Consider the following 57,252-nt stretch of genomic DNA (forward strand, 5'->3'; position numbering starts at 1 on the left):
CGGGGCGCCCGTTCCCGACAAGCGGCCGTCGAACGCAGCGTGGTCTCCTGATCCGACTTCGTGAGGTCCTCGGCCGTGGGTCCGGTGGGCACGCCCTGGTCCGAGTTCTGCTCGTCGACCGGGGCGTGCCCTCTTCTCGTCCCGGGGGCCGTCGTCATCCGCGCGTCGTCGGGAGTCGTCGTGGACCGCGCCTCCTCGGGGTCGCGCGCCGCGCCTCCTCGTGATTTACTTGAGTTCCTCTCACCTCGTGGAGGTTCAGGGCACGAGGCAGGGGACCGACCGCGGGGGCGTCGTCTCGCCCCCGCGGTCGGACGACCCGTCCGCTGTCGTCGCCATCGGCCCGGTCGATGGTGCAGGGTTGACTCATCATGTCGCCCGCTCCCGCCGCCCCCCTCGCCGCCCTGCTCCCGTCGACGCCGGGTGCGGACTCGTACGACGCCGACACGGCGTACACGGCCTTCGCCGAGTGGGCCGAGTCACGCGGGCTGCCGCTCTACCCGGCCCAGGACGAGGCGATGATGGAGCTCGTCGGCGGCGCGTCGGTGATCCTCAGCACGCCGACGGGAACCGGCAAGTCGCTCGTCGCGGCCGGCGCGCACTTCGTCGCCCTGAGCCAGGGCGGGCGCTCGTACTACACGGCCCCGATCAAGGCGCTGGTCAGCGAGAAGTTCTTCGCGCTGGTCGAGCTCTTCGGGCCCGAGAACGTCGGCATGGTGACCGGTGACTCGTCGGTCAACGCCGACGCGCCCATCATCTGCTGCACCGCCGAGATCCTCGCGAACCTGGCGCTGCGGCACGGGGCCGACGCGGTCGTCGACCAGGTCGTCATGGACGAGTTCCACTTCTACGGCGACCAGTCGCGCGGGTGGGCCTGGCAGGTGCCGCTGTTGCTGCTGCCGCGCGCGCAGTTCCTGCTCATGTCGGCCACCCTCGGCGACGTCACCCGCATCACCGACGACCTGGCGCGGCGCACCGGGCGGCCCGTCGCGCGGGTCACCGGCGTCGAGCGTCCCGTGCCGCTGCACTACTTCTACGCCCAGACGCCCGTGCAAGAGACGGTCGAAGAGCTGCTCTCGACCGGCGAGGCACCCGTCTACGTCGTCCACTTCTCGCAGGCCGCGGCACTCGAGCGCGCGCAGGCGCTCTCGAGCATCAAGGTCGCCAGCCGCGAGCAACGCGACGAGATCGCCGAGCTGATCGGCGGGTTCCGGTTCAGCACGGGCTTCGGCAAGACCCTCAACCGCCTCGTGCGCTCGGGCATCGGCGTGCACCACGCGGGCATGCTGCCCAAGTACCGTCGCCTGGTCGAGCAACTCGCGCAACGCGGCCTGCTGCGGGTCATCTGCGGCACCGACACGCTCGGCGTCGGCATCAACGTGCCGATCCGCACGGTGCTGCTGACGGCGCTGACCAAGTTCGACGGCACCCGCATGCGCCAGTTGAGCGCCCGAGAGTTCCACCAGATCGCCGGGCGGGCCGGTCGCGCGGGCTACGACAACTCGGGCACGGTCACGCTGCAGGCGCCGGAACACGAGATCGACAACCTCAAACAGATCGAGCGGGCGGGCGACGACCCGAAGAAGAAGCGCAAGATCGTCCGCAAGAAGGCGCCCGACGGGTTCGTGTCCTGGGGTGAGCCCAGCTTCACCAAGCTGATCGCCGCTGAGCCCGAGGCCCTGACCTCGCACATGCAGGTCACCCACGCCATGCTGCTCAACGTCATCGGACGCGGCGGCGACGTCTTCGCGAACGTGCGCTCCCTGGTCTTCGACAACCACGAGCCGCTCGCCAAGCAGTACGCCATGGCCCGGCAGGCCATCTCGATCTACCGCACGCTGCGCACCGCCGAGGTCGTCGTGCAAGAGGCCTCGCCCGACGGCGGTGCCCCGACCATCCGCCTGACGGTCGACCTGCAGGCGAACTTCGCCCTGAACCAGCCGCTGTCGCCCTTCGCCCTGGCGACCTTCGAGGTGCTCGACGTCGAGTCGCCCACCTACGCGCTCGACATGGTGTCGGTGGTCGAGGCGACGCTCGACGACCCGCGGCCGATCCTGTCGCAACAGCAGTTCAAGGCCCGGGGCGAGGCCGTGGCCGCGATGAAGTCCGAGGGCATCGAGTACGACCAGCGCATGGAACTCCTCGAAGAGGTCACCTGGCCCAAGCCGCTCGACGAGTTGCTGACGGCCCTGTTCGAGACCTACGCGGCCTCCCAGCCCTGGATCGGCGACTTCGCGCTCAGCCCCAAGTCGGTCGTGCGCGACCTGTACGAGCGCGCCATGACCTTCGGCGACTTCGTGAACTTCTACGGTCTGGCCCGTTCCGAGGGCCTCGTGCTGCGCTACCTCTCGGACGCCTTCCGCGCCCTGCGCCAAACCGTGCCCGACGAGGCCAAGACCGACGAGCTGGTCGACGTCATCGAGTGGCTCGGCGAGCTCGTGCGGCAGGTCGACTCGAGCCTGCTCGACGAGTGGGAAGAGATGGTGAACCCGCGCGAGGTCGAAGCCCACGACGAGATCGTGCCTCCGACGCTGCGCAACCTCACCGCCAACGCGAGGGCCTTCCGCATCATGGTGCGCAACGAGCTGTTCCGTCGCGTCGAACTGGCAGCCCGGGACGACGCGGACGCCCTCGGCGCCCTCGACGCGGGCTCGGGCTGGGACGCCGACCGCTGGGGTGAGGCCCTCGACCGGTACTACGACGAGTACGACTCCATCGGCACGGACGCCGCGGCCCGGGGGCCGCAGATGCTGCAGGTCGAGCAGCTGCCCACGGTGTGGCGTGTGCGGCAGATCCTGGCCGACCCCGAGGGCGACCACGACTTCGGCATCTCGGCCGTGGTCGACCTCGCCTCGAGCGACGAGCGGGGCGAGGCCGTCGTGACGGTCACGGCCGTCGGGCCGGCCTCCGAGCGGAGCCGACCGTCACCCGTCGAGGGGTAATCTCGTAGGGTCCTGCCCCACCCCGGCAGCCGACCAGCTCCACCCGCGTTCCACCACGAAGAGGTCGCCATGTCTCGTCTGTCCGGCAAAGTCGCCATCGTCACCGGGGCAGCCTCGGGCATCGGCGAGGCGATCGTCCGTCGGTTCGCCGACGAGGGGGCCCGGGTCGTCGCGACCGACATCGTCGACGGGGCGGCCGTGGCCGCCGAGACGGGCGCCGAGTTCGTCCAGCACGACGTCGCCAACGGTGGCGACTGGAAGCGCGTCATGGACCGCATCGCCGAGCACTACGGCCGACTCGACGTCCTGGTGAACAACGCCGGCATCGTCTCGGGCCAGTCCATCGACGTCACCCAGCTCGAGAGCTGGAACCGCGTCTTCGCGGTCAACGTCACCGGCGTCATGCTCGGCACGCGCTTCGCCATCGAGCAGATGCGCGCGAACCCCGACGGCGAGGGCGGGTCGATCATCAACCTGGCCCCGGCGACGTCCTTCCTCGGCTTCGGTGACGACGCGGCCTACACGGCGAGCAAGCACGCCCTGGTCGGTCTCACCCGGTCGAGTGCAGCCCACGCCGCCCAAGAGGGTTGGAACATCCGCATCAACTCGCTGCACCCCGGCCCGACCGACACCGCACTGTTCCGCCGCCAGGTCGAGGCCCAACCGCAGGTGCTCGACGCGTTCCGCGCGATGAGCCCGCGGGGTCGCCTCGCCAAGCCCGACGAGGTCGCCGGGCTCGCCCTGCACCTCGCGAGCGACGACTCGGCCTTCTCGACCGGCGCGCAGTTCGTCGTCGACGGTGGCCTGTCGAGCACGCACCCCTCGATGTAGCTGCACGTCGACGCGACGCGACGCGGCACGACGCCGCACGGCCCGGCAGGGCGCGGCCCGGCGCGGCGCGGCGCCGCGTTTCGTGCACGGCACCGCATCTAGATCAGGTGCGGTGCACGATTCGCGGTGCGGTCCTTCAGAAGAGCGTCGCAGGAGGCGCGGGCGGGGTCGCCGGCGCCGCGATCGGGTCGGTGGTCGCGACCGGCGCCCCCGGCCACCCGGGCCCGGACGGCACCTCGGTGCGGTTCTGGAACGCCGTGGCCGCGCCCCGGGCCCGCACGTCGGCCGCTTCGTTCATCTCGTGGCCGACGTGACCGCGGACCCACTCGAAGCGCACCTTCCGTCCGGCCAGGGCGGCGTCGAGTTCTTTCAGGATCTCGACGTTGAGCACGGGCTTGCCGTCGGCCTTGCGCCAGCCCTTGCGCTTCCAGCCGGGCATCCACTCGGTGCAGGCCTTGATCGTGTACTGGCTGTCGCACAGGATGTGCAGGTCGTCGTCGATGCCGGCCGTGGCGCGCAGCAGCTCGAGCACGGCGGTGAGCTCGCCCTGGTTGTTCGTGGCCCGCGGCCAGCCGCCGGCGGCCCACCGCTCGTCGTCGACGTACCAGGCCCATCCGGCGGGGCCGGGGTTGCCGAGGGCCGATCCGTCTGCTGCGGCGGTGATGGTCATGCGGGGTGCTCCTTGCGTCGACGGGTTGCCGGTCCACGGTAACGTGCCGGGCGCGACCGACCGGACCCGCGCCTCCTGCAGGGGTGTCGCGACCGAGCGGCGGCGTCGCGCCCGATCGGGTCAGCCGTTGTGGTCGGGGTGCGAGCCCGTGCGCTCGCCGGTCTCGATGCCCGCGATGGCGGCCAGGTCGCCCGTGTCGAGCTCGAAGCCGAAGACGTCGAGGTTGGCGCGGATGCGCGAGGGCGTGACCGACTTCGGGATCACGACGAGGCCCTGCTGCAGGTGCCACCGGATCGTCACCTGGGCCGGGGTGACCCCGTGCTTCGCGCCGATCCGCACCAGTGCCGCGTTGTCCAGGATGCGCCCACGCGCCAACGGCGACCACGCCTCGGTCACGATGCCGTGCGCGGCGTCGAAGGCGCGCAGCTCGTGCTGCTGCAACCACGGGTGCGCCTCGACCTGGTTGATGGCCGGCACGACGTCCGTCTCGGCCATCAGCCGCTCGAGGTGGGCGACCTGGAAGTTGCTCACGCCGATGGAGAGCGCCCGGCCCTCGGCCCGGATCGTCTCGAGGGCGCGGTACGTCTCGACGTACTTGTCCTGCTTCGGGGCGGGCCAGTGGATCAGGTAGAGGTCGACGTGGTCGGTGCCGAGCTTCGTCAGGCTCTCGTCGAACGAGCGGAGCGTCTCGTCGTAGCCCTGCGCGGTGTTCCAGACCTTGGTCGTGAGGAAGACCTCGTCACGGGGAACGCCGGACGCCTCGAGGGCGCGTCCGACGCCTTTCTCGTTGGCGTAGAACTCGGCGGTGTCGAGGTGGCGGTAGCCCTCGCCGAGGGCGGTCTCGACGACCCGTTCGGCCTCGTCGTCGGCGACCTTGTAGACGCCGAGGCCGAGCTGGGGGATCGTGCGGCCGTCGTTGAGGGTGATCCGGGGCACGTCGATGGAGGGCATGCCCTCAACTCTGCCAGCGTTTGGCCGACACGTGTCGCAGGGGACGGGCGACCGTCCGGTGAACGGTGTGTGTCAGGGCCCGTCGTCCGATGGACGAGGAGGCGCGGGTCAGCTCGTCTGGACCGGCACCGGTTCGGTGTCGGGCAGGGGGCTCGCGTCGCGACCGCGGAGGTCGGGCAGGGCCTTGTGGAACGCGGCGCCGACGACCATGCCGACGAAGGCGAAGCAGGCGGCCACGATGAGTCCGCCCTGGCCTCCGATGTGGTCGATCGCGAAGCCGGCGATGGCCGAACCCAGGGCCGAGCCGATCAGCTGCCCGGTGCCGGCCCAGCCGTAGGCCTCGGCCGTGTCGCTGAACTTCACGCTCGACGACACGATGGCGAACATGACGGCGAGGGCGGGCGCGATGCCGACGCCCGCGATCAGCAGCGTGATGCTGATCGGCCAGAGGCCCGTCGCGAAGATCGCCAGGGTCATGCCGACGAAGACGATGGCGATGCGGCGCCCGAGAGCCCACGGGCCGACCGGGACGTGGCCGAGCGCGAGGCCGCCGACCAGCGACCCCGCGGCGAAGATGGCCAGCGCGATGCCCGAGTCGGCACTGCCCTCGCCGAAGAGCGCGACCACGCCCGCCTCGACCGCGGCGCAGGCGCCGATGAGCAGGAACCCGGCGACGGTCGCCAGGAGCACCGTCGGCCGCGCGAGCACCTTGCCGAAGGCCCGTTTGCTGCGGGGGATGCGGACGCGCCCGACCTCGGGCGACGCGATGAACCAGATGCCGCCGCCCACCAGGAACGCGGCCGCGAGCCAGATGGCCTCTCGGGTGCCGATCTGCGTCCCGACGAAGGTCGTGATGACCGGGCCGGCCACCCAGATGATCTCCTGTGCGGACGCGTCGAGGGAGAAGAGGGGAGTGAGCTGGTTCGAGGTGACCATCTTGGGGTAGATGGTGCGGACGGCCGGCTGGACGGGAGGCACGCTGAGGCCGGTCACGAAGCCGAGTGCCATGAACACCGGCACCGAGAAGTCGTACAGGGTGAAGGTGACCATCGTGATCAGGCAGACGATCAGCGTCAGGGTCAGGACGGGGCGCATCGCCCAGCGGCCCATCCATCGGCTGGTGAGCGGGCCCGAGATCGCCTGGCCGATGCTCGTCGCGGCGAGGACGAGACCGGCCGCGGCGTACGAGTGGTGCACGTGCTCGACGTGCAGCAGGAACGCGAGCGACAGCATGCCGAACGGGAAGCGCGCGGTCAGCTGGGCCGCGATGATGCGCGAGACGCCGGGCGTCTTCAGCAGGGTCGAATAGGTGCTCACGAGGGGACAAGTCTACGAGCGAGTCCAGGGTGCGCGACACGCCGTGGTCCCGAACTGGGGACAGCGATCGACGAGTGTCGGTGGTGTGGACGAACATGTGGAGAACAGCCCAGAAGCGGGGAGAACCGCCCTCGTTCTGTGCAAAACGTGTGCGGTTCCCTGTGGAGAACTCCCCGAGACGAACTACAGGCGTGTAACACCGCATCTAGTTGTGGGGACAACCCCGGGCCACTAGATGTAGTATCGAGGAGTCGCCACGGGCACCACGCCCCGCAGGCTCACGAACCACCGATCCGGCCTCAGGGGCCGGCCAGAACACAGGGGATCCCATGGCCATCACCGTCTACACCAAGCCGTCCTGCGTCCAGTGCACGGCCACCTACCGTGCCCTCGACAACAAGGGCATCGAGTACGACGTGCTCGACGTCACCGCCGACGACGCCGCGCTCGAGAAGGTGCGCGCCCTCGGTTACATGCAGGCCCCCGTGGTCATCGCCGACGACGACCACTGGAGCGGCTTCCGCCCCGACAAGATCGCCGCGCTGGCCGCCAAGGTCGACTAGTCGACCGGGCGCCCCGCGCCCGACCCGTTGCACCGTGACCCGGGGTTCGGCCCCACACCACCTCGGAGGCGAGGACTCGTCGTGACGAACGAACTCGTCTACTTCTCGAGCGTCTCGGGCAACACCGACCGCTTCGTCAAGAAGCTCGGTGTGCCGGCCCAGCGCATCCCGCTGTTCCCGTCCGAGCCGCCGCTCCACGTCCATGACCCCTACGTCCTCGTCCTGCCGACCTACGGCGGCGGCGAAGGTCGAGGCGCCGTCCCGAAGCAGGTCATCCGGTTCCTCAACGACGAGGGCAACCGACGCCTCATCCGAGGCGTGATCGCAGCGGGCAACACCAACTTCGGAGAGGGCTACTGCCTGGCCGGCGACATCATCGCGGCCAAGTGTGACGTTCCCCTTCTCTACCGTTTCGAAGTCTTCGGAACACCAGACGACGTACAAGCCGTACACACAGGATTGGAAGAATTTTGGACGCAGCAGTCGATGACCTCGAAGTGATCGCCGCACCGGGGCAGGGTCTCAGCTCGGGGATGGACTACCACTCCCTGAACGCGATGCTGAACCTCTACGGTCCCTCCGGCGAGATCCAGTTCGAGAAGGACCGCGAGGCGGCGAAGCAGTACTTCCTGCAGCACGTCAACCAGAACACGGTCTTCTTCCACAACCTGCGCGAGCGCCTCGACTACCTCGTCGAGAACGAGTACTACGAGGCCGCGACCATCGAGCGGTACGACTTCGCCTTCATCGAGAAGCTCAACGACCTCGCGTACTCGAAGAAGTTCCGCTTCCAGACCTTCCTCGGTGCGTTCAAGTACTACACCTCGTACACGCTCAAGACGTTCGACGGAAAGCGCTACCTCGAGCGCTTCGAAGACCGGGTGGTCATGACCGCCCTCGGCCTCGCCCAGGGCGACGAGGCACTCGCCGTCGACCTGGTCGAAGAGATCATCGCGGGTCGCTTCCAGCCGGCCACGCCGACCTTCCTCAACACGGCGAAGGCCCAGCGCGGCGAACTCGTCAGCTGCTTCCTGTTGCGCATCGAAGACAACATGGAGTCGATCTCGCGCGGCATCAACTCGTCGCTGCAGCTGTCGAAGCGCGGCGGCGGTGTCGCCCTGTCGCTCTCGAACATCCGCGAGGCCGGCGCACCGATCAAGCAGATCGAGAACCAGTCGTCGGGCATCATCCCCGTCATGAAGCTGCTCGAAGACAGCTTCAGCTACGCGAACCAGCTCGGCGCCCGTCAGGGTGCCGGCGCGGTGTACCTCAGCGCGCACCACCCCGACATCATGCGGTTCCTCGACACCAAGCGTGAGAACGCCGACGAGAAGATCCGCATCAAGACGCTGTCCCTCGGCGTCGTCGTGCCCGACATCACGTTCGAGCTCGCCAAGAACAACGAGGACATGTACCTCTTCTCGCCGTACGACGTCGAGAAGGTCTACGGCGTCCCCTTCGGCGACGTCGCGATCAGCGAGAAGTACCGCGAGATGGTCGCCGACTCGCGCATCAAGAAGACCAAGATCAAGGCGCGCGACTTCTTCCAGACGATCGCCGAGATCCAGTTCGAGTCGGGCTACCCCTACATCGTGTTCGAAGACACGGTCAACAAGGCGAACCCGATCAAGGGCCGCATCAACATGTCGAACCTGTGCTCCGAGATCCTGCAGGTCAACACGCCCACCACGTTCAACGAAGACCTCTCGTACAACGAGATCGGCAAAGACATCAGCTGCAACCTCGGCTCGATGAACATCGCCCTCTCGATGGACGCGCCCGACCTCGGCAAGACCGTCGAGACCGCGATCCGCGGCCTCAGCGCGGTCAGCGACATGAGCCACATCACCTCGGTGCGCTCGATCGAGGTCGGCAACGACCAGTCGCACGCCATCGGCCTCGGTCAGATGAACCTGCACGGCTACCTGGCCCGCGAGCGTGTGCACTACGGCACGCCCGAGGCGATCGACTTCACCAACATCTACTTCTACACGGTGCTGTTCCACGCCCTGCGTGCCTCGAACACCATCGCGATCGAGCGTGGCGTCACCTTCGGCGGCTTCGAAGACTCGACCTACGCCTCGGGCACCTTCTTCGACAAGTACACCGAGACCGAGTGGAAGCCCGAGACCGAGCGGGCGGCCGCACTGTTCGCCGATGCCGGCGTCGCGATCCCGACGCAGGACGACTGGCGTGCGCTCAAGGCCAGCATCATGCAGCACGGCATCTACAACCAGAACCTGCAGGCCGTGCCGCCGACCGGGTCGATCTCGTACATCAACCACTCGACGTCGTCGATCCACCCGATCGCGTCGAAGATCGAGATCCGCAAAGAGGGCAAGCTCGGCCGCGTGTACTACCCGGCGCCGTTCATGACGAACGACAACCTCGAGTACTACACCGACGCGTACGAGATCGGGCCCGAGAAGATCATCGACACCTACGCCGCGGCGACGCAGCACGTCGACCAGGGCCTGTCGCTCACGCTCTTCTTCAAAGACACGGCCAGCACGCGCGACATCAACAAGGCGCAGATCTACGCATGGCGCAAGGGCATCAAGACGATCTACTACATCCGTCTGCGTCAGCTCGCGCTCGAGGGCACCGAGGTCGACGGCTGCGTCAGCTGCATGCTCTAGGCCCTGGGCCTCACGGCTCTCGCGCCACCCGGCGCGGGCCGGCCTCGACAGCCGGCCCGCGCCTCCTGAACTCTCGCTCTTCCCTCTGAAAGGCACGTCATGACCATCACCGATCCGGTGCACGCCACCGGCAAGTCGGTCCCGCTGATCACGTCGGTCAGCGCGATCAACTGGAACCGCATCCACGACGACAAAGACGTCGAGGTCTGGAACCGGCTCGTCAACAACTTCTGGCTGCCCGAGAAGATCCCGCTGTCGAACGACGTGCAGTCGTGGAACACCCTCACTCCCGAAGAGCAGCAGATGACGATGCGGGTCTTCACCGGCCTGACGCTGCTCGACACGATCCAGGGCACCGTGGGCGCGATCAGCCTGATCCCCGACGCGATCACCCCGCACGAAGAGGCCGTCTACACGAACATCGCGTTCATGGAGTCGGTGCACGCCAAGAGCTACTCGTCGATCTTCTCGACCCTCGCGTCGACTCCCGAGATCGACGACGCCTTCCGCTGGTCGACCGAGAACGTCAACCTGCAGAAGAAGGCCCAGATCGTCCTCGACTACTACACGGGTGACGACCCGCTGAAGCGCAAGGTCGCCTCGACGCTGCTCGAGTCCTTCCTGTTCTACAGCGGCTTCTACCTGCCGATGTACTGGTCCTCGCGCGCCAAGCTGACCAACACGGCCGACCTGATCCGCCTCATCATCCGCGACGAGGCCGTGCACGGGTACTACATCGGCTACAAGTTCCAGAAGGGTCTCGAGGGCGCGTCCGAAGAACGCAAGCAAGAGATCAAGGACTACACGTTCAACCTGCTCTTCGAGCTGTACGAGAACGAGATCCAGTACACGCAAGACCTCTACGACGGCGTCGGCCTCAGCGAGGACGTCAAGAAGTTCTTGCACTACAACGCCAACAAGGCGCTGATGAACCTCGGCTACGAGCCGATGTTCCCCAAAGAGACGACCGACGTGAACCCGGCGATCCTGTCCGCGCTCTCGCCGAACGCCGACGAGAACCACGACTTCTTCTCGGGGTCGGGCTCGTCGTACGTCATCGGCAAGGCCGTCAACACCGAAGACGAGGACTGGGACTTCTAGCCCACCCCCGCACCACGCAGCAGGCGTCGCCCACCCCGGGCGGCGCCTGTTCTGCGTCCGGCCCGACTTCGCTATGGCTCAGTCGGCGAGCAGCGCCGCCCGGATCGCGGCGATGCCGATGCGCACCTCGGCGAACGACGTGCTGAGTGGCGACAGGCCGATGCGCAGGGCGTCCGGGTTGCGGAAGTCGGGCACGACGCCGGCGTCCCAGAGCCGGGCCACGATCCCGCGGAACGACTCGTGCGTGATCGTGACGTGGCTGCCGCGTTCCGCCGCAGCCCGGGGCGTCGCGACGGTCACCCCGAGCGGCACGAGCCAGGCGTCGACGAGGTCGAAGGCGTAGTCGGTCAGGGCGAGCGACTTCGTCCGGATGGCGTCGATGCCGGCCTCGTCGATCAGGTCGAGCATGTCGTGCATCGCGAGCATGCCCATCACCGGGGGAGTGCCGCTGACGAAACGCCGGATGCCGGCCGCCGCCTCGTACCCGTCGGCCATCGCGAACACGTCGGCCGCGCCCATCCACCCCTGGATCGGCTGGTCGAGCTCGGGCAGCAGCGAGGCGCGGGCGTAGACGAAGGCGGGGGCACCCGGCCCGCCGTTGAGGTACTTGTACGTGCAGCCGACGGCGAGGTCGACGCCCCACTCGTCGAGCTGCATCGGCACGACGCCGACGCTGTGACAGAGGTCGGCCAGCACGAGCCCGCCCGCCTCGTGCACGATCGTCGTGATGGCGGGCAGGTCGACCAGCCACCCCGACCGGTACGACACGTGGTTGACCAGCAGCAGTGCCGTCTCGGGCCCCACGACGTCGCGCACCTGCGACACGGTCACGCCGGTCGCCTTGTCGACGGCGATCCAGCGGATCGTCGCCCCGTGCTCCCGCGCGATGCCCTCGACGACGAAGCGGTCGGTCGGGAACTGGTCGTCGTCGATCACGATCTCGTGGCGGTCGGGCCGGGCCCGCAGAGCGGCGCGGATCGCCTTGTAGAGCAGCACGGTCGTCGAGTCGGCCACGACCGTCTGACCCGGCGCGGCACCGAGGCAAGCCGCCGCGATGCGGTCGCCGAGCTCGGTCGGCAGCGACATCCAGCGCTCGTCCCACGAACGGATCAACCGCGTGCCCCAGGCGCCCTCGACGAACTCGGACAGTCGCGACAGCGTGGCGGTCACGGGCCGCCCGAGCGAGTTGCCGTCGAGGTACGAGACCACGTCGACGGCCGGTACGAACCGGTCGACGAACGACGCCAGCGGGTCGGCGGCGTCGAGCGGGCCGGCGGGATGCGCCGAGGCCTGCTCGTCGGGGTCGGTGGAGTCGACGGGGTAGGCGAGCGGATCGGTCATCGGGTCTTCTCCTCGAGGGCGACGGCGAGCAGCTCGTCGGCGGTCAGTGCGGTCGCGCGCGCGAGCCAGGCGGCCCGCTCGTCGGAGGACGCGGAGGCGCGGGGCGCGTCCGCGATCCAGGTCACGCGGGTGAACGGCAGCCGCGCACCGCCGGTCGGCTCGGCGACGTCGGGGGCGAGGGCGTCGAGCAGTCCCGCCAGCCCGAAGCCGGCCCGGCCCATCGCACGCAGCTCGCGCTCGTTCACGCCGAGCGGCAGGTCGCCGTTGCCGAGATCGGTACCGTAGAGCACCCGACCCCCCGCGGCACGGAAGCGCGAGAGGTTCTCGACCGCCGTCTCGTGCGCGACCCCACCGACACCGTAGCCGTGGATGTCCAGCGTGCTCACCCACGTCGTCGAGGCGGCCAGGCGTGCGACCAGCTCGTCGTCGAGCCGTTCGCTGAAGGGGGTGTGCGCGAACCGGTCGACCCCGGCGTCGGCCGCACGAGCGGCCTGGCCGACGCCCTGGACGTGCGCGACCACGGGCAGGTCGAGCCCGTGCGCGGCGTCGACGACGGCCCGGAGCGTCGCGTCGTCGAGCACGGGCCCGGCGTCGGTGTTGAGGGCGACCTTGACGATCGAGGCGCCGAGGGCGTGCTGCTGTTCGACGAGCCGGGCCGCGCGGCGCAGCCGGGTCGAGGCGCGCAGGCCGCCCACCGCCAGGGAGGCGCGGGGCGGCGCCCAGCCCGAGCGGCTCGGGTACCCGCCCGGTGCGGTGATCAGCCCGCCGGCGATGGCCACCTCGGGCCAGCCGTCCCGCCCGGACCGGCCGAGCCAGCCGTGGGCGGTCGCCGGGTCCCACCCGAGGTCGACGACCCGCGAGATGCCGCCGACGGGCAGCTGCGCGGCGTCGATCAGGCCGAGGTGGACGTGCGAGTCGGTGAAGGGGGCCAGCACGGTGCCCGGCACGTGCGGCAGCTCGGCACCGGCCAGGGTGTCGGCGTCGTGCGCGTCGGCCGACCCGGCGAAGACGACGCCGTGGGCGTCGAGTCGCACCAGGCTGCGACCGGACCACCGGCCCGACCAGGCGTGGTCGACCGTGACGAGCCGCGCCTCCTGGTCCATGACCCGACCCTATTCGTGCGTGCTGCCCGTGCCCTGCAGGCCCGCCCGCGTCCGGGGACGACGAGGCGGGCCCGCAGGGTGGGGAGGTGCCGAGGAGGCGCGACCTACGAGGGCAGGACGGCCCGCGAGCACCGCGCCACGTACGGCAGGCGGATGAGGTCGACGCCGCGGGTGTCGGGGTGGGTGTCGAGCAGCTGCTCGACGTCGCGCAGGACGGCCGCGCGATCGTCGGGCGAGAGCGTGATGACGTAGCTGCGGGACGCGATCATGGCGAGGAACTCGTCGCGTCCCAGCTCGTGCACCCAGGCGACGTCGTGTCGCTCGACCGTGCCGAACGGTGCACCGACGACCGGGGCGTCCGACCCCATGTCGCGCTCGCGCGGCTGGTGCATCACCCGGCTGAGCTCCGCGACCCACGGCACCGACTCGTCGCGGATGTTCCAGATCAGGCCGAGCGTGCCGCCGGGGCGCAGCACGCGGGCGATCTCGGGCACGGCTCGGTCGGTGTCGACCCAGTGCCAGGCCTGCGCGACGAGGACGGCGTCGACCGAGTCGTCGCCGAGGGGGATGCTCTCGGCGGACCCCGCGACCGACGTCGCCCCGGGGACGACCTGCTCGAGGGTGGCGCGCATGCCGGGCGAGGGCTCGACGGCTGTGACCGACGGAGCGCGGTCGAGCAGCAGGCGGGTGAGCTTGCCCGTGCCGGCCCCCAGGTCGACCACGTGACAGGCGCCCTCGGGCAGCAGCCAGTCGACGGCCTCGAGGGGGTACGACGGGCGGCCCCTCTCGTAGACGTCGGCGGCCAGCCCGAACGAGGCGGCGAGGTCGGAATCGGGTCGTGCGGGGTCGAAGCCGTGGGCGGCCGGGTCGAACCCCTCCTGGGTTGGTTGATGTGTCACCGGAACACTGTCGCACGTCACGATCCGTCACACACCCTGTGTTACGTCGGCCTCGGGCGCAGCATGGACGGGATGACTCCCACGCTGCCTCCGACCCCCTCGTCCCCGCGTCCGACCCGGCCCCTGCGGGTCGTCGCCGTGTCGGGCACCCTCAGCACGCCGTCCAAGACCGACGCCCTCGTGCACGAGATCGTCACGGCCCTGGGCGACGTCCTGCCGATCGAGGCGCACGTGATCCGGGTCAGCGAACTCGGGCCGCTGTTCGCCGGCGCGCTCACCCGCGACCAGCTCGACGAGCGGGTCGAGCGCGAGCTGGTCGCCATCGAGACCGCCGACCTGCTGATCGTCGCCTCGCCCGTCTACCGCGCCTCCTTCACCGGGCTCTTCAAGCACCTCTTCGACTTCGTCGAGCAGTACGCGCTCGTCGACGTGCCCGTGCTGCTCGCCGCGACGGGCGGCAGCGAGCGCCACGCGCTGATCATCGAGCACTCGCTGCGACCGCTGTTCGGGTTCTTCCAGGCCCTCACGCTGCCGCTCGGCGTGTACGCCCACACGACCGACTTCACGGCGACCGGGGGCGCGGAGAAGTACGCGGTCACGGCCCCGCTGCTGCAGGAGCGCATCCGCCACGCGATCCAGCGCGGCCTGCCCCTGATCCGGTCGAGCATCGCCGAGAAGGGGCGCATCGAGCGGAGTCTCGACGACGGTGGCGCGGGCGACGGACCGTCGGGTGACGACCTGCGTGCGAGCGAGCTCGACCTCTCGACGCCCACACGGCTGTTCAGCTGAGCGCGCGACTCGAAGGCGGGGCAGCCGCCCCGGATGCCCACGAGTATCGTAGTTCTCGTGAGCCCCGACCCGACGCCCCGTGACCCGTCCGTCGCCCGCTCCGAGATCCGTGACAGCGAGGCGCAGCGGCGGCTCGGCCTGTTGCCGTCCGGGGTGCTGCCGGGACGTGCCGCCCGATGGGTGGTCGACGGTGTCGACGACCCGTCCGTGCGCACGCTCGCCGAGGCGCAGACCAGCACCGACGACGACCGCGAGGCGCTGCTCGCCCGGGCCGCGACCGACCTCGGCCTCGGCTTCGACTCGGTGCGCGAGGCACGGGCCCACCACGGCCAGCGCGTCGTCGAGTCGATGACGGCGGCGTCGGCCCCGAACGACGCCCTGGGCTTCTCGAACGGCTTCACCGACACCATCGAGGAGTCGGTGCGCGACAGCATCTCCCGCCTCTTCAAGCCCCGCGGCTGAGGCGGACCCGGCGGCTCAGCGAGGGCTCCACGGCTGAGCCGGGGCCGCGCGGCCGCGCCGCGCACCCGACGCGACCGGACGCAGGAGGCGCGGTGCCGGTCGTGACCGGCACCGCGCCTCCTGCAGTCAGTCGGTCCGTGGGTCAGGCCTTGCCGACCTCGAGCTCGACGACCGCCCACGACAGGGCGGGCAGGCGCAGGCGCGCGGTGCCGCCGTCGACCGTGACGCCGGTCAGCGGGACGAGTCCGACGGTGTCCTGCGCGTTCTCGGTGTTGGACGAGAAGCGGTCGCCGCCCTCGGGCACGGCCAGCACCTCGGCGCGGGTGACGCGTCCGCCGCTGAAGCCGCGCAGGGCGACCTCGACGTCGGCGGCCTCGTCGAGACCGCGGTTCGCGAGGAAGAACGCGACCGTTCCGGCCTCTTCGTCGTAGGTCGCGCTGACGTCGACCAGGTCGGCGTCGCCGTACTTCTCGGTCTCGACCTTGTCGCTCGTGACGAGGGTGCGCAGGATCTGCCCGGTCGCGAGCGCCGCCATGCGGGCGAACGGCCAGAAGATCGACTGGCGCCACGCGGGCCCGCCGGCCTCGCTGCGGATCGGCGCGATGACGTTGACGAGCTGCGCCTGGTTGGCGATCTTGACCCGGTCGCCGTGACGCAGCAGCGAGTTGAGGAAGGTGCCGACCACGACCGCGTCGGTGACGTTGTACTGGTCCTCGATCAGTCGGGGGTGTTCGCGCCAGCCCTTCGACACGTTGTGCGGTTGGTCGTCCGAGTCGAGGCCCGTCTGGTACCAGACGTTCCACTCGTCGAACGAGATGTCGACCTGCTTCGTGTGCTTGCCGGCGGCCTTGACCCCGTCGATGGTGGACACGACCTCCTCGATGAACGCGTCCATGTCGACGGCCGTCGCGAGGAAGCTCTTCGCGTCGCCGTCGTGCTCCTGGTAGTACGCGTGCATCGAGACGTAGTCGACCTCGTCGTACGCGTGGGTGAGAACCTCGTGCTCCCAGGTGCCGAAGGTGGGCATGCCGCGGCCCGAGCTGCCGACCGCGACCAGCTCGATCGAGTCGTCGACGAACTTCATGGCCTTGGCGGCCTCCTGGGCCAGACGGCCGTACTCGGTGGCGGTCTTGTGGCCGATCTGCCACGGGCCGTCGAGCTCGTTGCCGAGGCACCAGAGCTTGATGTCGAACGGGTCCTTCGCTCCGTTGGCGATGCGCCGGTCGCTGAGCGCCGTGCCCCCGGGGTGGTTCGCGTACTCGACGAGCTCGCGGGCGGCGTCGACGCCGCGGGTGCCGAGGTTGACGGCCTCCATCACCTCGGTGCCGGCGAGCTTCGACCAGGCGACGAACTCGTGCAGGCCGAAGGCGTTGGTCTCGACCGTGTGCCAGGCGCCGTCGAGGCGACGCGGGCGCTGGTCGACCGGCCCGACGCCGTCCTCCCAGTTGTAGCCCGACACGAAGTTGCCGCCGGGGTAGCGGATGACGGTCGCGCCGAGTTCTTTGGTGAGGTCGAGGACGTCCTGACGGAAGCCGTTCTCGTCGGCGGTGGGGTGGCCGGGCTCGTAGATGCCGGTGTAGACGCAGCGGCCCATGTGCTCGACGAACGAGCCGAACAGGCGGCGCGGGACCGGGCCGATGGTGAACTCGCGGTCGACGGTGATGCGGGCGGTGGACATGGATCTCCTAGCTGAGGGGAACGGCGTGCGTGTGGTGGGGACGGGGAGGCGCGGTGCGGCAGGGCGGTCGGGTCCGGGGTGGGCGGGTCACTGCCCCCCGAAACCGGTGGTCGAGATGCCCTTGATGATCTGGCGTTGGAAGAACAGGAACACGAGGATTAGGGGCAGGGCCGCGAGGACCGCGGCTGCCATGTTCTGCGCGTACTGGATGCCGTAGGCGCTCTCGATGGTCTGCAGGCCGACCGGCAGCGTGAGCAGCGAGGCGTCGTTCGTGACGATGAACGGCCACAGGAAGTTGTTCCAGGCGCCGATGAACACGAAGATCGACACCGCCCCGAGGATGGGCCGCGACAGCGGCAGCAGGATCGTGAAGAACACCCGGATGCGCCCGGCGCCGTCGACGCGAGCGGCGTCCTCGAGCTCGATCGGCACCTGGTCGAAGAACTTCTTCAGCACGAAGACCATGGCCGGGGCGATGGCCTGCGGCAGGATGATGCCCCAGTACGTGTCGACCATGTCGAAGGCGAGCATCTGGTAGAACAACGGCACGATCAGCACCTGCGGCGGGATGATGATCGACGCGATCGTCGCCACGTAGAGCCACTTCTTGCCCCGGAAGTCGAGGCGCGAGAACGCGTAGGCGACGAGGGCCGAGGTGGCCACGACGATCAGCGTGATCACGATCGACGTGAAGAGGCTGTTGAACAGCCACACCGGGATGTTGCCCTGCTCGAGGACCCCGCGGTAGGCGTCGAGCGTGAAGCCGCCGGCCGGGATCCAGGTCTGCGGCGTCGCCGCGGCGTCGGTCTCGCTCTTGAACGAGGTGGCGAGCGACCACAGGAACGGCAGCAGCCAGAGGACGGCGAGCACGACCAGGATGATCACGCTGAGGACGGCCATCGGGCCGAACGGCTTCTGGCCGGGCTTGTGGCCCTTCCGGCCGCGGTCGGCGGTGGGGGCGCGCAGGTCGGACGTGGGGGCGATGGCGGGGGCGGTCATTTCTGGGCTCCCTTGCGGTTGCGGGCCGTGATGCTGAACTGTGCGATCGAGATGACGACGATGACCGCGAAGAAGATGTACGAGATCGCCGACGAGTAGCCGAAGCGGTAGCCGGTGAACCCGGTGTCGAAGATGTACTGCACCGCCGAGCGGGTGCTGCCCGCCGGCCCGCCGGTGGTCATCTGGTAGATCTGGTCGAAGACCTTCAGCGAGGCGAGCACCTGCAGGATGACGATCAGGCCGGTGGTCGGGCCGAGCTGCGGGATGGTGATCGACAGCAGCGAACGCCAGCGTCCGGCGCCGTCGAGCGACGCGGCCTCGTACTGCTGGTCGGGGATGTTCTGCAGCGCGGCGAGATACAGCAGGAAGTTGAAGCCGACCGTCCACCAGACGGTGGTCGCGACCACGGCGATCATGGCGGTGTCGGGGTCCTGCAGCCAGGCGGGCTGCGGCAGTCCGAGCGTGCCCAGGACGTTGTTGATCGGGCCGAGGGTCGGGCTGTAGAGCTGGATCCAGAACAGCGAGACGACCGTCGAGGCGAGCAGGTACGGCAGGAAGAAGCTCAGCCGCCAGAGCCACTGCCCCGGCAGCCCGGTGTTAACGAGGATGGCGAGCACGAGGGCGACCACGACGAGCGGGATCGTGCTGAGCACCGTGAACCACAGGGTGTTGAGCATCGAGCGCCACATGTCGCCGTCGGCGAAGGCCTCGGCGTAGTTGGCGACGCCGATCAGCTCGCCGCCCTGGCCGGTCAGGCTCTGGCCGGTGAAGCTCAGGTAGAAGCCGTGCAGCAGCGGCCAGACGAGGAACACCGCGAAGAGCACGGTGAACGGGGCGGCGAAGCCCCAGCCGATGCGGTTGTCGGACGGGCCGGTCCGCTTGCGGGAGGCGCGGCTGCGGTCGGTCGCGCGGGCGTCGGACCGCGCGCGTTCGGCGGTGGCCCGGGGGGCCTTGACCGTGGTGGAGGTCACAGATCGACTCCTTCGTCGTCGTGATGGTCGGGTCGTGCGGAGGGGTAGGAGAGAGGCGTCGGGCGGGCGGGTCGGTCGGGTCGGCCGGTGGCGCGGGGGCGTCCCATGGCCGTCACACCGGGGCCGGGCGCGACAGCTGGGTGTTCACGCGCGCGACGAACCGCCGCATGCCGTCGGCCGCGTCGTCCTTGGCGAGGATCACCGACTGGATCGAGTCGAGGAAGTACGTCTGGAAGTCCGAACCCGAGCCGGTGAACCAGGCGGGCGGGTCGTAGTTGAGATAGTCGGCGGCCTCGGCGTAGTTCGCCTGCGGTCGCAGCTCGGCGTACTCGGGGCTCTCGACGATGGGCAGGTAGGCGGGGATGTGCCCGGCCGCCGCCCACGAGAGGGAGTCCTTGAGGATGGTCGAGACCATCTTGTAGACGTCCTCGCGCTTGACGTCGTCGACCTCGCTCTGCCGCGGCAGCACGAACGCGTGCGAGTCGGCGTAGACGGCCGGCGTGCCGAACAGCGTCGGGATGATGCTGCCGTCGAACGGGATGCCCGCGTTCTCGGCGCTCGGGACCTCCCACACGCCGGTGAAGAGCATGCCGCTCTCGCCGCTGACGAACTCGGCGATGCCCGACTGGATGTCGCTGGCCGTGGCCATGGCCGTGCCGTCGGTGAGCTGCTGCATGAACTCGAGCGCGGTGACGGCGGCCTGCTCGTCGTACTCGACCGTGCCGCCCTCTTTCAGCACCATGTCGGCGCCCTGCTGCTTGTAGAACGTGTAGAACATGCGCCACAGCTGGGCACCGTCGTTGAGGTAGCCCCACGAGGCGCCGTGCTTGCCGGTCACCTGCTGCATGGCGTTCGCGACCTCGAGGAACTGCTCGGGGCTGGTGATCTCGACGAGCTTGCCGTCGGGGCCCAGCGCACCCGCCTGGGCGGCGATGTCGGTGTTGTACAACAGGATGAACGGGTGCGAGTCGAGCGCGACCGAGTACAGGTCGCCACCGTTGAAGCCCTTCTTCCAGACCGCCTCGGCGAAGTCCTGTTCGCGGACGCCGTACGACGCGAGCTTGTCGACGTCCCACGGGTCGAGCAGGCCGCCGGGGGCGTAGCCGGGCACGCGCGACGCGTGCATGATCGCGACGTCGGGCGCGCGCCCGCCGGCCGAGGCCATGGCGAGCTTCGTGTAGTACGGGGTGCCCCAGGCGAGCACGGTCTGCGTCGCGTGGAACTCGGGGTTCTGTTCGTTGGCCTGGTCGATCAGTGCCGACATCTTGATGCCGTCACCGCCGCTCAGCAGGTGCCAGAACTTGAGCTGGGCGACGTCCGTGCCCGAGCCGGTGACGGCGCCGGGGGCGCAGCCCGAGAGGCCCGTGGCGACGAACGCTCCACCGACGAGGGCTGCCGAGCCGAGCAACATGCTGCGGCGGCTGAGGCCTCGGGGGGTGGTGGTGCCGCGGGTGGTGCCCGGTCGCGGTGTCGGGGTCGTCCGATGGTTCTCGGTCATCTTCACTCCTTTGTGATGTGTGACGAGAGCGACTATTCCATCGTTGTAACGGAATCGCAAGGGGCACGAGTCGGCGAGCCGCGCCTCCTGGGTTCCCGCCTGACGGGCTGTCGGCGGTGCCGGAGCCACACGCCGCCACGAAGTACACACGCCGCCACTTTTTTGCGTGGCGCCGTGTTTACTTCGTGGCGGAATGGCGGCGGGGCGGGGCCGGTCGGGATCAAGCGCGGCCGCGGGTGCTGGCCCGCACGACGATCTCGTGGGGGATCAGCACGAGCTCGGCCGCGCCCTGGCGGTCGGCGATGCGGGCTGCGAGCAGCTCGAGGGTGCGGTCGACGAAGAGTCGCTTGTCGAAGGTGACGGTCGTCAGCGGCGGCACGGAGAACCTCCCGTCGACGATGTCGTCGAAGCCGGCCACCGCGACGTCGTCGGGGACGCGCAGGCCCGCCGAGCTCAGCGCGCTGACGGCGCCGATCGCGAGCGAGTCGGTGAAGCAGAAGATCGCGTCGGGCCGGTCGCCGCGCTCGATCGCGGCGCGCACGACGGCGAAGGCGTCGGCCGACGTCCATTCGGGGCACGAGTACTGCAGAGCACGGTCGACGGGCAGCCCGGCCTCGGCCATGGCCTGCTCGAAGCCTCGGGTGCGGGCGCGGGCCGTGGCGGTGTCGAACTCGCCGGCCGAGTCGCCCAGGGTCGCGATGCGGCGGTGTCCGGCGGCGATCAGGTGGGCCGTCATGTCGCGGGCCGCGGCGACGCTGTCGACCCGCACCTGGTCGACGAGGGTCTGTTCGACCTCGCCGATCACGACGACGGGCGGCAGCGAATCGGTGGCGGCCCCGGTGCCGGCCGACGACAGGGCGCTGGCGTCGAGCGTGATCGGGTTGAGGACGAGACCGTCGACGAGGTGTTCTTTGCCCCGCGAGAGCAGCTCGCCCTCGCGCTCGGGCCGCGAGCCGGTCTGCTCGAGCTGGATCGACCAGCCGCGCTCGTGCGCCTGCTCGACGAACCAGTGCGTCATCTCGGCGCTGTACGGGGTGCTCAGGTCGGGGAAGGCCAGCGCGATCGAGCCGGTGCGCCCGGTGCGCAGGCCGCGCGCGCTGAGGTTCGGCACGTAGTCGAGCTCGGCGAGCGCGCTCTCGACCCGGGTCCTGGTGTCGGGTCGCACGAAGACGACGCCGTTGATCACGTTCGAGACGGTCTTCGGCGACACCCCGGCGAGTGCCGCCACGTCCTTCACCGTCGCGCGCATTCCCACAGGCTAGTGGCGGCCACGAGACCCCGGGGCCCCGCTCAGGCGGAGGCGAGCACCTTGACGATGCGCTGCAACGAGACGCTCTCGCTCGGGCGCAGGTCCTGTGCGAACAGGCTGAGGCGGAACTCCTCGATCATCCAGCGGGCGCGGACGAGCGCAGGAGGCGCGGTGTCGGAGGGCGGGAACGTCCCGCCCGCGGCCTCGTACCGCTCGGTCGCCTGCTGCACCTCGCTCAGCCAGACGCGGTCCCGCCCGGGGTTCTCGAGCAGCTTCGCCGTGCGCTTCGTGATGCCCACGAGGTACACCGGCACGCGCTGCAGCTGCTGGAGCCCGGTCTGCGACACGAAGCCCGGACGGATCAGCCGGTCGCGTTGCTGGCGCATGTCGGTCAACGCGGCGAGGAGGGTCATCGACGTGGCACCCTTCATCGCCTTGTCGGCGTCGCGGGCGGCGGTCAGCGTGCGGGCGACGAGCGAGACGGTCTGGAACATCTGGTCCATCACGGCCCCCGACACCCGGTCGCGCGTCGAGAGGAACTCCTTCTTGGTCATCACCATGCCGTCGGGCTTCACCCGGAACAGCACGTCGTCGACGACGGCCACGAGGCAGTCCGCGAAGAGCGCCGACGTGTTCTGGTACGGACTCGTCGCCAGGATGAGCTTCTCGGCGCTCGTCAGGTGCTGCTGCACGTAGGCCACGGGCGACGGGGTCGCCAGCATCAGCAGGCGCCGCACGCCCTTCGGGGTCGCGAGGGCCTGGTCGGCGGGCGTCGCCATCAACGTGATCGAGACCGAGTCGCCGTGGTCGACCAGGGCCGGGTAGGCGCGGATGACGGTGTCGCCGTGGCGGGTGTCGACGACGGCGGGGAGCTCGTCGAAGTCCCACGACGTCAGGCCCTCGCGCTCGATCGAGCTCGTGGGGCGAGGCGCGACGGGCGTGGTGTCGCCACCCGCGCCTCCTCGTCCGCGACCCCGGCCGCGGCCGCGTTCGTCGCGCCCGCCGCCCTGCGTGACGCGGGCGACGCTGTCGCGCGTGGCGTCGCGCAACCGATGCTGCAGCGCGTCCAGGTCTTTGTCGGCACCGACCGTGCGGCCCCGCTCGTCGACCACCGCGTACGTGACCCGCAGGTGGGCGGGCACGCGGTGCAGGTCGAAGTCGTCGGTCGTGACGGGCGTGTAGGTGAGCTTCTTGATCGCCGCGGCCACGGTCGCCGTGAACGGCTCGTCGACGTCGGCGGGCGGTGCGTCGGGCAGCTCGTCGGTGATCTTCGACGCCCAGTCGGCGGCGGGGACCACGTTCTTGCGGATCTGCTTCGGCAACGACTTGATCAGCGACGTGACCAGCTCGTCGCGCAGCCCCGGCACCTGCCAGTCGAACCCGACCGGACGGAGGCGCGGCAACAGGGGTAGCGGGACGATCACGGTCACGCCGTCGTCGTCGGCCCCCGGCTCGAACTTGTAGCGCAGAGTCAACGTCTGGTCGCCCTGCTGCCACGTGCTCGGGAAGCCCTGTTCGTCGACGTCGGGTTCGTCGTCCCCGAGCAGGTCGGCGGCGGTCATGGTGAGCAGGTCGGGGGTGTCGACCTTGGCCTTGCGCCACCAGCCCTCGAAGTCGCGCATGCTGGCGACGTCGGCCGGGATGCGCCGTTGGAAGAACTCGAACGCGGCGTCGCCGTCGACCAGGATGTCGCGGCGGCGGGTGCGCTCTTCGACCTCGGTCAGCTCGCGGATCAGCTGCTGGTTCTTCTGCTCGAAGGCCTGGTGCCCCTCCCAGTCGCCCTCGACGAGCGCGTGCCGGATGAACAGTTCGCGGGCGTAGGCGGGGTCGATGCGGGAGAACTGGATGCGCCGTCGCTCGACGATGGGCACGCCGTAGAGCGTGACGCGCTCGTAGGCGACGACGGCCCCCTGCTTCTTCTCCCAGTGGGGCTCGCCGTAGCTGCGCTTCACCAGGTCGGGTGCGAGCGGTTCGGCCCAGGCCGGGTCGATCGAGCCGGCGACCCGGGCGAACAGGCGGCTGGTCTCGACCAGTTCGGCGGTCATCACGGCCGCCGGCGGCTTCTTCGCGAGGCTGCTGCCCGGGAAGATCAGGAACCTCGTCTGGCGGGCGCCGACGAAGTCCTTCTTCTGCGGGTCGAACAGGCCGATCTGGCTGAGTAGGCCGGCCAGCAGGCTGCGGTGCACGCCGTCGGGGTTCGCGCTGCGCTCGCCGACGTGCAGCCCGAGGGGACGGGCTGCGCGGGTGAGTTGGCGGTAGACGTCCTGCCACTCGCGGATGCGCAGGTAGTTGAGGAACTCGTCCCGGCAGAGACGCTTGAAGGCGTTGCCGCTGAGCTCTCTCTGCTTGTCCTCGAGGTACTCGAACAGGTTGAGCAGGGTGAGGAAGTCGCCCTTGGGGTCTCGGAAGCGCGAGTGCTTCTCGTCGGCCTGGGCGCGTCGCTCGAGGGGGCGCTCGCGGGGGTCCTGGATGCTCAGCGCCGAAACGATGGCGAGCACCTCGCGCGTCGTGCCCTGCGTCTTCGACTCGACGACCATGCGGGCGAGGCGCGGATCGATCGGCAGCCGGGTGAGCTGTTTGCCGACACGCGTGATCTGGCCGCCCTGGGTGACGGCGCCGAGCTCGCGCAGCAGGTCGAGGCCGTCCTTGATGCCGCGGGAGTCGGGCGGCTGCAGGAAGGGGAAGGCGGCGATGTCGCCGAGGTTCAGCGAGATCATCTGCAGGATGACCGCGGCGAGGTTGGTCCGCAGGATCTCGGGCTCGGTGAACTCGGGACGCTTCTCGAAGTCGGTCTCGCTGTAGAGGCGGATCGCGATGCCGCTGCTCGTGCGACCGGAGCGACCGGACCGCTGGTTGGCGCTCGCCTGCGAGATGGCCTCGATCGGCAGGCGCTGCACCTTGGCCCGGGTCGAGTAGCGGCTGATGCGGGCCGTGCCGGCGTCGATCACGTACTTGATGCCGGGCACGGTGAGGCTGGTCTCGGCGACGTTGGTCGCGAGGACGATGCGCCTGCGGGTGCCGGCGGTCGTGCTGGGCTGGAAGACGCGGTGCTGGTCGGCGGCGCTCAGTCGGCCGTAGAGGGGCAGCACCTCGGTGTGCGGCAGGTTGCGGCCGCGGATGCTCTCTTCGGCGTCGCGGATCTCGTTCTCGCCGCTGAGGAAGACCAGGACGTCGCCGCTCGACTCGCGCGCGAGTTCGTCGAGGGCCTCGTTGATGCCCTGGAGGTAGTCCTTGTCGTCGGCACGCTGCCTGCGGTCGCCGGTCCGCGCCTCCTGCCGGTCGCCCTGCCGACCCGAGGGGCGGTCGTCGTCGTCGTCGTCGAGGTCGCCGTCGTCGTCGCTCGTGGTGTCGTCGGCGACGAGCGGTCGGTAGCGGACCTCGACCGGGTAGGTGCGACCCGAGACCTCGACGATGGGCGCGTCGCCGAAGTGCTTCGAGAACGACTCGGGGTCGATCGTGGCGCTGGTGATGATCAGCTTGAGGTCGGGGCGGCGGGGCAGCAGCTGCTTGAGGTAGCCGAGCAGGAAGTCGATGGTGAGGCTGCGCTCGTGGGCCTCGTCGATGATGATCGTGTCGTAGCGTTCGAGCTCGCGGTCGAAGTGGATCTCGTTGAGCAGGATGCCGTCGGTCATCAGCTTGATCTGGGTGTCGGCGCCGACCTTGTCGGTGAAGCGCACCTGGTACCCGACCACGCCGCCGACCTCGTCGCCGAGTTCTTCGGCGATGCGTTCGCTGATCGTGCGGGCCGCGATGCGTCGCGGCTGGGTGTGGCCGATCTTGGTGCGACCGAGCTCGAGGCAGATCTTGGGCAGCTGGGTCGTCTTGCCCGAGCCGGTGGCGCCGGCGACGATGACGACCTGGTTGTCACGGATCGCCGCGGCGATGTCGTCGCGTCTCTGGCTGACCGGCAGCTCGGCGGGATACGTGATGGTGGGGATCATGAGCCCTCCATCGTAAGCCGCCCGGGCTGGGCGGGGGGCGCGCCGGTCGTGTCGCCCCCGACGGCGTCTCCGCGTCGGTCCTGCACAGGTCCGGTGGGGGACGAGGAGGCGCGGGTCGGCGAGCCGTCATCGTCGCCTCATGCAGACACGTCTTTCGCTTCGCACCCGCACCCGCACCCGCACCTGTACCCGCCGTCGTGCTCGGCCGCTGCGAGACGCTCCCGGCGGAGGTCCGGCCGTCCCTCCGACGACCTGGCACCTCACTTTCGCTGATCCGGTACGTACCGGATCGAGGAGTGCTGATCCGGTACGTACCGGATCAGGGAAACCGGGAAGACCGCAGGAGCCGTGCGTGTGGCGCCGGGCGGACGGTCGGCGGGGCGGACGACCCACGGCAGCGGGTCACCGGCCGTGAGCAAGCGCGCGATGGACCCCCTCGCCGTCTTGGCGCACCCGGCCCGGCAGTACCTCGTCCACCTGCTCTGCACCGGCGAGACGACCTCGGGCGACCTCGCGACCATGGCGTACGACTCGTACGGCATCGGCTGGTCGTCGGTCTCCGAGCACCTGTCCGTCCTGCACGACTCGGGATTCGTCGACCTCCTGGTCGACGGCCCGCGGCGCTGGTATCGGCTGCGGGACGACTGGTGGGACCGCGTCGACGACTCGCTCGCCGAGTTGCGCACGGCCTGGCGCGAGCACGCCCCCACCCGCGAGCTCGGCTTCGGCGCCGACGTCTTCCCGGCCCGAGCCCGGCGGGGCATGCTCCCCGCACCCGGTGACGCCTTCGCCGGGCAGAGCCATGCCCGGCGGTCGACCGCCCGGGGGCGACGAGGCAAGAACCAGAGCGAACTGGGCGTCGGACGCAGCCACTGGTCCGAGTACGCCGACGGCAGCTACGGCCTCGAGTGACCGAGTGCAGGAGGCGCGGGCTGGGCGGGTCGTCGGGCGTCGCGTCGTAGGATCGCGGCAGACTGCACGTCGACGGAGACGGAGAGACACAGATGTCATCAGCACCCAGCCCCCGAGGCCACGCCACCGCGTCGGTCGCGGCCATCCTGGCCGAGTCGGCCGCCCGCCACCCCGACGACGTCGCCGTCATCGTCGGGCCCACCTCGACCACCTACGCCGAGCTGTGGCAGCAGACGCTGGCCTACGCCGGCGCCCTCCGCGCCCGGGGCGTCGGCCCCGGGGACCGGGTCGCCATGCTCGTCCCGAACGTGGCCGACTTCCCGCGGGTCTACTACGCGACGCTCGCGCTCGGCGCGGTCGCCGTGCCCGTCCACGCCCTGCTCAAGCGCCACGAGATCGAGTACGTGCTGCGCGACAGCGGCTCCCGCCTGCTCGTCTGCGCCGCGCCGCTGCTCGGCGAAGGAGGTGCGGGAGGGCAGCTGGCCGGGGTCGACGTCCTCACCGTGCTCGCGCCTCCTGCCGGTGGCGCCGCAGACGCGGCAGGCGCAGCGGGCGCCGCCGAGCCCGCCCCCGCGCCCGACCGCCTGGAAGACCTCGCCTCGGCCGCCGAACCGCTCGACACCTACGTTCCCCGCGACCCCTTCGACACCGCCACGATCCTCTACACGAGCGGCACGACCGGCCAGCCCAAGGGCGCCGAGGGGTCGCACCTCGCGCTGATCGAGCAGGTCAACACCAACCTGATGACGACGTTCGACATGCACCGGGGCGACGTGCTGCTCGGTGCGCTGCCGCTGTTCCACACCTTCGGGCAGACCTGCACGATGAACACCGGGTTCCGGGTCGGCGCGACCATCGTCATGCTGCCGAAGTTCGACGGAGACGCGGCGCTCGCCGCGATGGTCGAGCACGGCTGCGAGGTGTTCATGGGCGTGCCCACGATGTACATGGCCCTCATCGCCGCCGCCACCCGCAGCGAGGCGCGTCCGCCGCTGCGCTACGCCGTCTCGGGCGGGGCGTCCCTGCCTCTCGCGGTGCTCGAGAAGTTCCAGCAGGTGTACGACGCACCGATCCACGAGGGTTACGGCCTGACCGAGACCTCGCCCGTCGCCACCTTCAACCACGTCGGGGTACCGCCGCGGCCCGGCACCATCGGCACACCGATCTGGGGCGTCGACGTCGAGATCGCCGACCAGCACGTCGAGGACTCGATCGTGCTGCTGCCGCACGGCGAGATCGGCGAGCTCGTCATCCGCGGCCACAACCTGATGAACGGCTACCTCAACCGTCCCGACGACACCGCGAAGGCGATCGTCGACGGCTGGTTCCGCACGGGCGACCTCGGCACGAAGGACGACGACGGCTACCTGACGATCGTCGACCGCACGAAGGACATGATCATCCGCAACGGCTACAACGTGTACCCGCGGCAGGTCGAAGAGGTCCTCGCACTGCACCCCGACGTCACGATGGCGGCCGTCTTCGGCGTACCGCACGAGCTGCACGGGCAAGAGATCGAGGCGGCCGTCGTCCTGCGCGACGGCGCCACGGCCACCCCCGACGAGCTGGTCGCGTTCGTCGCCGACGAGATCGCGGCCTACAAGTTCCCCCGCATCGTCCACGTCCTCGAGGCCCTGCCCCTCGGCCCCAGCGGCAAGGTGCTCAAGCGCGAGCTCGTCGACCGTTTCGGGACCCCGCAGGAGGCGCGCTCGGGCAGCTGACGCCCGGTCACGTCGACCCCGGGCCCCTCCCGGTCGGGAGTGCCCTCCACCTAGAGTGGAGCCTCGACGATCGTGTCGGGGCCCCGGCCGCGCACGACCGGCCCGTCCCGGCGGGCCCGTCTCATCACGAAGGAGTGACATGAGCGACACCATCACCGCACCCGCCCCGGCCGCCTCCGACGGCCCCGAGATCCACAAGGGCCTGGCCGGCGTCACGGTCGACCGGACGGCGGTCTCGAAGGTCGACGCGGCCAGCAACTCCCTGCTCTACCGTGGCTATCCGGTGCAGCAGCTCGCCGCCGAGCGGGACGTCGAAGACGTCGCCTGGCTGCTGCTGCACGGCGAGCTGCCCACCGCCGACGAGCGGCGCGACTTCGACGCCGAACTCCGCGCGCACCGCGCGCTCGCCCCCGGGCTGCAGCACCTCATCGACCTGATCCCGACCTCGGCCCACCCGATGGACGTCGTGCGCACCGCGGTCAGCGCCATCGGGGCCGCCCGGCCCGAACCGACGACGGGTGCGGGTGCCTACGACGTCGCCGACACGCGTCGACTCGCCACGCACCTGTTCGCCGTGCTGCCCGCCGTGATCGCCTACGACCAGCGGCGCCGCCACGACCTGCCGCCGGTGCCGCCGCGCGACGACCTCGGCTACAGCGCCGACTTCCTGCACCAGGTGTTCGACCGCGAGCCCGATGCGCTCGACGTCGAGGCGTTCGACACCTCGATGACCCTCTACGCCGAGCACTCGTTCAACGCCTCGACCTTCACGGCGCGGGTGATCGCCTCGACGCTGTCCGACCTGCACTCGTCGATCGTCGGCGCGATCGGCGCCCTCAAGGGCCCGTTGCACGGCGGTGCCAACGAGGCCGCGCTCGAGCTGCTCGACCGCGTCGGACCGGCCGACGGCGCGGTGGCCTGGCTCGACGACGCGTTCGCCCGCAAGGAGAAGATCATGGGCTTCGGCCACCGGGTCTACAAGAACGGCGACAGCCGGGTGCCCACGATGGAGGACGCCCTCGGCCGCCTCGTCGACCGGGCCCGCGAGCAGGGCGACGATCGGGTCGACGGGCTCAAGGAGACCTACGACGTCGTCGCCGCGACGGTGTTCGAACGCAAGGGCCTGAAGCCCAACGTCGACTACCCGTCCGGGCTGGCGTACCACCTGATGGGCTTCGAGACCCCGGTCTTCACGCCGCTCTTCGTCGCGTCGCGCGTCCTCGGCTGGAGCGCCCACGTCATCGAGCAGCGCGAGGCCAACTCGCTGATCCGTCCCCTCAGCGAGTACGACGGTGCACCCCTGAGGGACGTCCCCGCGCGCTGACGCCTACCGTGGCCCGCATGCCGAACCAGCTGCGAGACGCCGTCAGCCCCTACCTCAGGTCGCACGCCGACAACCCGGTCGAGTGGCGCGCCTGGGGGCCGGGGCCGTTCGCCGAGGCCGCCGAGCGAGACGTGCCCGTGATGGTCTCGATCGGCTACTCGACCTGCCACTGGTGCCACGTCATGGCGCGCGAGAGCTTCTCCGACCCCGAGGTCGCGGCGCAGCTCTCGGCCGGATTCGTCTCGGTCAAGGTCGACCGCGAGGAGCACCCCGACGTCGACTCGAGCTACCTCGCCGCCGCCTCCGCCTTCACCGAGGGGCTCGGCTGGCCGCTGACCGTCTTCGTCACGCCCGAGGGTCGGCCCTTCTACGCCGGCACGTACTTCCCGCCGGTGCCCGTGCAGGGTCGGCCGTCGTTCCGACAGGTGCTCGACGCCGTCACCGACGCCTGGACCACCAGGCGGACCGAGGTCGACGCGACCGCGTCGGCGGTGCAGGAGGCGCTGGCCGCGGGGCCCGCGTCGGTCACCGGCACCGCGCCTCCTGGTCCCGGTGCCGGGGTCGCCCTGCCGGGGCGCCCCGAGCTGGCCCACGCCGTCGCCCGCCTCGCGGCCCACGAGGACCGCGAGCACGGCGGCTTCGGCGGGGCCCCGAAGTTCCCAACGGCGCCGGCCCAGCTGGCGTTGCTCGCCCTCGGCGCCGGGGGAGACGACGGTGCACTCGAACTCGTGTCGCGGACGCTCACGCGGATGGCCGCGTCGCCGCTGCGCGACCCGGTCGAGGGCGGGTTCTTCCGGTACGCGGTCCGGCGCGACTGGTCCGAGCCGCACTACGAGCGCATGCTCTACGACAACGCCCAGCTGCTGCTCGCCTACTCGCGGCTGGCGGTGCTCGACGCGGGCCCGGACGCTGCTGCGGCCCCGGGTGCCGATGCCACGTCGGGCACCGCGCCGACGTCGGCAACTCAGGAGATCGACACGCATCCGGCCCGGATCGCCGCCGGGGTCGCCGATTTCCTGAGTTCCCGACTGCGCACGGCCGACGGGGCCTTCGGCTCGGCGCAGGACAGCGAGAGCACGATCGACGGCGTCCGCGACGAGGGCGGCTACTACCGACGGGACGCCGCGGGCCGAGCCGCCCTCGACCCGCCGCCCGTCGACGACAAGGTGCTCACGGGCTGGAACGGCTTGGCGATCGCGGCGCTCGCCGAGGCGGGGGCGCGACACGTCCGGCCCGAGTGGGTCGAGACGGCGCGGGGCGCGGCCGACCTGCTGCTCGCACGTCACGTGACGGACGACGGCCGGCTGTTGCGCGCCTCCGTGGGGTCGACCGTGTCGGACGCCGTGGCGACCCTCGAGGACCACGGCCTGTTCGCGTCCGGCCTGCTGGCCCTGTCGCTGGCGACGGGCGAAGCCCGGTACGCGGTCGCCGCCCGGTCGTTCGTCGACGCCTGCCTGCTCGACGACGCCGACCCGAGGATCGTCGCGGCGCCCTCGGGCGGTGACCCGGTGCTCGTCTCGCAGGGTGTGGCCCTGTCGAGCGACCCGAGCGAGGGAGCCTACCCGTCGGGACGCAGTGCGGTCGCGGCGGCCGCGCTCACGCTGCACCAGCTCACCGGGGAGGCGCGCTACCGGTCCGTCGCCGAGCGGCTCGCCGCCGAGGTGGCCGGTTCGGCCCTCGACAACCCGCTCGCCTACGGAGCCGCCTTCGGGCTGCTCGTCGAGCTCGAGGCGTCGCTGACGCAGCTGGTCGTGGTCGAGCCGTCACGTGCGGACCGCGCCGACGGTGGCCTCGCCCGACGGGCGCGGGGTCTCGTCCGCCCCGGCAGCGTCGTCGCCGTGCTGGACGAGGAGGCGCTGGTCGCGTTCGAGCACGCGGGCTTCGAGTTGTTCGCGGGCCGCTCGGCCCCCGGGCGCGTGCCCACCGCGTACCTGTGCCGCGACTTCGTCTGCCGACTGCCGGTCACGACCGTCGACGACCTCGACGGGCTGCTGCTCGAGGGCTGACCGCCCGATCGCGTCGGGCGGCGTCTCGGGCGGGACGACGGGCGGGGGCGCCCGGAGGACGCCCGGGGACTCAGGCGGCGGCGGGCAGGAGCGGTGCCGCCGGATCGGCGACCCACTCGGAGAGCGAGCCGTCGTAGACCGAGACGCCGGACCGTCCGAGGACCGCGAGGGCGAGCGCGTCGACGCTGGCCGAGACGCCCGTGGCGCAGTAGACGACCGTGCGGGGCTCGTCGGGGACGACGGCGAGGCGGTCGTGGAGCACGGGGTCGCGGGCCAGCGTGCCGTCGTCGGCCAACAGGGTCTCGGCCGGCACGTTGACGCTGCCGGGGATGTGCCCGGCACGGGGCAGCCGGCTCGACGTCCCGTCGAACTCGTCACGGGGCGACCCGGAGACGAGGGCCGCTCGTTCGTCGCCGGCGAGGACCGACTCGACGAAGGCCTTGTCGACCCAGTGCTCGGGGCGTTCGGTTGCGGCGAACCGTGCCGGCACGGGGTCGGTGCGACCCAGGTCGTAGGGCTTGCCGTGGGCGAGCCACTGCGACCACCCGCCGTCGAGCACTGCCACGGCGTCGTGCCCGTAGGCGTGGAACAGCCACCACAGGCGGGACGCCCAGCGGCCGTCGACGGTGTCGTAGACCACGACGGTGCTGTCGTTCGAGACGCCGAGGGCGGCGACCGCGGCCTGGAAGCGCGCGGCGCCGGGACGGGTGAAGGGCAGGCCGGAGTCGGGGTCGCTGAACTCCGCGACCAGATCGGCCAGGACCGCCCCGGGGACGTGCCCGTCGCGCTCGAACCCGTCACGACCGGTGGCGTAGGCGACGGACGCGTGGTCGTCGTCGCCGTCGAGCCCGAGGTCGACGAGCACGGTCGCGTCGACGATCGTCAGGTCGTCGGCGCCGAGGTGGTCGGCCAACCACTGCGCCGAGACGACGGGTGAGGTGAGGACGGGTGCCATGCGGGCCACGGTAACGCCCACCGGTGACATCGCCCGGTGAGTCCGCAATGAAGCGTCACAGGGTCTGCGGTGCAGCGACCCCGAGCGGGTGGACGGGCCCGGTCGGTCGTCTCAGCGACCGGCCTTCTTCGCGGTGATGACGCCGGTGTCGAAGCCCATCAGGTTCAGCCCGCCGTTGAACCGGGCGTGCTCGACCTTCATGCAGCGGTCCATCACGACGGTGAGCCCCTGCTCTTCGCCGTGGCGGGCGGCCTCTTCGTTGTAGATGCCCAACTGCACCCAGATGGTCTTCGCCCCGATCGCGAGCACCTCGTCGACCACCGACGGGATGTCGGCGGCCTTGCGGAACACGTCGACGATGTCGGGCACCTCGGGCAGCGACGCCAGGTCGGGATAGGCCTTCTGACCGAGGATCGTGTCGGCGCGGGGGTTGACGAAGTAGACGCGCAGGTCGGTCGACTGCTGCAGGTACGTGCCGACGAACGAGCTCGACCGGCTCGGGTTCGGCGAGGCGCCGACGACGGCGACGCTCTTCGCCGACCGCAGGATGGCCTGGCGCTCGCGGGCGGACGGCCCGACCCAGGTGCGCTGCGACTTGAGCAGCTTGGCGAGGGGGGACGACGAGGGCAGCTCGCAGGTCAGCCCGTTGGTCAGCTGCGTGGTGACGGTGTCGGTCACGTCGGGTCACTCGCCTTTCGTCGCCGCGGCCAGCGCCTGGTCGAGGTCGTGGATGATGTCGTCGGGGTCTTCGATGCCGACGCTGATGCGCACCGAGCCGGGCAGCACGCCCGCGTCGACGAGCTGCTGCTCGCTGAGCTGGGCGTGGGTGGTCGAGCCCGGGTGGATGACGAGGGTCTTCGCGTCGCCGATGTTGGCGAGGTGGCTGGCGAGCTCGACCGACTCGATGAAGGTCTTGCCGGCCGGACGACCGCCCTTCAGCTCGAAGGTGAAGACCGAGCCGGGCCCCTTCGGCAGGTACTTCGCCGCACGGTCGTGGTGGGGGTGCCCGGGAAGCCCGGCCCAGCGGACGCGTTCGATGCGCGGGTCGGCGTCGAGCCACTCGGCGACCTGGCGGGCATTGTCCACGTGCGCCTGCATGCGGAACGGCAGGGTCTCGACGCCCTGGGCGAGCAGGAAGGCCGAGTGCGGAGCGAGGGCCGGCCCGATGTCGCGCAGCTGCTCGGCGCGCAACCGGGTGAGGAAGGCGTACTCGCCGAAGTTGCCCGACCAGTTCAGCCCGCCGTAGCTCGGCACGGCCTGGTCGAAGAGCGGGAAGCGCTCGCTGTCCCAGTCGAAGCGGCCGGACTCGACGACGACGCCGCCGAGGGTGGTGCCGTGCCCGCCGAGGAACTTCGTGGCCGAGTGCACGACGACGTCGGCACCCCACTCGATCGGCCGGTTGAGGTAGGGCGTGGCGATGGTCGAGTCGACGATCAACGGCAGGCCGTGCGCGTGGGCGACGTCGGCGAGGCCCTCGAGGTCGGCGACCTCGCCGGACGGGTTCGCGACGGTCTCGACGAACAGCAGCTTCGTCTCGGGGCGGATCGCGGCGGCGTAGTCCGCCGGGTCGGAGGACTGCACGAAGGTCGTCTCGACGCCGAAGCGACGCAGGGTGACGTCGAGCTGGGTGATCGACCCGCCGTAGAGGTTCGCGCTGGCGACGATGTGGTCGCCCGCGCCGGCCAGCGAGGCGAAGGTGACGAACTGGGCGCTGAGCCCGCTCGCCGTGGCGACGGCACCGAGGCCCCCCTCGAGGCTGGCGACGCGCTCCTCGAAGGAGGCGGTGGTCGGGTTGGCGAGGCGGCTGTAGATGTTGCCGTACTTCTGCAGGGCGAACCGCGCCGCGGCGTCGTCCGTGTCGTCGAACACGAAGGCGCTGGTCTGGTAGATGGGCAGCGCCCGCGCTCCCGTCGCCGCGTCGGGGATGTTGCCCGCGTGGATCGCCCGCGTGCGGAAGCCGTACTCACGATCTGCCATGCCCCCACGCTAGCCGCTGGGCGTCACGCGGGGACCCGGGACGTCACACGGCGGAACACGGCCGACCCGCGCCTCCTGCGGGGGAGGAGTCGTCGGTCAGCCGCGGGCCACGACCCGCGCGTAGACCTCGAGGGCGTCGTCGACGTGCTGCGCCGCGCGGTCGCGCTCGGCCACCATGACGGCGCTCGCCGCGCCGACGGCGTCCGGTTCGCGCACCAGCCGACGGACCTCGTCGACGATGCCCTCGACGTCGGGCGTCGGGGTGACGAATCCGCCACCGGGCGGCACCACCTCGGCGAGGTCGGGGTCGCAGTACAGGACGGGCAGTCCCGTCGCCATCGCCTCGAGCATCACCATGGGTTGGTTGTCGAAGTCGACCGAGCTCGAGACGAGCAGGTGGCTGCGGCGCATGGCGGCTAGCACCTCGGCGTGCGGCACGGCTCCGTGCAGCGTCACGGGCCCGCCCAGCCGCTCGAGCGCCCGCCGCTCGGGGCCGTCGCCGTAGACGTCGACCCGCACGGCCGACCCGAGTCGGCGCGCGGCCTCGACCAGCGCTGCGGGCCTCTTCTCACGCGAGAGTCGCCCCACCCAGACGACGGTCACCGTCTCGCCGGGGACGAGGAGGCGCGGCGCGGGTTCGCCGATCGCCGCCAGCACCGAGGGCTGGAGTCCGTTCGAGGACACGCTGACCGGGGTCGTCACGCCCTGGTCGACGAGCTTGCGGGCGAAGTGGGCGGAGGGGACGAAGACGTGGGCGCTCGCCCGGGACTGGGCGAGCATGAGCCGCCACATCCGGCGGGCCGAGACGGTCGCCGTGTAGGGCGAACCGGGCTCGACCCGGAGCCCCCGCCGGCTCACGTGCCGCGCGTGGAGGGCGCCGAGCAGGGCCGTGGTCACCGAGGGGAGGGGCAGGGCGTGAGCCGTGTAGACGTCGACGCGGCCGTGCATCGTGTGGACGACGGGCAGACCGAGCGACCGGGCCGCCGTGATGGCACCGAGCGCGGCGAACATCTCGGAGTGCGTGTGCACCACCTCGATGCGGCGTTCGACGAACTCGCGGCGCAGCCGGTCGGCGACGCGGCGCGGCGACCAGGCGAACGGGTAGCCGTCGGGGCGGAACCACCTCGCCACCGGCAGCGCGACCACCCGGGCGTCGTCGGACGGCGCGGCCAGCGGGCAGAAGACCGTGACCTCGTGACCGGCTGCCGTGAGGGCCTCGGCGAGCGCCTTCACCGCGGTCTGCACCCCGCCGAGCGTGGGCGGGTAGTAGTCGGTCACGAGGGCGATGCGCACGGTCCGATCCTAGGGACCGATCCGTCTAGCATTCGGGCATGGACTCCTACCTCGTCACCGGTGCCAGCGGGTTCGTGGGGGGTCACGTCGTCCGCGACCTGCGCCGCCGCGGCCACGACGTCGTCGCGGCGGGCCGTCGGGCCGACCGTCTGCCGAGCGGGGGCGAGACCTTCGTGGGCGACCTCGACGACCTCGCCCGCGCCTCCCACCGGGTCGACGTCGTCGTGCACTGCGCGGCGCTCTCGTCGCCGTGGGGTCGCCGGGCCGAGTTCGAGCACGCCAACGTGACCGGCACCGCCCGGGTGCTGGACTTCGCCCGGCGGGTGGGCGCGCGGCGTCTCGTGCACCTGTCGTCGCCGGGGATCTACGCGGCTCCCCGCGACCGGGTGGGCATCCGCGAGGACGAGGTCGACGCGCGACGACCCATGAACGAGTACATCCGCTCGAAGCTCGCGGCCGAGGAGTTGTTGTCGGCCGCCGCCGACCGGTCGGACGCGCCCGAGATCGTCGTCCTCCGGCCGAGGGGCATCGTCGGGCCGGGCGACCCGAGCCTCGTCCCGCGGCTGCTGCGCGTCCACGCCCGGGTCGGGGTGCCGCTGATGCGGGGCGGACGCGGGCTCGTCGACCTGACGTCGGTCGAGAACGTCGCGCTCGCCGTCCGGCTGGCGGCCACGGCCGAGGGGGTGCACGGCGAGGCGTTCAACGTCACGAACGGCGACCCCCGGCCGTTCGGCGAGGTCCTCGAGCAGCTGCTGCGCGGTCTCGGCCTGCCCCTGCGGGGTCGACCCGTCCCGGCGCGGGCCGCCTACGCCCTCGCCGGCGCTCTCGAGGGCGTCTGCTCGGTGCTGCCGGGGCGCCCCGAGCCACCGATGACCCGGTACACCGTCACGACCATCGCGCACTCGCAGACCCTCGACATCTCGAAGGCGCGGCGACTGCTCGGCTACGAGCCCGAGGTCACCCTCGACGAGAGCCTCGCGGGGTACGCGCGTGCCTGACGCCGCCGCGCCCGGGGCCGACGTGCCCGACCCGTCCGACCCGACGACGACCCGCCTCGAGTACTTCGCCTGCGGCGAGACCAGCCACGACATGGGCCTGCTGACCCGCGGTGGCGTCCGGGGGCGACGGGTCTTCCCGTCGGGGGCGTTCCTCTGGACGTCCGCCACCCGGCGGGTCCTCTTCGACACCGGCTACGCCCCGCTGCCCTGGCGGGCCGGGCCCGCGGCCTGGGCCTACCGGCGCCTCCTGCCGCCGACCGTGCCCGCCGGCGCCACGATCGCCGAGCAGGTCGACCCCGCCACGGTCACCCACGTCGTGCTGTCGCACCTGCACCCCGACCACGTCGGCGGCCTGCGGTCCTTCCCGCACGCGACGCTCGTCCTCAGCGAGGGAGTGGCCCGCACCCTGGGCAGGCCGCGGCTGCGCGACGGCGTGCTGCGGCGGCTGCTGCCCGACGGGTTCGACGTCGGCCGGGCGACGGTCGTGTCGGACTTCGTCGACGGGCCGTTCGGGCTGCGCGTCGCCGACCCCTTCGACGACGACCGCTACCTGCTCGTCGACCTGCCGGGCCACGCCCGGGGTCACCTGGGAGCCCTCGTCGAGGGGCGGGTCGTGCTCGCCGGCGACGCGGCCTGGGGACGTGACCTGCTGGGCCACGAGGCCCGCCTCCGTGCCGTACCCCGCCTGGTGGCCCACGACGGTGCCGCGCAGGCCCGCACGGCCCGGTCGCTCCTGGCGGCCGAACGGTCCGGCGCACTGCTGCTGCTCGCCCACGACCCGCATCCGACCCGGTCGGACCTACTCTGAGGAGCGCACCGGCGGGGGTCCGGGGCGCGTCGACACGAGGGGGACGACCATGAAGAACTGCCAGATCGCCGGTTGGGGCACCTATCTGCCCGACGAGGTGGTGACCTTCGGAGCACAGACCCGGTACCGGGTCGCCGACCACACCTCGCAGCTCGACATGCTGGCGGCGGCCGCCGAGCAGGCCCTCGAGCGCGCGGGCCTCCGCCCGGACGACGTCGACTGCGTCATCGCGGCCTGCGCCGCCGGCGTCCAGCCCATCCCGTGCACCGCCGCACTGGTCATGGAGCGCGTCGCGCCGGGTGCCGCGGCTGCGGCGTTCGACGTCAACTCGACCTGCACCAGCTTCGTGACGGCCGTCGACGTCGCCTCCCGCTACCTGGCCGACGGCGAGTACGAGAACGTGCTGATCGTCTCGGGCGACGTCGGCTCGAGGTTCCTCGACCCCGGCCAACGCGAGAGCTTCGAGTTGTTCTCGGACGCTGCGGCCGCCGTGGTCCTCACCCGCGGCGCCGACGACCCCGAGGGGCCGGGCGTGATCGCGAGCCTCCAGCGCACCTGGCCGGCGCACGCTCACGACACCGAGCTCCGCGGCGGGCTGTCGCGGCACCCGGCGCAGGCGTACGCCGACGGTGACCCGAGGGACTACCTCTTCGACATGAACGGCCGGCGGGCGCTGATGGGGATGCTGGCCGTGCTGCCGGGCTTCTTCGCGGCGTTCTTCGAGAAGGCCGGCCTCGGCCTCGACGACGTCGACCTCGTCGTGCCGCACCAGGCGAGCGGAGCGCTGGGCATCGCCATGCGACGACTCGGCATGGCACCCGGGACGTACGTCGACGCCGTGGCCGAGTACGGCAACATGGTCTCGGCGTCGGTGCCGTACACCTTGGCCCGCTGTCTCGACGACGGCCGCCTGGGTCGTGGCGACACCGTCCTGCTCTGCGGCACGGCGGCCGGTCTCACGGCGAACGCGCTCGCCCTGCGGCTCTAGGCGACGGCCGCGGCCGCGGCGGCGGCAGCGGCGACGGCAGCGGCGGCGGCCGCAGCGCTCGGGGCCCCGGCGGCTACTTCCAGCTGGGGATCCAGTAGTGCAACCGGATGAACTCCCAGTCCTCGAGCTGCCCCGTCCACAGCGGGTAGAAGAACACCGACACGACGACGGCGACCACGACGACGATCGCCGTGACACCGATCCCGCTCAGTCGACGGGACCGATCGTCGGTGCGTCCACCGAGGACGATGTCGAGCACCGCGGCCAGACCGAGCACGAGGTAGGGCTCGAAGGCGATCGTGTAGAACTGGAACACCGTCCGGTCGGTGAACGCGAGCCACGGCAGGTAGGCCGCCGCGACGCCGACGAGGATCGCCCCGTAGCGCCATTCGCGGTACCGCACCACGCGATAGACGAGGTAGAGGCAGGCCGCGACCGCCGCGTACCAGATCAGCGGGTTCGCGACCGAGGTGATCGCCTCGCCGCACCGGGCCACCTCGCAGCCGCCCTGGCCCTCGTCGAACCCCTGGTAGTACATGCTCGTCGGTCGCAGCATCAGCAACCAGGTGAGCGGGTTCGCCTGGTACGCGTGGGGGGTGTGCAGGCCGACGTTGAACCCGTAGACGCCCGCCTGGTAGTGCCAGAAGTTCTGGACGACGTCGGGCACCCACGCCAGGGCGCCCGTCCACCGGGCGCCGCCGTCCTCGACCCAGCTGCGGTAGTAGCCGCCCGACGTCACGAACCAGCCGGTCCAGCTCGCCAGGTAGGCCACCACGGCGACGGGGACGGTCAGCAGGAAGCTCACCGGTGCCTGCTTGAAGAGCGTGCCCGACAGCCAGAACTCCACGCCGGCCCGGCGGCGCGCCACCATGTCGACCACCACCGTGTAGACCGCGAAGAACGCCAGGAAGTACAGGCCGTTCCACTTGACGGCCGTCGCCAGGCCGCACATCAGCCCGGCCGTCACCAGCCAGGGACGCGCCCAGAGGGCAGGACCCCAGGCGATGTCGCGACCGGCACCGCGCCTCCTCGCCCGCCAGGCCTCGAGCCGCCGGGCGCTCTGCCGGCGGTCGAGCAGCACCGCCCCGAAGGCCAGCAGGCCGAAGAACATCACGAAGTTGTCGAGCAGGGCCACCCGCGACATGACGATCGCGTGCCCGTCGATCGCGAGGAAGAACCCCGCCAGCGTGCCGAGCAGCGTCGATCGCAGCAGCAGCGACCCGATGACCGCGACCAGGGCGACCGCGAGGATGCCCACGACGGCCGTGCTGATGCGCCAGCTCGCCGGGTTCTCGGGTCCGACCACCGCCATGCCGAGGCCGATCAGCCACTTGCCGAGGGGCGGGTGGGCGACGAACGACGGTGCGGCGAGGAACCCGTCGACCCCGCCGGCGGCGAAGGTCGGGTCGTAGTCGGCCGGCCACGACCCCTCGTAGCCCAAGTTGAACAGTGACCAGGCGTCCTTGACGTAGTAGGTCTCGTCGAACACGAGCGTCGCGGGCGAGTTGAGATGCCACAGCCGCAGCGCCGCGGCCAGCAGCGTGACCGCGAGGGGGCCCGCCCAGCCCCAGACGCGCCTCCTGACCGGGGTGCGCAGCACGAGTCCCCACCAGGCGTCGAGCCGGGTCTGGGGAGCCGCTCGGGTGTGGGCCGCCGTCGTGTCGTCGACCGACGTGCCGACGGGCGTCACGGCCGCCTGGCCGACGAGCGGACCGGACGGCACCGGGGCCGGCTCGCCGGCCACCGGACGGGCAGGAGGCGCGGTGTCGGTCTCGACGAGCGCGTCGAATTCGCGCTCGGGCCCGGTCGTCATCGGGCCATCGTAATTGTGCGGTCCGGGGCCGGGGGACAATGGGCGGGTGATCGTGCTCGCCGCCACCCCCATCGGAAACCTCGGCGACGCCAGCCGCCGCCTGATCGAGACGCTGTCGAACGCCGAGGTCGTCGCCGCGGAGGACACGCGCACGGCGATCCACCTGATGCGCGCCCTGGGCGTCGAGAACCGCCCCCGCCTGATCGCCCTGCACGAGCACAACGAGCGCGAGAAGGCGGGCGAGATCGTCGAGCTGGCCCGCGCCTCCGACGTGGTCGTGCTCACCGACGCCGGCATGCCCGCCATCAGCGACCCCGGGTTCCCGCTCGTCGAGGCGGCCGCCGCCGCGGGCGTCACCGTCACGGCGATCCCCGGACCGTCCGCGGTGCTCACCGCGCTCGCCGTGTCGGGACTGCCCACCGACCGCTTCAGCTTCGAGGGCTTCCTGCCGCGGAAGCAAGGCGACCGGCTGCGCGTGCTGGGCGCGCTCGCCGACGAACGCCGCACCATGGTGTTCTTCGAGTCGCCGCACCGTCTGGCCGATTCGCTGGGCGACCTCGTGACGGCCCTCGGGGCTTCGCGCCGCGTCGTCGTCTGCCGTGAGCTGACCAAGCTGCACGAAGAGGTGCGCCGTGGCAGCGCGGCCGAGCTCGCCGAGTGGGCGGCCGAGGGCGTGCGCGGCGAGATCTGCATCGTGGTCGAGGGCGCCCCCGAGCGCGTCGTCGACCTGGCCGCCGGACTCGCCCAGGTGCAGGCCCTCGTGGCCGACGGCACCCGCCTGAAAGAGGCGACCACCGACGTCGCCGCCGCCACGGGACTGTCGAGGCGCGACCTCTACCAGGCCGCCCTCGCGGCCCGCCCGCCCCGCACGTAGGGCGTCGCGTACCCCTCGCAGGGCGGCGGGTGCAAGCTCGATGCAGGCACGTGCCCGCAGGAGGCGCGGCCCACCACGATCAGGAGGCACGGCATGAAGGCGGTCCGTTTCGAGCAGTACGGCGACATCGACGAGCTGAAGGTCGAGCAGGTGGCGAAGCCCGAGGCGGGTGCCGGTCAGGTCGTGGTCGCCGTCAAGGCGGCGGGCCTGAACCCCGGCGAGGCGGCCATCCGCGCCGGACTGGTGCACGACGCGTTCCCGGCGGCCTTCCCGTCGGGACAGGGGACGGACTTCGCCGGCGTCGTCGACGAGGTCGGGGCGGGCGTCGACGAGTGGTCGGTCGGCGACGAGGTCGTCGGCTGGGCGAACCGGTCGTCGCACGCCGAGTTCGTCGTCGTCGACCACGACGAGCTCGTCGCCAAGCCCGAGAACGTGCCGTGGGAGGTCGCCGGCAGCATCAGCGTGACCGGGCCCACCGCCTACGCCGCCCTGCGCGCGGTGCAGGCGACCGAGGGCGACACGCTCGTCGTCTCGGCCGCGGCCGGAGGCGTCGGCGTGATGGTCTCGCAGCTCGCCGTCCTCGGCGGGCTCACCGTGATCGGCACGGCGAGCGAGCGCAACCACGACTTCCTGCGCCAGCTCGGCGTCACGCCCGTCGAGTACGGCGACGGCGTCGTCGACCGCATCCGTGAGGCGGCCCCGCAGGGCGTCGACGCCTACGTCGACTGCTTCGGCCAGGGCAACGTCGGCTACGCGCTCGAGCTCGGCGTCGCCCCGCAGCGCATCGACACGATCATCGACTTCGCGGCCGCCGAAGAGCACGGCGTGAAGGCCGAGGGCAGCGCCCAGGCCACGAGCCAGGCGGTCCTGTCCGAGCTGCTCGAGCTGATCTCGACGAACAAGATCATGGTGCCGATCGACGGCATCTTCCCCCTCGACGAGGTGAAGGACGCCTACCGCGACCTCGAGGACGGCCACGCCCGCGGCAAGTACGTGCTCGGGATGGACGTCGTCGAGTACCCGGGCGAGCACGCGGGCGAACGGGCGGGCTCCGACGACCGCACCGAGGAGAACGACGCGACCTGACCGGTCGACGCGACCCGCGCCTCCTCGTCCCCGACGGCGGACGCAGGAGGCGCGGGTCGCGTCATCACGTCGGTGCCCCCACCTAAGATGGTCCCCATGCCCGCCGGCGACTCCTTCTTCATCGCAACGCCCATCTTCTACGTCAACGACGTGCCGCACATCGGTCACGCCTACACCGAGGTCGCAGCCGACGTGCTCGCCCGGTGGCACCGTCAGCGGGGTGACGACGCCTGGCTGCTGACCGGCACCGACGAACACGGTCAGAAGATCCTGCGCACCGCCACGAGCCACGGCGTCACCCCGCAAGAGTGGGCCGACAAGCTCGTCACCGAGGCCTGGAAGCCCCTGCTGCAGACGGTCGACATCGCCAACGACGACTTCATCCGCACCACCGACGCCCGCCACGAGGCCGGCGTGCAGAAGTTCCTTCAGAAGCTCTACGACGAAGGCTTCATCTACCAGGGCGAGTTCGAGGGCTTCTACTGCGTCGGCTGCGAAGAGTACAAGCAGCCGAGCGACCTCGTGCCCGGCACCGGCGCCTACGAGGGCGAGCAGGTCTGCGCGATCCACAGCATCCCGGTCGAGGTGCTGCAAGAGAGCAATTACTTCTTCCGCATGAGCGACTTCGAGCAGCGACTGCTCGACCTCTACGACTCCCAGCCCGACTTCGTGCAGCCCGACTCGGTGCGCAACGAGGTCGTCTCGTTCGTCAAGCAGGGTCTGCGCGACCTCTCGATCTCGCGCCAGAGCTTCGACTGGGGCGTCAAGGTGCCCTGGGACGAGAAGCACGTCGTCTACGTGTGGTTCGACGCCCTGCTCAACTACGTCACGGCGATCGGCTACGGCGTCGACGACGACGAGTTCCAGCGGCGCTGGCCGGCGGTGCAGCTCGTCGGAAAAGACATCGTGCGGTTCCACGCCGTCATCTGGCCCGCCATGCTCATGGCGGCCGGGCTGCCGGTGCCGAAGAACGTCTTCGGTCACGGCTGGCTGCTGGTCGGCGGCGAGAAGATGTCGAAGTCGAAGCTCACGGGCATCGCCCCGCAGCAGATCACCGACGTCTTCGGGGCCGACGCGTTCCGCTACTACTTCATGCGCGCCATCACCTTCGGCCAGGACGGCAACTTCAGCTGGGAAGACATCGCGGCCCGCTACCAGGCGGAGCTGGCCAACGGGTTCGGCAACCTCGCCTCGCGCGTCGTGGCCATGATCACCCGGTACTTCGACGGCACCGTTCCCGTCGCCGGCGACCTGACCGAGGCCGACCTCGCCGTACGCGAGACCGAGCTGCGCGTCACGGCCGAGGCCGACGCGGCGATCGACCGCTTCGCCATCAACGAGGCGTTGGCCTCCGTCTGGCAGCTCGTCGACCAGCTGAACGGCTACATCACCGAGCAAGAGCCCTGGGCCATCGCGAAAGACGAGTCGCAGCGCGAGCGTCTCGCGACCGTCCTCGCCACGGCCCTGCGGGGCCTGGGCACCCTCACCGTGCTGCTGTCGCCGTTCATCCCGACGGCCACGCACACCCTGTGGCAGTCGATCGGGCAGGGCGAGTTGACCAGTCAGCCCGTCGACAGGGCGGCCGAGTGGTCCAGCGCTCCCGACGTCCAGCCGCTCGCCGCCGGACTCTTCCCGCGCATCGAACAGCCCGAGCCCGCGGCATGAGCGACGTCACGTCCGGCGGCGGCGCGACCGGCGGGCCGGCCGGCGGCGCCGCGACTGCCGGGGACCCGGCGACGCACGTCCGACACCGTTCGTCGGGCGCCGACGGTCAGAAGCGCGACCTGACCTACCCCGCGCCTCCTCAGCCGCTCGTCGTGCCGGTCTACGACAACCACACGCACCTCGAGATCGCCGACGGCGTCGGAGACGACGGCGACGGCCCCCTCGACTACCGCGAGCACCTCGACCGGGCTTCGGCCGTGGGCGTGCGCGGTGTCGTGCAGGTCGGCACCGACCTCGAGACGTCCCGCTGGTCCGCCGAGATCGCCAGCCGCGAGCCCCGTGTGCTCGCCGCCGTCGCGATCCACCCGAACGAGGCCCCCGCCCTCGCCGCCGCGGGCACCCTCGACGACGCCCTGGCCGAGCTCGACGAGCTCGCCGCCCGACCGCGCGTGCGTGCGGTCGGCGAGACCGGCCTCGACTTCTTCCGCACCGGCGACGACGGTCGCGCGGCCCAGCTCGAGGCCTTCCGCGGTCACATCGAGATCGCCAAGCGCCACGGCCTGGCCCTGCAGATCCACGACCGCGACGCCCACGACGACGTGGTCGACCTGCTGCTCGAGGTGGGCGCTCCCGAACGCACCGTCTTCCACTGCTTCAGCGGCGGGCCCGAGCTGGCGAGCATCCTCGCCGAGAACGGCTGGTACGCGTCCTTCGCGGGCACGGTCACGTTCAAGAACGCCCAGCCCCTGCGCGACGCCCTCGTGCAGCTGCCGCGCAACCTGATCATGGTCGAGACCGACGCGCCCTACCTGACACCGGTGCCCTATCGCGGTCGCCCGAACGCGCCGTACCTGATCCCCTTCACGTTGCGGTCGATGGCCGAGACGATCGGCACCGACGTGTCCATGCTGGCCGCCCAGATCTCGTCGACGACCGAGCTGGTCTACGGCACCTGGGACAGCGAACCCGTGACGGTCGAGGGCTGATGTCGCGCGCCACCCTGCTCGGCCCCGCCGAGATCCGCGACCTCGCCGACCTGCTGGGCGTCCAGCCGACCAAGAAGCTCGGGCAGAACTTCGTCCACGACGCCAACACCGTGCGTCGCATCGTCGCCGCGTCGGGCGTCTCGGCCGGCATGACCGTCGTCGAGATCGGCCCCGGGCTCGGCTCGCTCACCCTCGGCCTGCTCGAGGCGGGTGCCAAGGTGGTGGCCGTCGAGATCGACAAGCGCCTCGCCGAGCAGTTGCCGAAGACCGTCGCGCAACTGCAGCCGGCGGCCGACCTCACCGTCGTGGTCGACGACGCCCTGCGCGTGACGACCCTTCCCGACGAACCCACCCACCTCGTGGCGAACCTGCCGTACAACGTCAGCGTGCCGGTGCTGCTGCACTTCCTCGAGCACTTCGGCGGGCTCGAGCACGGGCTCGTCATGGTTCAGTCCGAGGTCGGTCTGCGTCTCGCCGCCGAGCCCGGCTCGAAGGTCTACGGCGGTCCCAGCCTCAAGGCCGCGTGGTACGGCGAGTTCCGCGCCGCGGGCCAGGTCAGCCGCCAGGTGTTCTGGCCGGTGCCCAACGTCGACAGCATCCTCGTCGCCTTCGACCGCAAGCCGGCCCGGGGCAGCGAACTCGAGCGCCGGGCGACGTTCGCCCTCGTCGACGCCGCGTTCCAGCAGCGACGCAAGATGCTGCGCCAGTCGCTGTCGTCCCTCTACGGCTCGGCCGCCGCGGCGTCCGAGGCCCTCGAGCGAGCCGGCCTCGCCCCGACGCAGCGGGGCGAGCAGCTCACCGTCGACGACTTCCTCGCCGTGGCCCGGGTCAGTGACGTCGACGCCCTCGCCGGGGCGTCCGTCGCCGCCGTGCTGCACTCCGACGAGGGCGAGGCCGGCTGAGCCGTGCCCCGACGCAGGAACGGCTCCGGCGGCGTGCCCTCCGGTACGGGCGGGGGCGAGCGTGGGCGCGTCGAGCAGCGGCTCAGCGACGCCCGACTCGGATCGGGCACGGGGCGCAGTGCGGCCGAGTGGTTCGCGCGGCTCGACGCCGCGGGGGCGACGCGACTGTCCCACGAGCAGATCTCGCGCCTCCTGGTCGACGAGTTCGAGGTCGTGCCGTGGTGGGCCGAGGGCATCACGGTGCGCTACGAGCAAGAACGCGGCGTCGAGCCGCCGGGGCGTCAGCCCGACGGCAGCTACGCGGTCACCGTCGGCCGCAGCCTGCGGGGCGGAGCGCTCGAACTGTTCGACCTCGCCGTCGACCGGTTCGCCCGGTACGCCGGGGGCCCGCCCGAGCTCGTCGCCCGGTCGGCGACGCGCCCGACCGCCGACTGGACCCTCGCGCACGGGGACACCCTGCGCCTCCGGGTGGTGTCGACCGACGGTCCGAAGTGCTCGGTGTCGTTGACGCAGGGCAGCCTGCGCCTGCCCGAACGGGTGCAGCCCGTGAAAGAGGGGTTGACGCGGGCGTTCGGCGTCATGGGTGATCGCCAGAACTGACTAGGTTGGACCCATGACGTCCGTGGCCGCCCCGACCGTGGTCCACACGCGTGCGCCGGGCAAGATCAACGTCTTCCTCGCCGTCGGCGATCTGCAGGACGACGGGTACCACGACCTCGCGACCGCCTACCAGGCCGTGTCGCTCTACGAAGACGTGCGCGCGCGTCACGCCGACGACTTCACCGTCAGCGTCACGGGCGGTCCGTCGATCGACGTGTCGGGCGTGCCGACCGACGAGTCCAACCTCGCCGTCAAGGCCGCGCGCCTGCTGGCCGAGACGACCGGCTACCCCGGGGGCGTCGCCCTGACCGTCGACAAGGCCGTCCCCGTGGCCGGCGGCATGGGCGGTGGCTCGGCCGACGCGGCCGCGACGCTGCTCGCCTGCGACACCCTGTGGGGCACCGGCGTGGGCCGCGACGAACTGCTGCGGCTCTCGGCCCGGCTCGGCGCCGACGTCCCGTTCGCCTTCGCCGGCGGCACCGCGATCGGCACCGGCCGCGGCGACGAACTCAGCCCGGCCCTGGCGAAGGGTCAGTTCCAGTGGGTGCTGGCCGTCGCCGACGTCGGCCTCTCGACGCCCCGCGTCTACGACGAACTCGACGCCCACCGGCTGCGGCACCAGGGCGAGATCCGGTCGGTGCGGCACCCGGTCGTCGACGCCGGCGTCCTGCAGGCCCTCCGCGCGGGCGACCCGGGCATGCTCGCCGACGCCATGCACAACGACCTCCAGGCGCCCGCCCTGCACCTCCAGCCGGGCCTCGCGAACGTCCTCGAGCTCGGTGAGGGCAACGGTGCCCTGGCGGGCATCGTGTCGGGTTCCGGCCCGACCGTCGCGTTCCTCGCGCCCGACCTCGACGGCGCCCTCGAACTGCAGATCGCCCTGAGCGCCGCCCGCCTCACGGTGGTCCGCGCCACGGGCCCCGTGCACGGCGCCCGCGTCGTCACCGACTGACTCCGCCGCCGCAGGCCCTGAGGCCCCAGGAAGTCGCCGAGACCCCTGTGCGCGCAGAGGGGTCTCGGCGACTTCCTGGGGTCTCGGCGGCTCAGCGCTCGTACTTGAGGACGTTCGTGCGGGTGAGGTGCCACTCGTCCGCGACGTGGAAGCCCTTCGCGGCGAGGTCGGCGGTGACGCGGGGGCGCCAATCCTGCTTGTCGCTGGTGATCAGCCAGACGACGTCGAGGTCGTCGGTGCGGTCGATGACGTCCTCGAGTGGGCGCTGGACCTCCCACAGGCCGCCGGTCTCGGCCGCGGGGGTCTCGAGCGTGAAGTCGGACATGCCCTCGAACGCCGCGGGGTAGGTGTTCTCGATGATGCGCGACGTCGCCTTGGGGTGCCGACGCACGGGACCGAACACGACGCCCTCGGTCGTACCGGCGGGCTCGAGGGCGCGCTGTCCGGCGACGAGGTCGGCCACCTGGTTCCAGGCGGCGGAGTCCTTCGCCTCGGGCTGTCGCTGACGCTCCCAGGTCGGAGCGGTGAGCACCAGGGCGAGCAGCAGCACGAGCGCGATGACCCGCCGCCAGGGGATGGCGGCCACCGCGACGGCCATCATGATCGCGACGGCCGGGGTGCCGAAGGTCAGGTAGCGCGGTGAGTAGAGCGGCTCGGTCACGAGCGAGACGCCCACGAGACCGACGGTGGGGACGATCATCCACGGCAGGACGACCTCGGCGAGACCTCGGGCGCGGGGCACGAGACCGGCGACCACGACGACCAGGCTGGCGACGACCAGCATCCAGCCGAAGACGGCGAAACGGTCGTTCTGGTAGAACCACTGCGTCGTGAGCACCTGGTTGATCGTGGCGAAGCTCGGTCGGTCGAGCCAGCCGACCTGGCCGCTCTGCTCGGACGTGAAGTAGACGACGGGCAGGCTGGCGAGACCGGCGACGGCCGCACCGGCGAACCAGCCGAGGAACGAGCCGCGCGCACCGTGCGGTCCGCCGACGAGCGGGGCCGCGACCGCGGCGTCACGCGACCCCGCCTCGGACCCGATGGAGGCGCGCAGGCGTCGCTCGCGTCGCCACTGCACCAGCATGGTGACGCCGTGCCCCACCACGACGAAGGCGACGTACAGGAAGAACAGCACCGAGACGACGGCGAGCACGGCGTAGGCGACCCACCAGCGCACCGCCGACGCCCGGGTGCGGGTCTCGCCCACCTGGGCGGTGCGGCGCGAGGCGGTGACGAGCACGAGGGTCAGGGCGACGGCGAACATCGCCGAGAAGGCGTACGAACGGCCCTCGCCGCCCATCCAGGTCACGCGGGGGATCAGGCAGAACAGCAGGCCGGCGACCACGGCCGTCCGGCGGTCGGCCAGCGTGCGGGCGAGGACCACCGTGAAGGCGGCGGCCAGACCCGTGACGATCGTGCTGGGCACGCGCAGCGACACGGGCGAGTACGGGAACACGTCGAACCACAGGTGCATGAACGCGTAGTAGGTGGCGTGCACCAGGTCGACGGTCTGGACCATCTGCCAGAGCTGGCCCCAGCTGCGGGTGGCCGAGATGACCGTCGCGGCCTCGTCGTACCAGACCGAGGGCACCCAGAGGAAGGCGCCCGAGATCACGGCGGCCAGCAGCCCGATCAGCAGGGCGTCGAGGTGACGCCAGTGCCGGAGGCGCGCGAGGGTCGTGCCCCGACCGGTGTCGGACGTCATGGGTACAGTGGGCGCGGTCGATCGACCGTCGGCCGGATGCAGGAGGTTCGTCATGTCGTCTCTTCCCCCTCTCGGCGGATCTCGCGCGCGACAGGGTGGTGACGCGCACGGGGCGGCCGTGCGCGACGGTGGCGTGCACGGTGCCGACGTGCGCGACGGTGGACACGGCGGCGACCCCGCCGAGGGCGAACGCTACTCGCGAAGCGTGCGCCTGCCGGGGTTCGGTCTGGGCTCCCAGGGGCGTCTGGCGACGTCGAGGGTGCTGGTGATCGGGGCCGGCGGGCTGGGCGCGCCGGTCATCCAATATCTCGCAGCCTCGGGTGTGGGAACCCTGGGAATCGTCGACGACGATGCCGTCGATCTGTCGAACCTACAACGCCAGGTGCTGTTCCGTCCCGACCAACTGGGCTTCCCGAAGGCCCGCGCCGCGGCCGACTGGGTGCGTGCCGCGAACCCCGACGTGACCGTCGTCGCCCACCCGTTCCGTCTGAGCGAACGCACCGCCGACCTCCTCGACGACTACGACCTCGTGGTCGACGGCAGCGACTCGTTCGACACCTGCTACCTCGTGGCCGACGCCGCGGCCGCTCGTGGTCTGCCGGTCGTCTGGGGCAGCGTCAACCGCTGGGACGGCCAGTTCAGCGTCTTCTGGGACGACGCCCCCGACGGCCGGGCGGTCGACTACCGCGACCTCCACCCCGCCCCGCCCGCTTCGGGTTGGGACGAGTCCTGTGCCGACGTCGGCGTGCTGGGGCCGCTGTGCGGCACGGTGGGCACGGGCATGGCCAGCGAGGTCGTCAAGCTGCTCACCGGACTCGGCGAGCCGCTGCTCGGCCGGGTCGTGACCGTCGACGCCCTGGGCGGCACCTGGCGTGAGAGCCGATTGGCCCGTGCCCCGCACCGGGTCGAGGCCCGGGCCACGGTGAACGACGCGCGCCGCGCCTCCTCGGTCCCGGGGACTCAGGCGACCACCGCCGGCGCGCCGGTGCGTGGTCGCATCGTCGGCCCCGACGTCGACGCCGCCGAGCTGTCGACCCTGCTCGGAGCACGCGCGAGCGGTGACGCCGCCTTCACCCTGCTCGACGTGCGCGAGGTCGACGAGCACGACTTCGCCCACATCGCGGGTGACGTGCAGGCTCCCGGGTACGGCACGCGCACCCGTCAGCGGCCCGAGCTCGACCCGTCGCAGCGGGTGGTCGTCTACTGCGCCCGAGGTCCGCGGGCCCGGGCCGCGGCCGACCTGCTGGCGGGCGACGGCTTCGACGTGTCGGTGCTGCACGGGGGCATGCTCGGATGGCAGCTCGCGCAGGGGGCGCCCACGCGACCCTAGGCGGGCAGCGCTCAGCCGCCGGCGAAGGGCGGCATGACGTCGATCACGGCGCCGTCGGGTACGAGCTGCTCGCGGTCACGCGTCGTCAGGCCGTCCACGAGGAACGAGCAGCGCAGCAGCACGTCGCGGAAGTCCGCGGCCGACACACCCTCGACGGGGCGGACCTCGGTCAGCAGGCGCCCGATGTTCGGGCGCTCGCCCGCGGGCACCTCGACGCGCTGGTCGTCCCGGCCCACGGCGGTGCGGGCGGCCGCGAAGAAGCGCAGGGTGGCCGAGACGGAGGCCGAGGCGCCGTCGTCGACGGTGGTGTCGGGGTGGGTGGTCGTCATGTCAGCCTCCGATGGCGCTCATGGTGCGTTCGGGCTGCACGAAGTCGGGGTCGTCGATGCCGTGGCCCGAGGGCTTGGCCCACATGGCGCCGCGCCAGGCGTCGGCCAATTCGACGTCGCTCGCCCCGCTGCGCAGCAGATCGCGCAGCCCGGTCTCGCCCCCGCTGAACAGGCAGCTGCGGATGCCGCCCTCGGCGGTCATGCGGGTGCGTCGGCAGTCGGCGCAGAACGGCTCGCTGACCGAGGCGATGATGCCGACCCGACCCGTCAGTCCGGCGTCGTCACCGCGGCCGACGGCGTCGAACAGCTCGGCGGGGGCACCGTCGCGCTCGACGTCGGCGGGGCTGAGGTCGAAGCGCGTGGCGATCAGCGAATGGATGTCCCGCGAGGTGACGAAGGAGGCGCGGTCCCAGCTGCGGTCGGCGTCCAACGGCATCTGCTCGATGAAGCGCAGCTCGTGGCCGCCGCGCAGCGCCCAGGCGAGCAGGTCGGGGGCCTCGTGGTCGTTGACGCCGGGCAGCAGCACCGCGTTGATCTTGACCGGGGTGAGGCCGGCCGCGGCCGCGGCGTCGACCCCGGCGAGCACCTTGTCGAGGAACGGTCGACGCGAGACCTTCATGAACGTCTCGGCGTGCAGCGAGTCGAGCGACACGTTGACCCGGTCGAGGCCGGCGTCGGCGAGGGCCTGGGCGCGGTGCGCCAGACCGATGGCGTTCGTGGTCAGCGAGACCTCGGGTCGCGGCTCGATCGCGGCGACCCGTCGGACGATGTCGATCAGGTCGGCACGCAGCAGGGGCTCGCCACCGGTGAACCGCACCTGGCGGATGCCGAGGTCACGGACGCCGATGCCGACCAGCCGCACGATCTCGTCGGCATCGAGCGCCTGCTCACGGGGGAGCGCAGGAAGGCCCTCGGCCGGCATGCAGTACGTGCAGCGCAGGTTGCACTTGTCGGTGAGCGAGACCCGCAGGTCGGTCGCGGTCCGACCGAAGCGGTCGAGCAGTCCCGGTGCCACGTCGTTCGTCGGCCGCGGGGGCAGCAGGGCGTCGGCGGAGGCCCGGCCGGGCATGGTGGGCAGTCCGAGCGAGACGGTCATCCGTCGAGGTTAAGCCCGCGGGGCCGAACGTGCGGTGTCCGGGGGAGGCGACCCGCGCCTCCGTTCGCTCACCGGCGCACGGCGCCCGGCGTCGGAGGTTCGTCCGACGACGTCCGCGGCGTGCGCGAGTCCGCGCATTCGGAACTAGGCTCCCCTTCATGACGCAGATACGGATCAAGGATGCTGCGGCGTTCCTCGGCGTGAGCGACGACACGGTGCGTCGCTGGATCGACCTCGGACTGCTCGAGAGCGTGAAGGACGACGCCGGGCGCGGCGTGGTCGACGGCCTCGCGCTCGCGACGCTCGCCCGGAAGAACGCCGTCCTGCCCGCCGACCCGTCCGAGGTGGGGCGCTCGGCGCGCAACCGCCTGGTGGGCGTCGTCACCGAGATCACGGCCGACCGGGTCATGGCCCAGGTCGAGCTGCAGTGCGGCCCGCACCGCATCGTCTCGCTCATGAGCAGCGAGGCCGTCCGCGAGCTGGGCCTCGAGCCCGGCTCGGTGGCCATCGCCGTCGTGAAGGCCACGACGGTCATCATCGAGACCCCCGGCGGGAAGGCCTGACCCATGAGAAGGACCCCCACGATCGTCGCGGCGTTCGCTGGAACCGTCGCGCTGGCGACCTCGCTCGCCCTGACGGGCTGCTCGGGCGCGACCGTCGACCCGGCGACCAGCGCGACCCCGACGGCCTCCGGCTCGGCGCTCGACGGCTCGATCACCGTCTACGCCGCTGCTTCGCTGAAGACCACGTTCACCGAGCTGGCCGACGAGTTCGAGAAGGCCCACCCCGGCACGACCGTCGAGCTGACCTTCGCGGGCTCGTCCGATCTCGTCACGCAGATCACCGAGGGCGCCCCCGCGGACGTCTTCGCCTCGGCCGACGAGAAGAACATGGCGAAGCTGACCGACGCCGGACTCGTCGACTCGTCGGCACCCGAGGACTTCGCCACGAACGTCCTCACGATCGCGGTGCCGCCGTCGAACCCGGCCGGGGTCGGCGACTTCGCCGACCTCGCGAAGCCCGACGTGAAGACCGTGATCTGCGCCGCTCAGGTGCCGTGCGGGGCGGCGACGGCGACGGTCGAGAAGGCCACCGGGGTGACGATCTCGCCGGTCAGCGAGGAGTCGTCGGTGACCGACGTGCTCGGCAAGGTCACCTCGGGTGAGGCCGACGCCGGGCTGGTCTACGTCACCGACGTCGAGGCCGCCGGCGACAGTGTGCAGGGCATCGACTTCCCCGAGGCCGACCAGGCCGTCAACACGTACCCGATCGCCCCCGTGACCGACACGGCGAACCCGGCGGTGGCCGAGGCGTTCGTCGCCTTCGTCACCGGCGAGATCGGGCAGGGCGTCCTGCAGGACGCCGGCTTCGGCACGCCGTGACGTCGGCCCCGTGACACGCCGTCCCCTGTCGCCCCGGCCCGGTGCGACCCGACCCGAGTCCACCCGACGCGTCCTCCGTCGACGTCGCCGGGCGTACGCGAGCGTCCCGGCGTGGGTCGCGGTCGTCGCGGCGCTCGGCGCCGCTTTCGTGCTGCTGCCCCTCGTCGCCATGGTGTCGAGGGTCGACTGGGCCGAGTTCGTGCCGCTGGTCACGTCCGAGTCGTCGGTCGCCGCGTTCTGGCTCAGCTTGCGCACCTCGGTCGCGGCGACCCTGATCTGCGTCGTGCTGGGCGTCCCCATGGCCGTCGTGCTGGCCCGCACCGAGTTCCGCGGCCAGAAGGTGCTGCGGTCGCTCGTGCTGCTGCCTTTGGTGCTTCCGCCCGTCGTCGGGGGCATCGCGTTGCTCTACACCTTCGGACGCCGCGGCCTGCTCGGTCAGACCTTCGACGCGCTCGGCGTGACCATCGCGTTCTCGACCACGGCGGTCGTGCTGGCCCAGACCTTCGTCGCCCTGCCCTTCCTGGTGCTGAGCCTCGAGGGGGCCCTCCGCACGGTGGGCACGCGCTACGAGGCCGTCGCGTCCACCCTCGGGGCCCGGCCCACGACCGTGCTGCGGCGGGTCACCCTGCCGCTCGTGCTGCCCGCCCTCGTCTCGGGAGCCGTGCTGTCGTTCGCGCGGGCCCTCGGCGAGTTCGGTGCGACGCTGACCTTCGCCGGGTCGCTGCAGGGTGTCACGCGCACCCTGCCGCTCGAGATCTACCTGCAACGCGAGACCGACCCCGACGCCGCCGTGGCGCTGTCGCTCGTGCTCGTCCTCGTGGCGGTCGTCGTCGTCGCCCTCGCGCACCAGGCCGGCCGGCCGGCCGGTGTCGCCACGAGGAGGCGCGGGTCGTGACGCTCGAGTTCGCGGCGGTCGTCGAGGACCGCGGCTTCGACGTCGAGTTGACCGTCGGCGAGGGTGAGACGGTGGCCGTCCTCGGCCCGAACGGTGCGGGCAAGTCGACGCTGCTGGCGTTGATCGCGGGCCTGCTGCGACCCGACCACGGCACGGCCCGGCTGGGTGACCGCGTGCTCTTCGACGTCGACGGCCGAGGACGCGGGCCCGCGCTGCGGCCGCACGAACGTGGCATCTCGATGCTCGCGCAGGACGCCCTGCTCTTCCCGCACCTCAGCGCCCTCGACAACGTCGCGTTCGGCCCGCGCAGCGCCGGCGTGCCGCGCCACGAGTCCACCCGTCGCGCGGCCGACTGGCTCGCTCGGGTCGACGCCACGGCGCTCGCCGATCGTCGACCGGCGCAGCTCTCGGGCGGCCAGGCGCAGCGCATCGCCGTCGCGCGGGCCCTGGCGGCGGGTCCCGACCTTCTGCTGCTCGACGAGCCGATGGCCGCCCTGGACGTGTCGGTCGCGCCCGCCCTGCGACGGACCCTTCGCGACGTCCTCGCCGACCGCACGGCGGTCGTCGTCACACACGACGTCCTCGACGCCTTCACCCTGGCCGACCGGGTCGTCGTGATCGAGGGCGGTCGGGTCGTCGACGTCGGCCCCACGCGTGCGGTCCTCGAACGCCCGACCACACCGTTCGCCGCCGGGCTGGCGGGTCTCGACCTGCTGACCGGCACGGCTCACGGGGGAGGCGTCCGGCTCGACGACGGCACCCTGCTGGCCGCCCGCTCCGCCGACGCGCTCGCGACGGGGGCGGCGGCGGCGGTGGCCGTCCGGCCGAGCGCCGTGCGCGTGACGACGGGGGCCGCTCCGGGTCCGACACCACCCGCGAACGTCCTCGATCTCGTCGTCACCGACCTCGAACCCCGTGGCGACGTCGTCCGGGTCCGCGCCGGCGGCGTCTCGGCCGACGTCCTGCCGGCCGTGGTCGCCACCCTCGACCTCGTGCCGGGCAGCCTCGTCCGGTTCTCGTTCGACGCCGAGGACGCCGTCGCCTACCTGGTCTGAGTGGTCCTGGGGCTCGACGACGGGTCGGACCGTCGGTGTCCGACGACCCGACGCACCCGGTCGACGTCGCGCTCGATGCCGTCGAGCAACCGGTCGGTGAACCCGGGCCCGGCCCGCCGGAGCGTCACGAGCAGGATGACGAGCACCGCCGAGGCGAGTGACGCGCGCTGCAGCGCCATGCCCGGCTCGAGCTGGCGGACGAGCAGCGCGAGCGGGATCGCCAACCACTCGACCCGCCCGGTCAGCGCGACGAACGGCACCAGCAGCAGCGCGTACCAGGGGTAGCGCGGGCTGACGGTGACGAGCGTCACGCCGATCATCACGAGCTGCCCGAGCCACGGGTCGTGCGCCGGGGTCTTCACCCACACCAGCACGACCGTGACGCCGACGATCAGCACGGCGACCGGCGTCGTCCAGGCGTCGGGCAGGAAGGCCGACAGGAACACGAACCGGGAGCCGTCCTCGTAGCCCTCTTCGGTCAGGTACCCCGGCAGGTACCCCAGCACACCCCACCCGGTCATCGCGACGTAGGGCACGTAGAGGACGGCGAAGGTGACGACGGAGGCGCTGATCACCTTCCAGGGCTGCCCGCGCAGCAGGGCGGGTGCCGCGATCACCGGGATGAGCTTGGTCGCGATCGCGGCTCCGAGCGCGATGCCGCCGCGGAAGCGCCGACCGGTCGCGACGAGCAACGACGCGGCGACCACGAGCACGGCGCCGAGCAGGTCGACATGCGAGTTGGTGATGCCCTCGCCGACCACGAGCGGGCACCAACCCCACAGCGCCGCCCAGCGCGGGTCGAGACCTCGACGACGCAGCGTCGCCAGCAGGGCGAGGGTCGTGCCCAGCACGAGCACGAAGCCCATGGCCTGCAGCGGGAAGAACCCGGCGTCGGGGCCGACCACGGCGGACACCGCCCAGAAGTACAGCTCGGCCATCGGTGGGTAGATCGTCGGCACGTCGGGCCGGTTGATCAGCGTGCAGACGACGTCGCCGGTCTGGCTGTCGTAGGCGCGGTGCACCTGGCGGTCGGGCTCGCCGCAGCGTTCGCCGATCGTGCCGTCGTCGCGCGTGAACGGCGTCGACTCGGGGAAGATCCACGCCGGCCGCAGGTCGCGCAGCTCGCCCGCGTCGGGCGTGTACTCGTAGGGCGAGACGCCGGCGGTCTGCACGATCCCGTCCCAGGCGTAGCGCGCCGGGTCGGTGCTCGTGTTGGGCACGCCGGTCAGGCCCGCACCACCGACCAGGGCCGTGCCCGCGATCACGAGTGCCGTGACGTGTCGCACGGGCACCCGCCGCAGCAGCACGAAGGCCACGGCGAACAGCGCCCAGCAGACGGCGGTCCAGACGACGAAGTCGGTGCGCAGCTCTTTCATGAGGAATCCGACGTTCACGACGCCCCAGGCGATCGCCCCGGCCAATCCGAGGACGGCAACGGCCGCGAACACAGTACGCACGCCCCCAGTCTGGCCGAATCGGCCCTGGGAGTCCGTCCGAGTCGTGCGCATCGGAGATGATGAGCCACATGAGACGACCGACACCATGAGGCGCCTGCTGTACGAGGCGCGCCGCGCGGCCTCGTCACCGAACCGCAACGCCCGGTCGGCGACCGTCTTCGGCCGCCTCCTCGGCGCCGCGTTCGTCATCTGTCTGCTGACC

Annotated in this window: 49 protein-coding genes (1 of these 49 running past the window's edge); 28 read left to right on the top strand and 21 right to left on the bottom strand. The window is 71.4% G+C overall.

Translation table 11 applies throughout. The annotated features are described in order from the left end of the window. Positions 1-368 precede the first annotated feature (368 nt). Together SJY14_RS05460 and SJY14_RS05465 are read left to right on the top strand one after the other, a co-directional pair. Positions 369-2,939 carry an RNA helicase gene (locus SJY14_RS05460; RefSeq protein WP_083396476.1) on the top strand — a complete coding sequence of 857 codons (2,571 nt, stop codon included), beginning with the start codon at positions 369-371 and terminating at the stop codon, positions 2,937-2,939. Between the two features lie 69 nt (positions 2,940-3,008). Then, entirely contained in the window at positions 3,009-3,770 is a 762-nt protein-coding gene (locus SJY14_RS05465; RefSeq protein ID WP_043596555.1) for an SDR family NAD(P)-dependent oxidoreductase, read from the top strand. A 136-nt stretch (positions 3,771-3,906) separates the two neighbouring features. On the opposite strand, the gene SJY14_RS05470 is transcribed toward SJY14_RS05465, so the two are convergent. The 3 genes from SJY14_RS05470 to SJY14_RS05480 all read right to left on the bottom strand — a co-directional run bounded on the left by SJY14_RS05470 (position 3,907) and on the right by SJY14_RS05480 (position 6,708). Further along, positions 3,907-4,440 (bottom strand): ribonuclease H, encoded by a 534-nt coding sequence (locus tag SJY14_RS05470; RefSeq protein WP_071256955.1) that lies wholly within the window; start codon positions 4,438-4,440, stop codon positions 3,907-3,909. Between the two features lie 120 nt (positions 4,441-4,560). Continuing rightward, positions 4,561-5,391 (bottom strand): aldo/keto reductase, encoded by an 831-nt coding sequence (locus SJY14_RS05475; RefSeq protein WP_071256957.1) that lies wholly within the window; start codon positions 5,389-5,391, stop codon positions 4,561-4,563. A gap of 108 nt (positions 5,392-5,499) precedes the next feature. Continuing rightward, complete coding sequence (locus SJY14_RS05480; RefSeq protein ID WP_071256958.1) at positions 5,500-6,708, bottom strand: MFS transporter; 1,209 nt, start codon at positions 6,706-6,708, stop codon at positions 5,500-5,502. Positions 6,709-7,037: 329 nt separating this feature from the next. Here SJY14_RS05480 and nrdH point away from each other — a divergent pair, with 329 nt between their 5' ends. The 4 genes from nrdH to nrdF all read left to right on the top strand — a co-directional run bounded on the left by nrdH (position 7,038) and on the right by nrdF (position 11,011). Then, positions 7,038-7,271: a glutaredoxin-like protein NrdH gene (gene nrdH / locus SJY14_RS05485; protein ID WP_043596549.1), complete on the top strand. Its 234-nt coding sequence runs from the start codon at positions 7,038-7,040 to the stop codon at positions 7,269-7,271. Between the two features lie 81 nt (positions 7,272-7,352). Beyond that, positions 7,353-7,772, top strand: coding sequence for a class Ib ribonucleoside-diphosphate reductase assembly flavoprotein NrdI (gene nrdI, locus SJY14_RS05490; RefSeq protein ID WP_071256960.1), 420 nt, complete (start codon positions 7,353-7,355; stop codon positions 7,770-7,772). A 32-nt stretch (positions 7,773-7,804) separates the two neighbouring features. After that, positions 7,805-9,910 (top strand): class 1b ribonucleoside-diphosphate reductase subunit alpha, encoded by a 2,106-nt coding sequence (gene nrdE / locus SJY14_RS05495; protein ID WP_396600249.1) that lies wholly within the window; start codon positions 7,805-7,807, stop codon positions 9,908-9,910. A 99-nt stretch (positions 9,911-10,009) separates the two neighbouring features. After that, positions 10,010-11,011, top strand: a complete 1,002-nt coding sequence (nrdF, locus tag SJY14_RS05500; protein ID WP_054146924.1) for a class 1b ribonucleoside-diphosphate reductase subunit beta — start codon at positions 10,010-10,012, stop codon at positions 11,009-11,011. Positions 11,012-11,089: 78 nt separating this feature from the next. Here nrdF and SJY14_RS05505 read toward each other — a convergent pair whose 3' ends face one another. The 3 genes from SJY14_RS05505 to SJY14_RS05515 all read right to left on the bottom strand — a co-directional run bounded on the left by SJY14_RS05505 (position 11,090) and on the right by SJY14_RS05515 (position 14,354). Continuing rightward, complete coding sequence (locus SJY14_RS05505) at positions 11,090-12,352, bottom strand: kynureninase (RefSeq protein WP_396600018.1); 1,263 nt, start codon at positions 12,350-12,352, stop codon at positions 11,090-11,092. Further along, entirely contained in the window at positions 12,349-13,455 is a 1,107-nt protein-coding gene (locus tag SJY14_RS05510) for a hypothetical protein (RefSeq protein ID WP_071256964.1), read from the bottom strand. Before SJY14_RS05510 ends, SJY14_RS05505 begins: the two co-directional genes overlap by 4 nt. Positions 13,456-13,559: 104 nt before the next feature. After that, positions 13,560-14,354, bottom strand: a complete 795-nt coding sequence (locus tag SJY14_RS05515) for a class I SAM-dependent methyltransferase (protein ID WP_396600019.1) — start codon at positions 14,352-14,354, stop codon at positions 13,560-13,562. A gap of 72 nt (positions 14,355-14,426) precedes the next feature. On the opposite strand from SJY14_RS05515, the gene msuE reads away from it, so the two are divergent. Continuing rightward, a complete protein-coding gene (gene msuE / locus SJY14_RS05520) occupies positions 14,427-15,143 on the top strand; it encodes an FMN reductase (protein WP_396600020.1) in 717 nt (238 codons plus the stop codon). Positions 15,144-15,200: 57 nt separating this feature from the next. Beyond that, positions 15,201-15,605, top strand: a complete 405-nt coding sequence (locus SJY14_RS05525; protein ID WP_071256968.1) for a hypothetical protein — start codon at positions 15,201-15,203, stop codon at positions 15,603-15,605. Between the two features lie 142 nt (positions 15,606-15,747). Here SJY14_RS05525 and SJY14_RS05530 read toward each other — a convergent pair whose 3' ends face one another. The 6 genes from SJY14_RS05530 to hrpA all read right to left on the bottom strand — a co-directional run bounded on the left by SJY14_RS05530 (position 15,748) and on the right by hrpA (position 25,941). Further along, positions 15,748-17,283 (bottom strand): alpha-N-arabinofuranosidase, encoded by a 1,536-nt coding sequence (locus SJY14_RS05530; protein WP_071256969.1) that lies wholly within the window; start codon positions 17,281-17,283, stop codon positions 15,748-15,750. Between the two features lie 87 nt (positions 17,284-17,370). Further along, positions 17,371-18,282, bottom strand: coding sequence for a carbohydrate ABC transporter permease (locus SJY14_RS05535; RefSeq protein ID WP_043593442.1), 912 nt, complete (start codon positions 18,280-18,282; stop codon positions 17,371-17,373). Continuing rightward, on the bottom strand, positions 18,279-19,136 hold the full coding sequence (locus tag SJY14_RS05540; RefSeq protein WP_043593482.1) for a carbohydrate ABC transporter permease: 858 nt from the start codon (positions 19,134-19,136) through the stop codon (positions 18,279-18,281). Before SJY14_RS05540 ends, SJY14_RS05535 begins: the two co-directional genes overlap by 4 nt. A gap of 229 nt (positions 19,137-19,365) precedes the next feature. Then, the gene (locus SJY14_RS05545; protein ID WP_396600021.1) at positions 19,366-20,751 is read right to left on the bottom strand and encodes an extracellular solute-binding protein; all 1,386 of its coding nucleotides are present in this window, start codon (positions 20,749-20,751) and stop codon (positions 19,366-19,368) included. A gap of 220 nt (positions 20,752-20,971) precedes the next feature. Further along, positions 20,972-22,000: a LacI family DNA-binding transcriptional regulator gene (locus SJY14_RS05550; RefSeq protein ID WP_071256971.1), complete on the bottom strand. Its 1,029-nt coding sequence runs from the start codon at positions 21,998-22,000 to the stop codon at positions 20,972-20,974. A 41-nt stretch (positions 22,001-22,041) separates the two neighbouring features. Then, positions 22,042-25,941 (bottom strand): ATP-dependent RNA helicase HrpA, encoded by a 3,900-nt coding sequence (gene hrpA / locus SJY14_RS05555; RefSeq protein ID WP_071256973.1) that lies wholly within the window; start codon positions 25,939-25,941, stop codon positions 22,042-22,044. Between the two features lie 411 nt (positions 25,942-26,352). Here hrpA and SJY14_RS05560 point away from each other — a divergent pair, with 411 nt between their 5' ends. The 4 genes from SJY14_RS05560 (at position 26,353) to SJY14_RS05575 (ending at position 31,904) form a co-directional block, all read left to right on the top strand. Beyond that, positions 26,353-26,853, top strand: coding sequence for a helix-turn-helix transcriptional regulator (locus tag SJY14_RS05560; protein ID WP_071256975.1), 501 nt, complete (start codon positions 26,353-26,355; stop codon positions 26,851-26,853). Between the two features lie 92 nt (positions 26,854-26,945). Continuing rightward, on the top strand, positions 26,946-28,574 hold the full coding sequence (locus SJY14_RS05565; protein WP_071256978.1) for a long-chain fatty acid--CoA ligase: 1,629 nt from the start codon (positions 26,946-26,948) through the stop codon (positions 28,572-28,574). 139 nt (positions 28,575-28,713) lie between these two features. Then, positions 28,714-29,898 (top strand): bifunctional 2-methylcitrate synthase/citrate synthase, encoded by a 1,185-nt coding sequence (locus SJY14_RS05570; RefSeq protein WP_071256980.1) that lies wholly within the window; start codon positions 28,714-28,716, stop codon positions 29,896-29,898. A 17-nt stretch (positions 29,899-29,915) separates the two neighbouring features. Then, a complete protein-coding gene (locus SJY14_RS05575) occupies positions 29,916-31,904 on the top strand; it encodes a thioredoxin domain-containing protein (RefSeq protein WP_396600022.1) in 1,989 nt (662 codons plus the stop codon). Between the two features lie 70 nt (positions 31,905-31,974). Here the strand turns inward: SJY14_RS05575 and SJY14_RS05580 are convergent, their stop codons facing one another. The 4 genes from SJY14_RS05580 to SJY14_RS05595 all read right to left on the bottom strand — a co-directional run bounded on the left by SJY14_RS05580 (position 31,975) and on the right by SJY14_RS05595 (position 36,129). Next, positions 31,975-32,859 carry a sulfurtransferase gene (locus SJY14_RS05580; protein WP_396600023.1) on the bottom strand — a complete coding sequence of 295 codons (885 nt, stop codon included), beginning with the start codon at positions 32,857-32,859 and terminating at the stop codon, positions 31,975-31,977. A gap of 111 nt (positions 32,860-32,970) precedes the next feature. Further along, complete coding sequence (locus tag SJY14_RS05585; RefSeq protein ID WP_369814175.1) at positions 32,971-33,501, bottom strand: CoA-binding protein; 531 nt, start codon at positions 33,499-33,501, stop codon at positions 32,971-32,973. A gap of 42 nt (positions 33,502-33,543) precedes the next feature. Further along, the gene (locus SJY14_RS05590) at positions 33,544-34,836 is read right to left on the bottom strand and encodes an O-acetylhomoserine aminocarboxypropyltransferase/cysteine synthase family protein (protein ID WP_396600024.1); all 1,293 of its coding nucleotides are present in this window, start codon (positions 34,834-34,836) and stop codon (positions 33,544-33,546) included. Between the two features lie 96 nt (positions 34,837-34,932). Next, complete coding sequence (locus SJY14_RS05595; RefSeq protein WP_396600025.1) at positions 34,933-36,129, bottom strand: glycosyltransferase; 1,197 nt, start codon at positions 36,127-36,129, stop codon at positions 34,933-34,935. A gap of 38 nt (positions 36,130-36,167) precedes the next feature. On the opposite strand from SJY14_RS05595, the gene SJY14_RS05600 reads away from it, so the two are divergent. Genes SJY14_RS05600 through SJY14_RS05610 form a run of 3 tightly spaced genes read left to right on the top strand, consistent with a single transcriptional unit; the run spans position 36,168 to position 38,923 of the window. Then, the gene (locus tag SJY14_RS05600) at positions 36,168-37,127 is read left to right on the top strand and encodes an NAD-dependent epimerase/dehydratase family protein (RefSeq protein WP_396600026.1); all 960 of its coding nucleotides are present in this window, start codon (positions 36,168-36,170) and stop codon (positions 37,125-37,127) included. Then, positions 37,120-37,935: an MBL fold metallo-hydrolase gene (locus SJY14_RS05605; RefSeq protein ID WP_396600027.1), complete on the top strand. Its 816-nt coding sequence runs from the start codon at positions 37,120-37,122 to the stop codon at positions 37,933-37,935. Before SJY14_RS05600 ends, SJY14_RS05605 begins: the two co-directional genes overlap by 8 nt. A gap of 49 nt (positions 37,936-37,984) precedes the next feature. Continuing rightward, on the top strand, positions 37,985-38,923 hold the full coding sequence (locus SJY14_RS05610; protein ID WP_396600028.1) for a 3-oxoacyl-[acyl-carrier-protein] synthase III C-terminal domain-containing protein: 939 nt from the start codon (positions 37,985-37,987) through the stop codon (positions 38,921-38,923). A 73-nt stretch (positions 38,924-38,996) separates the two neighbouring features. On the opposite strand, the gene SJY14_RS05615 is transcribed toward SJY14_RS05610, so the two are convergent. Continuing rightward, positions 38,997-40,736, bottom strand: a complete 1,740-nt coding sequence (locus SJY14_RS05615; protein WP_396600029.1) for a dolichyl-phosphate-mannose--protein mannosyltransferase — start codon at positions 40,734-40,736, stop codon at positions 38,997-38,999. 46 nt (positions 40,737-40,782) lie between these two features. Between SJY14_RS05615 and rsmI the strand changes: the two genes are divergently transcribed. The 7 genes from rsmI (at position 40,783) to SJY14_RS05650 (ending at position 47,801) form a co-directional block, all read left to right on the top strand. Next, positions 40,783-41,610, top strand: coding sequence for a 16S rRNA (cytidine(1402)-2'-O)-methyltransferase (gene rsmI / locus SJY14_RS05620; protein ID WP_071256988.1), 828 nt, complete (start codon positions 40,783-40,785; stop codon positions 41,608-41,610). Positions 41,611-41,703: 93 nt separating this feature from the next. Next, on the top strand, positions 41,704-42,696 hold the full coding sequence (locus SJY14_RS05625; RefSeq protein ID WP_071256990.1) for an NADP-dependent oxidoreductase: 993 nt from the start codon (positions 41,704-41,706) through the stop codon (positions 42,694-42,696). A gap of 96 nt (positions 42,697-42,792) precedes the next feature. Continuing rightward, positions 42,793-44,361 (top strand): methionine--tRNA ligase, encoded by a 1,569-nt coding sequence (gene metG, locus SJY14_RS05630; RefSeq protein ID WP_396600030.1) that lies wholly within the window; start codon positions 42,793-42,795, stop codon positions 44,359-44,361. Further along, the gene (locus tag SJY14_RS05635; protein ID WP_396600031.1) at positions 44,358-45,347 is read left to right on the top strand and encodes a TatD family hydrolase; all 990 of its coding nucleotides are present in this window, start codon (positions 44,358-44,360) and stop codon (positions 45,345-45,347) included. The genes metG and SJY14_RS05635 overlap by 4 nt, the downstream gene beginning before the upstream one ends. Next, positions 45,347-46,249, top strand: a complete 903-nt coding sequence (rsmA, locus tag SJY14_RS05640; protein ID WP_396600032.1) for a 16S rRNA (adenine(1518)-N(6)/adenine(1519)-N(6))-dimethyltransferase RsmA — start codon at positions 45,347-45,349, stop codon at positions 46,247-46,249. Before SJY14_RS05635 ends, rsmA begins: the two co-directional genes overlap by 1 nt. 33 nt (positions 46,250-46,282) lie before the next feature. Continuing rightward, positions 46,283-46,849: a hypothetical protein gene (locus tag SJY14_RS05645; RefSeq protein ID WP_396600033.1), complete on the top strand. Its 567-nt coding sequence runs from the start codon at positions 46,283-46,285 to the stop codon at positions 46,847-46,849. 13 nt (positions 46,850-46,862) lie between these two features. After that, entirely contained in the window at positions 46,863-47,801 is a 939-nt protein-coding gene (locus SJY14_RS05650; RefSeq protein WP_396600034.1) for a 4-(cytidine 5'-diphospho)-2-C-methyl-D-erythritol kinase, read from the top strand. Positions 47,802-47,892: 91 nt separating this feature from the next. On the opposite strand, the gene SJY14_RS05655 is transcribed toward SJY14_RS05650, so the two are convergent. Further along, the gene (locus tag SJY14_RS05655; RefSeq protein WP_396600035.1) at positions 47,893-49,506 is read right to left on the bottom strand and encodes a hypothetical protein; all 1,614 of its coding nucleotides are present in this window, start codon (positions 49,504-49,506) and stop codon (positions 47,893-47,895) included. A gap of 52 nt (positions 49,507-49,558) precedes the next feature. Here SJY14_RS05655 and SJY14_RS05660 point away from each other — a divergent pair, with 52 nt between their 5' ends. Then, positions 49,559-50,836 carry a ThiF family adenylyltransferase gene (locus tag SJY14_RS05660; RefSeq protein WP_396600036.1) on the top strand — a complete coding sequence of 426 codons (1,278 nt, stop codon included), beginning with the start codon at positions 49,559-49,561 and terminating at the stop codon, positions 50,834-50,836. An 11-nt stretch (positions 50,837-50,847) separates the two neighbouring features. Here SJY14_RS05660 and SJY14_RS05665 read toward each other — a convergent pair whose 3' ends face one another. Together SJY14_RS05665 and moaA are read right to left on the bottom strand one after the other, a co-directional pair. Then, on the bottom strand, positions 50,848-51,165 hold the full coding sequence (locus SJY14_RS05665) for a MoaD/ThiS family protein (protein ID WP_396600037.1): 318 nt from the start codon (positions 51,163-51,165) through the stop codon (positions 50,848-50,850). A gap of 1 nt (position 51,166) precedes the next feature. Beyond that, the gene (moaA, locus tag SJY14_RS05670) at positions 51,167-52,261 is read right to left on the bottom strand and encodes a GTP 3',8-cyclase MoaA (RefSeq protein ID WP_369825324.1); all 1,095 of its coding nucleotides are present in this window, start codon (positions 52,259-52,261) and stop codon (positions 51,167-51,169) included. Between the two features lie 158 nt (positions 52,262-52,419). Between moaA and SJY14_RS05675 the strand changes: the two genes are divergently transcribed. From SJY14_RS05675 to SJY14_RS05690, 4 genes are read left to right on the top strand one after another with little or no spacing between them, the layout of a single operon-like run. Then, entirely contained in the window at positions 52,420-52,824 is a 405-nt protein-coding gene (locus SJY14_RS05675) for a molybdopterin-binding protein (RefSeq protein WP_043593466.1), read from the top strand. A gap of 3 nt (positions 52,825-52,827) precedes the next feature. Further along, entirely contained in the window at positions 52,828-53,643 is an 816-nt protein-coding gene (gene modA, locus SJY14_RS05680; protein ID WP_396600038.1) for a molybdate ABC transporter substrate-binding protein, read from the top strand. A 10-nt stretch (positions 53,644-53,653) separates the two neighbouring features. Further along, positions 53,654-54,538 carry an ABC transporter permease gene (locus SJY14_RS05685; protein WP_396600039.1) on the top strand — a complete coding sequence of 295 codons (885 nt, stop codon included), beginning with the start codon at positions 53,654-53,656 and terminating at the stop codon, positions 54,536-54,538. Further along, positions 54,535-55,593 carry a sulfate/molybdate ABC transporter ATP-binding protein gene (locus SJY14_RS05690; protein ID WP_396600040.1) on the top strand — a complete coding sequence of 353 codons (1,059 nt, stop codon included), beginning with the start codon at positions 54,535-54,537 and terminating at the stop codon, positions 55,591-55,593. The genes SJY14_RS05685 and SJY14_RS05690 overlap by 4 nt, the downstream gene beginning before the upstream one ends. Here SJY14_RS05690 and SJY14_RS05695 read toward each other — a convergent pair. Further along, on the bottom strand, positions 55,581-57,050 hold the full coding sequence (locus SJY14_RS05695; protein WP_396600041.1) for a glycosyltransferase 87 family protein: 1,470 nt from the start codon (positions 57,048-57,050) through the stop codon (positions 55,581-55,583). The two genes, SJY14_RS05690 and SJY14_RS05695, sit on opposite strands and share 13 nt — an antisense overlap. Positions 57,051-57,135: 85 nt before the next feature. Between SJY14_RS05695 and SJY14_RS05700 the strand changes: the two genes are divergently transcribed. Further along, a protein-coding gene (locus tag SJY14_RS05700; RefSeq protein ID WP_396600042.1) for a molybdopterin-dependent oxidoreductase crosses the window boundary here: on the top strand, positions 57,136-57,252 show its 5' portion. It continues 1,242 nt past the right edge of the window; only the first 117 of its 1,359 coding nucleotides appear in the window; its start codon is at positions 57,136-57,138; its stop codon lies off the right edge, out of view.

The sequence above is a fragment of the Frigoribacterium sp. R86507 genome (assembly GCF_044597695.1).
Taxonomy (GTDB): domain Bacteria; phylum Actinomycetota; class Actinomycetes; order Actinomycetales; family Microbacteriaceae; genus Frigoribacterium.

What these genes read in the sequence shown, in the direction of transcription:
- SJY14_RS05460 (WP_083396476.1), top strand. Translation starts at nt 369, where the DNA reads ATGTCGCCCGCTCCCGCCGCCCCCCTCGCCGCCCTGCTCCCGTCGACG.
- SJY14_RS05465 (WP_043596555.1), top strand. Translation starts at nt 3,009, where the DNA reads ATGTCTCGTCTGTCCGGCAAAGTCGCCATCGTCACCGGGGCAGCCTCG.
- SJY14_RS05470 (WP_071256955.1), bottom strand. Translation starts at nt 4,440, where the DNA reads ATGACCATCACCGCCGCAGCAGACGGATCGGCCCTCGGCAACCCCGGC.
- SJY14_RS05475 (WP_071256957.1), bottom strand. Translation starts at nt 5,391, where the DNA reads ATGCCCTCCATCGACGTGCCCCGGATCACCCTCAACGACGGCCGCACG.
- nrdH (WP_043596549.1), top strand. Translation starts at nt 7,038, where the DNA reads ATGGCCATCACCGTCTACACCAAGCCGTCCTGCGTCCAGTGCACGGCC.
- nrdE (WP_396600249.1), top strand. Translation starts at nt 7,805, where the DNA reads ATGGACTACCACTCCCTGAACGCGATGCTGAACCTCTACGGTCCCTCC.
- nrdF (WP_054146924.1), top strand. Translation starts at nt 10,010, where the DNA reads ATGACCATCACCGATCCGGTGCACGCCACCGGCAAGTCGGTCCCGCTG.
- SJY14_RS05505 (WP_396600018.1), bottom strand. Translation starts at nt 12,352, where the DNA reads ATGACCGATCCGCTCGCCTACCCCGTCGACTCCACCGACCCCGACGAG.
- SJY14_RS05510 (WP_071256964.1), bottom strand. Translation starts at nt 13,455, where the DNA reads ATGGACCAGGAGGCGCGGCTCGTCACGGTCGACCACGCCTGGTCGGGC.
- msuE (WP_396600020.1), top strand. Translation starts at nt 14,427, where the DNA reads ATGACTCCCACGCTGCCTCCGACCCCCTCGTCCCCGCGTCCGACCCGG.
- SJY14_RS05530 (WP_071256969.1), bottom strand. Translation starts at nt 17,283, where the DNA reads ATGTCCACCGCCCGCATCACCGTCGACCGCGAGTTCACCATCGGCCCG.
- SJY14_RS05535 (WP_043593442.1), bottom strand. Translation starts at nt 18,282, where the DNA reads ATGACCGCCCCCGCCATCGCCCCCACGTCCGACCTGCGCGCCCCCACC.
- SJY14_RS05545 (WP_396600021.1), bottom strand. Translation starts at nt 20,751, where the DNA reads ATGACCGAGAACCATCGGACGACCCCGACACCGCGACCGGGCACCACC.
- SJY14_RS05550 (WP_071256971.1), bottom strand. Translation starts at nt 22,000, where the DNA reads ATGCGCGCGACGGTGAAGGACGTGGCGGCACTCGCCGGGGTGTCGCCG.
- hrpA (WP_071256973.1), bottom strand. Translation starts at nt 25,941, where the DNA reads ATGATCCCCACCATCACGTATCCCGCCGAGCTGCCGGTCAGCCAGAGA.
- SJY14_RS05565 (WP_071256978.1), top strand. Translation starts at nt 26,946, where the DNA reads ATGTCATCAGCACCCAGCCCCCGAGGCCACGCCACCGCGTCGGTCGCG.
- SJY14_RS05570 (WP_071256980.1), top strand. Translation starts at nt 28,714, where the DNA reads ATGAGCGACACCATCACCGCACCCGCCCCGGCCGCCTCCGACGGCCCC.
- SJY14_RS05575 (WP_396600022.1), top strand. Translation starts at nt 29,916, where the DNA reads ATGCCGAACCAGCTGCGAGACGCCGTCAGCCCCTACCTCAGGTCGCAC.
- SJY14_RS05580 (WP_396600023.1), bottom strand. Translation starts at nt 32,859, where the DNA reads ATGGCACCCGTCCTCACCTCACCCGTCGTCTCGGCGCAGTGGTTGGCC.
- SJY14_RS05590 (WP_396600024.1), bottom strand. Translation starts at nt 34,836, where the DNA reads ATGGCAGATCGTGAGTACGGCTTCCGCACGCGGGCGATCCACGCGGGC.
- SJY14_RS05600 (WP_396600026.1), top strand. Translation starts at nt 36,168, where the DNA reads ATGGACTCCTACCTCGTCACCGGTGCCAGCGGGTTCGTGGGGGGTCAC.
- SJY14_RS05610 (WP_396600028.1), top strand. Translation starts at nt 37,985, where the DNA reads ATGAAGAACTGCCAGATCGCCGGTTGGGGCACCTATCTGCCCGACGAG.
- SJY14_RS05615 (WP_396600029.1), bottom strand. Translation starts at nt 40,736, where the DNA reads ATGACGACCGGGCCCGAGCGCGAATTCGACGCGCTCGTCGAGACCGAC.
- SJY14_RS05625 (WP_071256990.1), top strand. Translation starts at nt 41,704, where the DNA reads ATGAAGGCGGTCCGTTTCGAGCAGTACGGCGACATCGACGAGCTGAAG.
- metG (WP_396600030.1), top strand. Translation starts at nt 42,793, where the DNA reads ATGCCCGCCGGCGACTCCTTCTTCATCGCAACGCCCATCTTCTACGTC.
- SJY14_RS05635 (WP_396600031.1), top strand. Translation starts at nt 44,358, where the DNA reads ATGAGCGACGTCACGTCCGGCGGCGGCGCGACCGGCGGGCCGGCCGGC.
- rsmA (WP_396600032.1), top strand. Translation starts at nt 45,347, where the DNA reads ATGTCGCGCGCCACCCTGCTCGGCCCCGCCGAGATCCGCGACCTCGCC.
- SJY14_RS05650 (WP_396600034.1), top strand. Translation starts at nt 46,863, where the DNA reads ATGACGTCCGTGGCCGCCCCGACCGTGGTCCACACGCGTGCGCCGGGC.
- SJY14_RS05655 (WP_396600035.1), bottom strand. Translation starts at nt 49,506, where the DNA reads ATGACGTCCGACACCGGTCGGGGCACGACCCTCGCGCGCCTCCGGCAC.
- SJY14_RS05660 (WP_396600036.1), top strand. Translation starts at nt 49,559, where the DNA reads ATGTCGTCTCTTCCCCCTCTCGGCGGATCTCGCGCGCGACAGGGTGGT.
- SJY14_RS05665 (WP_396600037.1), bottom strand. Translation starts at nt 51,165, where the DNA reads ATGACGACCACCCACCCCGACACCACCGTCGACGACGGCGCCTCGGCC.
- moaA (WP_369825324.1), bottom strand. Translation starts at nt 52,261, where the DNA reads ATGACCGTCTCGCTCGGACTGCCCACCATGCCCGGCCGGGCCTCCGCC.
- SJY14_RS05675 (WP_043593466.1), top strand. Translation starts at nt 52,420, where the DNA reads ATGACGCAGATACGGATCAAGGATGCTGCGGCGTTCCTCGGCGTGAGC.
- modA (WP_396600038.1), top strand. Translation starts at nt 52,828, where the DNA reads ATGAGAAGGACCCCCACGATCGTCGCGGCGTTCGCTGGAACCGTCGCG.